This is a genomic window from Alteromonas sp. 38, from assembly GCF_902506055.1.
Lineage (GTDB): Bacteria > Pseudomonadota > Gammaproteobacteria > Enterobacterales > Alteromonadaceae > Alteromonas > Alteromonas lipotrueae.
The window spans coordinates 1,845,485-1,903,155 of record NZ_LR733300.1 but is presented as its reverse complement, the minus strand read 5'-3'; the positions used below and the strand labels follow the sequence as shown (position 1 = coordinate 1,903,155).

The following is a 57,671-nucleotide window of genomic DNA, read 5'->3' as shown; positions in this document are numbered from 1 at the left end:
CCCACACCGAAGGGAGTTTGCCTGTGGCAGCCACTAAAAATATAACAGCAAACACATCCTGCATAACCAAAATACCAATGGCAAGTCGGCCATGACGGGTTTTACTTTCACCGCTTTCTTCTAGCACTTTAATAACACAAACCGTACTGCTGAAGCTTAACGCAAAAGCAATCAGCGTAGCGCTTTGCCACGTTAGCCCTTCTATATACTGGCTGGCTACTGCAGCAATGCCATACACACCACAAGTCACAATGCCCACCCAAATGAGAGTGTGCGAAATACTACCGGCCCACACTTCGCGTTTACTTAGGTCGCGAACGTTTAATTTTAAACCAATAGTGAACAACATAATGGTAATCCCCAAGTTGGCTATCTTGGTAAGATCATCAGTGAGTGTATAACCTGAAAAATTTAGTAGGAAGCCAGCGACTAAGTAACCTACTAACGGGGGGATCCCGATAAGTTTAACCGTTAAGCCGCAAACAAATGCGAACAGAAGAAATGCATACTCCATGAATTACCTTTCACCATTTCGATTGATTAGTACAAATAGGAATGTCTGTCGTCCGTTTAAGCCATAACATCCGTACCTTACATTCTTACATTAGTTAGCGCGGCGATCACTCAAAATACTCAACACGCTGATGTATATAGAGGTGTTTAGATTAGCATGTAATGAAACCGGAGCGAATGGGAAAAGATAGATACCATTATGTTGCGTTTATATCGCTGTAGGTTTTATCAATTAAAGATATAGTAATACGTAAATATACCGCCTAATAAAACCCGAAATTGTGTTGGAGCAGTAACAACTGGTAATCACATGTGGAGTAGCTATGCGAAATCAAATCTTAGGAAGCTTAACGGCATTATTTATTTGTAACCTATTGCTAGGTTTTTATTGGCATCCAGCGTGGTGGTTTCTATTGTTAACCGTGATGTTACTGGTTTTAGCGATAGTCGACACAGTCCAGAACAAACATGCGATTTTGAAAAACTTCCCGCTAATTGGCAGAACTCGCTGGACCATAGAGTCACTGCGCCCCTTTATACAGCAGTATGTTTTAGAATCAGATACTGGCGGCGCGCCTATATCCCGTATGTTTCGCTCTATTGTATACCAACGAGCAAAAAACAGTAGAGAAACCATTCCTTTTGGCACCCAGTTAAATACGTACGACGATGGTTATGAATGGATAGGACATTCATTATCGGCCCGTGATATTGATGAAATGAACCACGACCCAAGGGTAACGATAGGTGGAAAAGACTGCAAGCAACCATACCATGCGAGCATTCTCAATATTAGTGCGATGAGCTTTGGTAGCCTGTCTAAAAATGCCATTCTGGCGCTTAACAAGGGCGCAAAGAAGGGTAACTTTTTCCATAACACTGGCGAAGGCGGCTTAACGCCTTACCACGAAGAAAACGGTGGTGACATTGTTTGGCAAATTGGCACAGGCTATTTTGGGTGCCGGACCAAAGACGGGAAGTTTGATGCCAATTTGTTTAAAGACAAAGCGTGTTTGCCGCAAGTTAAAATGATTGAAATTAAGTTAAGCCAAGGCGCAAAACCCGGCCATGGTGGTATATTACCAGCCTATAAAAATACACCTGAAATAGCGAAAATTAGAGGCGTAGAGCCAGGTACTCAGGTAGATTCACCACCACGTCATAGCGCTTTTTCTACGCCATTAGAGATGATTGATTATATACAAAAGCTTCGCGACCTAAGTGGTGGCAAGCCCATTGGAATTAAACTAGCGTTAGGCAGAAAGAGTGAATTTATTGCCATGTGTAAAGCCATGGTAGAAACTGGTATTACCCCCGACTTTATCACGGTAGATGGAGGTGAGGGTGGTACCGGCGCCGCCCCACTGGAATATACAAACTCAATTGGATTCCCACTTAGAGAAGCACTGGCATTTGTAGATGATTGTTTGATTGGTTTCGACTTAAGAAAACAAATAAAAATTATTGCCTCAGGTAAAATTATCTCAGCATTTCAGTTGGTTAAAAACTTAAGTTTGGGTGCAGATATTTGTAATAGTGCAAGAGGTATGATGCTGGCGCTTGGTTGTGTGCAGTCATTGTCGTGTAACACTAATAAGTGTCCAACTGGCGTTGCTACGCAAGATCCAAAACTGGCTAAAGGGCTAGATGTGACGGATAAATCTGAACGCGTGTATCGCTTTCACAAAAAAACCTTACATGCATTAATGGATATGCTGTCTTCAACCGGCCATGTAAGTACAACAGAATTAAACCGCACGCATATATTTAGACGTGTAGATCAAGCAAGTATCGCGCGATACGACGAAATATTTCCGCTAGTAAAAACCGGTACATTATTAGGTGATGATATTCCCGAGCGATTTAAACTGCACGTCAAAGAAGCTAATTCTGATAGCTTTATGCCATGCAGCCTATTGGCTGAAATCGAAGAAGAAACGAAATCAGTGTCTTAATTGCCATCTTGTACTGGCATGCGTAATTGATACAAACGATACTCGGAAGTTCGATAGGGCACTACTTTATATTTAGGTTGTAAATAAGCAACTAAATCAATGAGTTCCTGAACGGTAAGTACATTGTTCATATTACGCATGCGAGAATCTCCATCTACAGAAGTCATACTAACAGGCTGTCTACGCGTTAGCTTATGAGAGGGATTTATCACACTGGTGACGAGTTCTCCGTATGTAGTGATCCTGCCGCTGCTTCCCCCTAGAGGTATAGGTTTGGGAACTAAATAAGCATGCTCTTCTGGCATTGTTATGCCTTCTATTTGGTGACAGTCTGTACACTGGTACTTTTGAAATGCAACTTTGCCAGCATCGGCATTTCCCTCAGGTAAGCTAAAACCCCGAGGGGAATCTGGACCTAAATCGCATCCCGCCAATAAAAATGCGAAAAATGGTAATGCGGTAGTAAGTTTTGCCATGTTCACGACTCCAACTTTATTATTCTGAAACTTTATTATGGTGAAAATCTAGAACGGCGAATTGATTTCAATCAAAGAAATGTGAAGGGAAGTTAACTATATTGTAATTATCCACTCCCGTTAATGGAATGAACTAATGGAAGATTACAATACTGTTTTAGTACCTGTAGATGTGTTTTCAGACTATTCGCAAATTTTATCGAGAGCGTTGCGGGTTGCGCCAGACCCAAAAAACGTTCATTTACTTTATGTGGCATTTCCACAAACTAACGTTGAGCCATACGGACTGTTTTTGGAGCGTGACTATTCACAAGACGTGCAAGAACAAGCAATGACAAAGTTGAAAGATATCGCGGCAATCAACAATATTCCAGACAGCAATGTGAACGTAGAAATTGGTTCACCTGCGGATGAAATACATCACTTAGCTGAAAAGTTAAACGCCGATCTGATAGTAATAGGGACACATGGACAAAGTGGTCTTCGGCTTCTTCTAGGCTCTACAGCGAATGCTGTGCTGCACGGTGTGAAAAGAGATGTTTTGGCAGTAAAAATCTAAACAATAAAAAAGTCAGTGCGCTTAATGATAGTGCAAAAAAATACGTAACATATCTGTCATTTAAATAAGTTAGTGTTTAAGAATTATGACCTAAAACACTGTAATGTTATGCCACCAAAGCGATCAGGTTTTACTCGTTTGTACTTTGCAACTATCTATTCCGCTAGAGGAATAAAAGCGGCATTTTCCAGCGAAGCTGCAGTGAGACAAGAAGTTGTAGCGATGGCGCTACTCATTCCCATTGTGTCTATATTAGAAGTAACAAACAGCGAAAGAGTATTGTTACTCTTTTCGCTGTTTGTCGTGCTGATCACAGAACTACTTAACACTGCCGTGGAAAAACTATCAGACCACGTAAGTACTGATATGCACGAACTGATAGGGAAGGCCAAAGACATTGGTTCAGCCGCAGTATTTATCAGCTTGATTTTGGCGTTAGTAACGTGGGGAATCATCTTATTGTAATAATGTTAAAAACGTAAATTTGTGAAGATATACGTTTATCTACAAAAAGATGGCTAACCTATTACATAGTTTCAGGGCTTTTCTTTTTGTCGTAACACTGCTCGATTAGCGCTACCACCGAACTGCTTAAGTTCTTAAGGTGTGATGCATCAACGCGACTTTCGCCACCGTGATTCAAATCGGAAATAGTAAACACCACATCTTCACCACTAGAATTAACATGAACCAATACATCATCGTCTTCATCTACAAATGGCACCTTAATATAAAGTGGCTCATTGCTATCAGCAAAGTAATCGATAGCTTCATCAATTGCAGTGAATGCTGGTTTTTTTTCAGGGTGGAGAGACCAGGTCTTAGATGGGATGACGAGTTCAGCGATAGTTTTACCGTGTGACGCATTAATACCGTTAGACATAACATTTCCTTTTTTAATACCTATGCTAGTTGGTACGAACCCATTCGATAAATGGGTTCAAATTTGAAAGTAAACAAAAAAAAAGAGAGAAAAACGGGAGCGATAAAGGGCGTATACAGCCCTGCATAGTTACGCATAACCAAAAGTTAAAAATAAAGCTCTTATATCAACAAGATAAAGATTGGATCAAAAAGGAAAAAATCGTGATAATAGAAAAAATAACGAGGGAAATCCTATTTGAACAATAAGGCTAATACAAAACCCAAATTTAGCGCTTAAATTTTTCTGACAGCTTGGCCATTCCACCGCGTTTAACGTTGGCTTGTTGAGTATAGTGACCAGGCATTTCAGGGGACTGCCAGCCTCCGGCCAATTGGAGTTCAGGCAAGGTAGCACCATTTTCTGCTAGTGAAACTGCGCCACCAACTCTGCCACTATGAGGCGTAATGTTTTCTTTTATTCCTGCACGGGCTGCAACTCGTTTCCATATTCGATAAACACTCGAATAATCGAGAATTGCAGATTCATGTGTTGGTGAATGATGATGTGTATTTGGCTGTTCGTTATAAGGCAGCAACGCATGCCCACGGTTTGACACACGGCGAAAAAGGATACCTTTGTTTATACGGCGAGGATCATCGATAAGTCTTTCGCTCTGTGTCTTAGCATCGAAATTAGCCTCTGATATATATTCATCAACCATGTTGATAGTGCTAGTAGAAATAAAACGATGTGAACCTTTACCGCTTTGATCAGACTTTGATGTTACAACTAAAATTGCATTATTACGTCTACTAATATGCTCAGCACATACACGTACTAACTCATCAGCTCGTAACAGTGCATCGAACATTAAGTTCATAATAGTTAAATCACGCATCTCTAATAATGTGTCTGGAATAATTTTATTGTTTATTACGTCCAATAAGTCGATAGAAAGCGGAACGGCTTGGTTATGACTAAGTTGGAACTTACGATTTTCAATAAGTGACAAACGAACGAAATCCCGCAGATAAACCGATTGGATGATAGGGTTAGGAAGTTTTGCAATGCCTAAAAATTTACTCAGCGCTGACAGACGGCGTTTGATAGTTCTGTAGGCTAGGGGAGACTTACACAGCTCTTCTACATAGCGTTTAATTGCGTATTCATTATGAGAGAAATCATCATTAAAACTGTCGATACGTTCTGACTGGCAGAAAATGGCAAAGTCGTTAAAGTCACTGATATAAGCGCGTTGGGTATTGCGAGGTAGCTTTGTGAATATGTCACGAAAATACGCATCAACATATTCAGCTCGTTCTGTACTAGCAGTGTCACCATCGACAATAGACAGTTGTGTATTTGAACCAGGTTTGAATATAGACGACATCTAACTAACTCATTGCTTTTATTATAATTAACACAGGAATTTCACGCATGATAATTACAGTTATCATGCGTGAAATACGAGAATAGCCTTGTATTAACCCAATTCTACACATGTATACTGTTTTTATATACAGTTGCGTTGGTAATAATCCAATTTTTCCTTACTAATCGGCTATATATTAAACGTGCGCTACGTAAAATTTAACAGCATATACCTCTGTTATGTTCTCAGATTTCACGTAGAAGCACGTTAAAATTACCCAAGTTTCAACTTTACTGGGTCTAAACTTACTCTCCAAACAATTAACATACTCAGCACTAGGTTAAGCGTCTATTCAACTAGCATCACTTAGAAAATTCCTACAACAGACAAAGTATAAAATAAAAATTGTAAAAAAGGTTAGGCGTCTTATCCTCGGCAATAAAAGTAAATAAGAAGTAGTAGATAATCACCGCGTTAAATTAAACGCTGCTCAAACGATGAATATCGTATTGTTAAACAAATCTAATTATTAATAATAAATCCTGACATTATCATTTATGCATAAAAACGATAAGGGCTCGTTGAGACACACAATCACATTTATAAAATAAATAACTAACTAATTTGTTTCCATATAAATACTCAACAAGCTTAATAACGTCTCGTTAGTAATAAACATACGTAACGTATTTTTAAAGCTGCCACTAAATTATTAATAATGATTGCCAAGCTACAAATTTAACAGTGAGTGCATAATCCACAGAAAGCTTCTAATTGTTGTACTTAAGAAATGAGTTTCCATTTCAGCCTAATTAATTTAAATACAGCGGTAAAGCATGGCTAACCCTAGGACAGGGAACAGCCTTAAGACTGGCCACAGCGAGATACAGAGTTAGAAATGCATCGACACATAAATGCGCCTACCTCCATAGCTACATCAATACCTTATTTAACATAATATACATTATGCGCAATTAGGTATATTAGGGTTTAGGGTGGTTGATGCCAGTCTTCTCAGTATCTTTGTCGTGCGTGATGGCTTACACACATTTTCTGTGTTTCGTTATTGCGTGGTTTTGAGATGTGTTTTTATAACGTGCGTGAGATTAAAATCTGAGACGTTTTACGTGGTATCCATAGGCAGTTTTCGCGTACACGCGTATTGTAATCTACTGCTACTCTATGAATATTTTCTTTAGGAGTTTATAGATGGAATGATTAGAATTTCAATTTTAATTGGAAACGAGTTAAGGAAGGATTTTTAAAATTAACGTGTAAGTTATTATTTAAAGCTAACAGCTTTATAGCCTCAGTTTTTCAAAGCCGCATTTTCTATTTCTAATATAATTATGCGTTCTAACATGCTTAACAACTGCTTGCGGTTTTCTTTTTGTATTTTAGTCAGGCTTTTATTTAATAAAATAAGGTCGTCTTCTGATAAAGAGACTTCAACACTCTCGGTAATATTCGCATTGTGTACAAATTGCTTGTAATGATTAACGCTATTTTCTATTGCGGTATCTATCAAAGTTTTCGAGCAGCCAGTTAGCTTATTAGTAATATAGGTTGTAATAACTTTTCTTACTTCCGTTAAGCATGTAGGAAACGCTATAACATTTTCTATATGTTGTTTTTTTTCGCTGTCTATTGTGCTCACTAAACGCTACCTCAATCTTTTTACAGTCCGCGTATTTAAATCCATTACTTGGCGTTAACTAGTCCATTCGTAAATTAGTATTTTTATGGGTTAATTTATCCACTGCTGCACTTAACGTTTCTTTATCGCCCTCGTAAATTAAAGCTTTTAGGCTTCGTTCATAAGCTTTTTTGGCGTGTTTATTTGCAGCTTTAGCAATGTTATCGTCGCTTGTTTTAGCAATGGCATCCAAGGTCTTTTGCATTCTTATGGAAACTTCAATCATGGATGCACCATCTCGCGCTAAACCGGTGAATGCGTCATCAAACATATCAGCCGTACTTATGTTAGGTACGGACACCTTATCGTATTTTATATCATCTGACGTAGTGTTCTTTTCTTTTTGTGCCCATCTAATGAACAGTCGTGTATAACTGCCAAGTATACTAATAGCGGTTCCTGGGTCGTTAACCGAAGGCGAAAGTGCGCGGGATGCTATTTCTGATAATACAACCAACCCATATCTTGGGTCGGCTTCGAAAGAACGTTCGCTGCCAATTTGAAATGCCGAAAGCAGCGCTGATTTATCGCTTTTTTCATCTGCTTTATTATCACTGCTTTTATTTTTGCTGTTATCCTCAGGCTCTTTCGGCTTAATGCTTTCTATATAACACAATGGTTTATCGGGTGTGCAAAATTGCCCAGGTAACATAGCGATGTGTACTTGAGTGTCTCGTTCTTCAGCCCACGCTTGTATTTTTGCCATATCAACCATTTGAACATAGCCAATACTATCGGTTGATAGGGTTTGGTATTTTGAGAGATCACCGCCCTGCTCTTTCACATAGTTCGGCTGCTGCTTACCGCCGAGCCTTGGCGTCGATAGCCGATGATTAATGGCTCGCATTGCGGCAGCTTCAACTTTTTGTACTGTTGAGCCCACACGGCCTAGCCTAGCGACACTGTCTACCCAACGGATAAACGTAAGAATGACGATCGCAAATACTAAACAGGTAAGACAAAAAAGAAGAAATATTCCAGCGTCTTTGAAGAAGTTGTTACTTGATGCCGTAATGGCGACTACGCTAAAGATGAACGCACCGACAAAAGTAGACAGCGCATTTTGTGAGGCATCGTCTGAGATGATTAAACTTACCGAACGTGGCGTCGATGACCTGCTGGCAGATGCATAGGCACTTACCATAGTGCCTGCCGAAAAAGTCGCTATGACCAACATGCTCGATGCCATAATGGATAACAGGGTTTCTACCGACGATTTTTCGACTTTAGGCAGGTGTTCAGCGAGTGCGGTACCGTCTGCCAGTTTCGAGGCGAATACAGCAGCTATTGATAATATGCATAGTGATAGCGGCTTTACCCACAGTTTCTCCTTAAAGCTAAAAAGCAAAAACCGCAATCTATCTACTGTAATAGGCGCATCCATGAACGTGAGTCCTTCGTTTTTATGATTATAGTTAGCAGGTTTTATTTCATACGTTTGTTTCCGGCACATCGTTTAGAACAATACACTACGTTATCCCAATTCTTTTCCCATTTCTTCCGCCAAGTAAAGGGTCTGTTGCACACTGGGCACATTTTGCTTGGTAAATCAGACTTCTTCATTTTCAGATAATTTGGTTAAAAAAATTGTCGCGCTGTCTTTCATTGCATCGATATTTTCATCTTTCATTCGGCCATACGTTTTATACATCATTGCCATTCTGGGATTGCGGCTTAGCTTTTCTTTGTGCTTATCAATAAAATGCCAGTATAAGTAATTGAAAGGGCAAGCTTTAGGACCTGTTTTTTTACTAACTTGATAACCGCAGTTTTTGCAGTAGTTCGACATTTTATTAATATAACTGCCACTTGCGACATAAGGTTTGCTAGCGAGTTGGCCACCATCACTGTATAAAATCATGCCTGCTACATTAGGCAGTTCTACCCACTCGTACGCATCTGCATAAACCAGTAAATACCACTGCTGAACCTCTTCGGGTGACAACCCCGTTAAAAGACAAAAATTCCCCAATACCATTAGTCGCTGAATATGGTGCGCATACGCGTTCGCTTGTGTTTCCTTTATGCATTGGCGCATGCAATTCATATTCGTTTGACCATCCCAAAAGAAATCGGGGAGTGAGCGATTATGGTTGAAATAATTGTCACTCTTAAGACCTGGCATGAAGTGCCAATAGAACCCTCTAACAAATTCTCGCCATCCCAGTATTTGTCGTATAAAACCTTCAACTGAGTTAAGCGGCGCAGTGCCGGCGTAGTATGCTGACTCCGCTGCATCAATAGCTTCTTTTGGGCTTAGCAAACCACAGTTCAAATAAAACGCGATATGGGAATGATATAACCAAGGTTTGCCTTCAACCATGGCATCTTGGTACTGGCCAAAATGGGGTAACCTTTCTTCAATGAAGTCGCTCAGAACCGTTAGCGCATCGTCTCGGGTAACGGCAAAATGAAAGGGGCTAATGTCACCGAAATGATTGCTGAACTCGTTTTCAACTAAATTAATTACACCTTGGGTGATCGCATCTATTTTAAATTGCGTATGCGAAGGCACAGTTGTACCCGCCGGCATGGGCTCTCGGTTTTGAGCGTCGTAATTCCATTTCCCGCCAATAGGGCTTTTATCTTCCATCAAGATGCCATGTTTTCTCCGCATCTCTCGATAGAAAAACTCCATACGTAACTGCTTTCTGTCATGGGCCCAATCACTAAATTCTTGGGGAGTGGCTAGAAAACGAGCGTCATTAATAATACTGACAGGCACACCTAGGGTTTGCTCCCATTGCTGCATGCTTTTTAGCAAACGATATTCACCCGGTGAAGTTACTTTAACATTGTCAAACTCGCCGCTTGCTAGCGCATGCTTTACCTGTGCTAGCAAACTGCCTTGGTTTACCTCATCGTTATACTCAATATAATTGACGTTAAAATTATCTTCCTTTAACGCTTTTGCGAAATGTCGCATGGCGCTAAAAAGAAAAACAATTTTCTTTTTATGATGCTTAACGTAAGTGGCTTCTTCACGCACTTCAGCCATGAGTACAGTATCTTTCGTTTTTGTCGCATTTTCTAAAATAGGCAGATTGTAAGTAAGCTGGTCACCTAAAATAAGTATTAAAGAAGACATGGCTACCCTACTCTTTTAAAGCCTGAAACGCATTTAGAGCACGCTGCCTCGATGCTTTTAAATCTACGATGGGTTTAGGGTAAGTATCTCCTAAATGTACGCCCGCATCTTTAGCGATAACCGGCGGCGCATCCCAGGGTTTATGAATGTATTTATCGGGAAGGTTGGCAAGTTCAGGGCAGTACTTTCTTACATACTTACCTTGTTTATCGAACTTCTCACCTTGTAGTAACGGATTGAAAATTCTGAAATACGGTGCAGCGTCGGCGCCGGTACCGGCTACCCACTGCCAACTTGCAGTATTGCTGGCTAAATCAGCATCTACTAGGCAGTCCCAAAACCAGCGTTCGCCTTCGTGCCAGCTAATAAGAAGGTTTTTAACCAAGAACGACCCTACAATCATACGTACACGGTTGTGCATATACCCGGTTTGCCACATCTCTCGCATACCCGCGTCAACAATAGGGATACCAGTCTGCCCCTTTTGCCAGGCTTTAAGAGATTTTGCATCACTGCGCAAATTGAACTTATCAAATTTATCATTAAAGTTTTTGTTCGGTATGGTTGGAAAGTGGTACAGCAAGTAATAACTGAACTCACGCCAGCCCAACTCACTTAAATATGTGTCTATACTTTTATCTTCACTGGTTTCAAACCTGTCTTTTATGGCATACCACACTTGATTGGGCGAAACCTCGCCAAAGTGCAGATGAGGTGATAGATGAGACGTTCCATTCATTGACGGAATATCACGGGCATCTTTATATTGGCGCGCAGAGTGCTCAATAAAACCCTGTAAATTGTCAGCAGCGCCATCTTCTCCTGGTTTCCAATGGTTTTTAAAATCACTGTCCCAATCAAGTGACGGAAGTAAGTTAAGGGCGTCTATACCGCACGGACTGTTAGCCTTAGCGTTTGTATTATCTTCAACATCGGCGTATGTAATTCGTGCTGGCGGTGCTTGGGGGTAGCGTGGAGGCTCAACGTTCAAGCAGCCTTTTCTATAATAAGGGGTAAATACTCGATATGGCGTACCATCCTTCTTAAGCACTTTCATCGGTTCCCACAGTAAGCTCCCATTAGTACTGTGCGCCTCAAAGTCATTATCTAAGAGCTGCTTTTTAATCGCTTTATCACGATTAATTTGCCAAGGTTCATAACAGCGATTCCAATAAATTCCCTTAGCATCATAGGTTTCCATTAACTCTGGGATCAGGGTTTTAGGGTCGCCTTTGAACACCCTTAAATGGCCATTTAATCTATCGTTCAGTGAATGTAGCGAATGATGTAACCACCAATTGCTAGCACCTCCTAGTACTCTGCCATCGGGTGCATCATCATCGTAGATATAAATCGGGATTATTTTTCCTTCATCACAGGCTGCGTTTAACGCGGGGTTGTCTTTTACTCTAAGGTCCTGTCTGAACCACATTATCGACACTGGCACTGGCACTGTCACTGTTAACCCTTTTTTTGAACAATTTATAAACACTTAAGCATGCACATGATACGATAATCGCTAAAAGCAGGATCCGTCTACCCCTAAAAAAGGTATGAGGGAGGGAACCCTATGATACTGGATAATCATGTGATGCGTGATTCGACAAAACGCACTAGAGGCCTGTTTTGGTTTCGCCACGACTTGCGTTTTCACGACCAAGTGGCGCTATCATCGCTTTGTCAGCAGGTCGACGAATTGACTCTGCTTTACATAATTGATGACAGCTGGTTTGTACCAAACGCTTACGGTATTCAACCTGTTGGTGAACATCGTTTTAATTTTGTTATAGATACAATAGAAGCATTAAACGAAAAAGCGAGCACTTTGGGTCACTCTATTTTGACTTTAAAAGGCCAAACACCTGAACTACTGGTGTCATTACTCTCATCCAATGCCTATACGCACTTTGGGGTGACCGAACACGGCGGCTATAACGAGCGCCGAGAAGTTGAAGCGGTTTCGCGTTTTTTCCCCAATATTGAAATAGTAACAGGCGAAGCTAGCTCGCTGTTTAATCAAGAAGACCTCCCTTTCAATCTTGAAATTATGCCGGATGTCTTTACACCGTTTAAACGCAAAATTGAGTCTGTGATAAAGCCGTGTGAACCTGTGGCGACGTTAACTGCATTACCTAGGTCTTATACGCCAGATATAGACACTAAAAGCCTATATAAGCTCAATAGTTGCCCACACCGTAAACAGACAGAAGGCGCCTTCGTTGGAGGCGAAGACGCGGCGCTCTCTCACTTAAATAGTTATCTATTCGAATGGAAAGTGGCTGCAAGTTATAAAGAAACACGAAACGCGTTAGATAGTTGGCGAGAAAGTACAAAACTATCGCCATGGTTAGCCACAGGTGCCCTCTCGGCGCGGTACGTAATCCAAGAAGTAAAAAAGTACGAGCGAGATGTGGTTAAAAATGATTCAACCTATTGGATTCATTTTGAGTTGCTTTGGCGTGAGTATTTTTACTGGCTTCAACAAAAGTTTGGACCAAAGTGGTTTCAATTCGATGGTATTAAATCAAAAATGCCAAACACTACCCACGACGCTCAAATATTCGGTGGCTGGTGTAACGGGAAAACAGGATACCCAATTGTTGACGCGTGTATGCGTCAACTGGCCGCTACGGGTTATATGTCTAATCGAGGTCGACAATTGGTGGCAAGTTGCTTTGTGAACGAATTAAGGCAAGATTGGCGCTATGGTGCGGCTTGGTTCGAGAGCCAATTATTAGATTATGATGTGGCTAGTAATTGGGGAAATTGGCTGTACCTAGCGGGCGTAGGTACAGACCCAAGAGAGAACCGGCAGTTTAATTTGCAGAAACAAACCGAAATCTATGACCCGAAAGGAGAGTTCTGTGCAAAATGGTTAGACTAACGCCATTACTTTTCCCATAAAAATACGTAATAAGTCTGCCTTTTCTCAGGTTATGCGTAGCCTGCAAGACGTAAATCCAGCTATTTTGGTTACGTGTAACCCTGCTAAGGCTAGGGAAAACGGGTTATCGGTTATTTTTGCGTAACCACTCATTAAGTAATTTAATTTGGCCACATTTATAAGCGGCATACATTAAACGTACTGAGTTAGAAACGGCTTCACTATCGCTCCACCCTGTTTTCTCTCGAATTTCGTCATAGCAGAGCTTAGCTTCAGGGGAAACATAGCCTCTGACCAGCTTTTTTCCTGCATCTCGTTGACGTTCTCGGAAGCGACGCTGCTTATCAGCATTCGCTTTTGCCTTTTCTTTTACTGTACTGTTGTTCGTATTTTCTGTCATAGTAATCACTGGCTCGTTAGTAGTTCGAGTTTAACACGCGTTTTTATTTAGAAAAATGACTGTTCGGAGTTGTTTAGCGTACAAGTGTTCGCTAAATTAGCAGCGCGAATTTAAAAAACAACGAGTTGGGAATGTCAGACAGAAAAAATAGTTTTAACAAAGAAGATTTATTAGCATGCAGCCGCGGTGAAATGTTCGGTCCTGGTAACAGCCAACTCCCCGCCCCTAACATGCTGATGATGGATCGTGTCGTTTCTATTACTGAAGATGGCGGTGAACATGGGAAAGGCGAAATAATTGCAGAGTTAGACATTACGCCAGATCTTTGGTTTTTCGATTGCCACTTCCCAGGTGACCCTGTAATGCCTGGTTGCTTGGGATTAGATGCCATGTGGCAGCTGGTCGGATTTTTCTTAGGTTGGTGTGATGGACCAGGCAAAGGTCGTGCTCTTGGCGTCGGTGAAGTGAAATTCACAGGGCAAATACTGCCTACTGCCAAAAAAGTTACTTACAAAATCACCATGAAGCGTGTTATCAAACGTAAGCTATTCATGGGAATGGCGGATGGTTCTGTTGAAGTAGATGGAAGAGAAATCTACGTCGCGAAAGATCTTAAAGTAGGTTTGTTCCAAGACACATCTAACTTCTAATAAACGTAAAGCGTCAAAACGATAAAAGCCCCATTACTGGGGCTTTTTCATTGCTTAATCACTTTTTAAGAGAGAAGACGTTATTTAACACTAAGACCTACGTGCCTGTCTTCTACCGCCTCGCGCCAGCCTCCTAACCATTCCGACCGAGCGTCATTCTGTTGAAAAGGACAAATATCCTTTGAACGACCGCTAATACCAGCTTGATACCCTTTTGAGTGGGCGCGTGTCAGTTTATCTCTTTTTTGTCTTTTCATTGATTAGCCTCTTTAACTTTGTAGGATGTGCTACAAATTCTCTCTCGGGCCCAATACATCGTTTTTCAATTGATAGTGGCGGAAAAGTCATTGTGCACACTACTGTGATAGTGCAATGTGCAAAATGGTTCAACACAATTATTGTAAAGAGAGCATTGACATTTGGTAATGCAATGAAATATAGATGAATTTTATATTACACTTTTTAGGCATATATATTTCAATTTTTAAATCCTTTAGCAATAAAAAAGGCCGCTAAAAACGAGCGGCCTTTGAAAAATAACTAAAAATAGAGCGAATTGATTATTTCTTCAATTTACGACGGAAAATGGCCAGTAAACTTAGCGCCATTAACCCAAAGAAGCTCGTAGAAGCACCGCTACGCTCAAAGTTGTCATCTACTTCATCACCGTCTTCATCAATACTACAATCGTCGATGGCGCCGCCAGTAGGTGATAGTTTCACCGCGACAATAGCATCAACCTCTATGGTTTCACCTGCTGAGTTAATCACATCAGCACCCGTCACATATTTGCTGGTGGATCGAATACGCGCATTAGCGATAATTTCATCATTATCGTTAATATCGATAGCTTCTAGCAACGTGTATTCACTGTCACACGGCGTTAAGTCGTTTAAATCCAGAAACTCTTCAGTATCAATATTGAACATGAACGCGTGTGTCTCACGAACAGTATCGGATGTCGCATCAAAGTCAGATTTACCTACAATAATATTATTATTATTGATGGCATTCGCTTGAACACCGGCAGTGGCAAAGAAACCGTCGGGGTATAATTGCTCAGTGGTATCTAAGTTGTATGCGAATAAACGAGAACGTGCAATATCACTCGATTCACGCAACACTGCACCTGCTACCCAGTTGTTATCGTTAATCGCCATCGCTTGGCTAAGTAAGTTTTCTTCTCTCGGAAGGAGCTCTTGTGTTTCACCGTCTCTATATACGGTGGCAACACGCTCGCTTTCATTTAAGCCAGAAGAGTTAGGGCGTGTAATAGTAACCGCATCACCCGTTAACGCTTCACCCACCGCAATACCTTGTTCATTAATGTCATAGGCATAAGAAAAGTAATGTGAGGTGTCGTCTTCTTCCGGCGTGAAAAGTAATGGGAATGTGTCAGTGCTTATCACATCGCCGTTGACATCTAATTGCCAAATAGTCGCGTTGACTTCCGATGAAAGAATGAAACCCGATAAAAAGCTAGTGGAGTTTGTTACGAAGTAACTAGATATACGTGGTACGTTAAATTCACCACCGTAAATACTGAAATAACAGCGGCCTTCCGGTAAATCACCACGAGTTTCGTCGTCTTCACAAGTTTCGACTGCTTCATCAACCGTATCTAAAAAACTAACGGTACTGAAACCAGCGACTTGTAGATTTTGATTCACAGCACGTGCTGACGAGAAGCCACCTAAGGTGTCATCAACGGCTGGAATAACTTTTGATGACCCACTGCTAGTTTGAACAAACGCTTGCTGCGGTAATTCTGAGTAGGTGTAATTGATGGTATTACCATCTTCGTTTTCATATTCATCCAAAACAACTACGCCTGGAGAATCACCAACAATAAAATTACCGCTTACGCTATCTCTTCCGCCTGCTTCAACAGATTGGGTGTAATCATCAAATTTGTCGGTTACTTCATCTAAACCAGGCACCAAGTCTATATCAGTGGTATCGGTTAAATAGGTTCTGAAGCTCGCGAGCTTCTGACCTGTTGAACTGTCTTGGTTTGAAAGAAGAAAGTTAACGACTAAGGTATAATCAGCATCAGTAAATACACCTTGTACTGCATCATCTTCGTTTTCAAGAGACCCTGAAAACGTGGTAAAGAAACTGGTATCTTCTTCTAGCTGTTCTACATCAACAGGCGGGTTAAATTCCAATTGCACCATTGATAACATTTTGCCGGTATTATCAATTGAACGAGCGAAGGTATTTTGACCAACATCCTGCAAAGGAAGTGGTGTCACGGTGTAGGTTTCGGCGACTGCCGAAACACTACCTGTTGCCAACAGAACGGCGACGGCAAGCTGAGTTCGTTTCATCTAAAATCCTATTTACTGCTGATTATCTTCCAGCATACTTTCTAATTCATCCCAGCGCGCATATTTATGGGATAAGGCTTGTTCTTTCTCTGCTAACAGAGCTAAGGTTTGTGCAGTTTCGTCGTTCCCTTTTTTAAAGAATTCAGGGTCGTTAACTAACAACTGCATTTCCGCTAATTCATTTTCATACTGCTCAATATCTGCAGGCAGCGATTCAAGTTCGCGTTGATCTTTATATGATAACTTTTTCGTCTTACGGGGAGAAGACTTAGCACTAGGACTATTCGAACTTAAATTAGTTTCATTCTTTACTTTGGCTTTTTCGTCTTTAATAACTTGCTGACGTTTTGCATTTTGATCTTTGTACCAGCTCTCTACGTCAGTGAAGCCTCCAATAAACTCCCGTAAAAAGCCTTCGCCTTCAAATACGACACAACTATTAGCAACATTATCGACGAATTCCCTATCATGGCTTACGAGCAATACCGTGCCCGCATATTCATTTAACAGGGTTTCTAACATCTCTAGTGTTTCAACATCAAGATCGTTTGTTGGTTCATCAAGCACCAATAAGTTACTGGGCTTAAGCATTAGCTTGGCCAGCATTAGCCTGTTTTTCTCTCCACCAGATAATGACTTTACCGGCGCATTAACCCGCTCAGGTGAAAACAAATAATCTTGTAAATAGCTAATGACGTGTCTTGGGTGCCCGTTAACCATAAGGTCACGTTTACCATCACCTACAGCATCAATAACCGTTTGTTCCAAATCTAAGCCATGGCGATGTTGGTCAAAATAAGCCACTTCAAGGTTAGTACCTTGCTTACAGTTACCGTTATCGGGTGTTAGTTCTCCGAGCAACAACTTAATGAGGGTACTTTTACCACTACCGTTCGGCCCAACAAGTGCAAGTTTATCGCCACGTAGTACATTAAGGTTTAATCCCTTCACAATTTGATTACCGCCAATGGCGTAGTCTAAATCGGTTACTTCAAACACCATCTTGCCCGAGCGTGTACCCTGGTGCTGGCTTACTACTGCGTTCCCTTGTACCGCGCGTCTTGCTTTACGCTCATCACGCAGTTTCTTCAATGCCCTTACACGGCCTTCATTACGAGTACGGCGAGCCTTTATGCCTTGACGGATCCACACTTCTTCTTGCGCAAGCTTCTTATCAAACTCGGCATTATGGGCAGCTTCTACTTCAAGGTCTTGCTGCTTTTTCTCTAGGTAGGTTTCGTAGTTACCTGGGTAACTGGTTAATCCACCCCGGTCTAAATCAACAATACGGGTTGCCATATTTCGGATAAAGGCCCTATCGTGACTTACAAATACAATAGCGCCATTGTAATTAGATAAACTGCTTTCCAACCAACGAATCATTTCAATATCTAAATGGTTGGTAGGTTCGTCAAGCAACAGTAAATCGGGAGAACGAACCAAAGCGCGTGCTAATGCCGCTTTACGGCGCCATCCACCTGATAATGTCGATAATGAAATATCAGGCTCTAGTTTAAGCATGGTGAGCGTTTGTTCTATTTGCTGCTCAAATTGCCATGCATCACGGGCTTCCAAGGTTTCCTGCAAAGTTTGCAGACGATTTAAGTTAGCTTCACTAGGATCTTCAGCCACCAATTTGGTTTGGTGATGATAGGCTTTAATGGTGTCGCCTACATCTGCTAAGCCTTCAGCAACGTAATCGAAAAGGGTCACATCTGTGGTTTGCGGCGGATCTTGCTCTAATCGAGCAATTATCGTGTCGCTTTCTATAATGCGCTGGCCATCGTCGGCTATTACATCACCTGATATCACTTTCATTAGTGTGGATTTACCACTGCCATTTCGGCCTACTAAACACACGCGTTCTTTGGGTTGAACAATCAGTTCAACGCCATCTAATAAAGGGGGGGTACCGTAGATAACAGTGATGTTCTTTAACTGCAATATACTCACTGTAAGAATGTCTCCAATGCGTTGGTATCAAATGGCCAGCCGATTTCGGCGCCATTGTCTTCCCGTTTCAATACAGGAATGCGAGCACCGTATAAATGATACAAATCGGTGCTATCACGAATGTTTACTTTTTCCACCGTTAACGAAGAAAACTGCTGTGTATTAGCCAACTCAATGTCGGCCAAATCGCATAAACTACACTGAGGCCCTGTGTAAAACACTATTTTCATAAAGCTTCTCTTGATAACGTTTCTTTTGGTAACGCTTCCTTTGATAACGAAAGGATCCAGCACTTATGAATGTTTCCGCGCCGAGAAAAGTCTTCAGGTATGGTTTCCTGAGTAATATTTTCAATACTGAAACCTAATCCTTCTAACGCCTCTTCATCTAACTTGAAGCCACGTTTATTGTTAGAGAAAATTAACGTACCGCCCTCATTTAGACAGTTTCTCGCATTCGTTAGCATAGTAACGTGATCGCGCTGTACATCCCACGTGCTTTGCATACGCTTAGAATTTGAAAACGAAGGTGGGTCGATAAAAATTAAATCGTATTTACCTTTATGATCGCCTAACCATGACGTGCAATCAGCTTGAACAAAAGCATGTGGCCCATTTAGCTTGTTAAGCGCCACATTCTTTTTCGCCCAGTCTAGATAGGTGTTAGACATATCAACGGTGGTCACTGATTTCGCGCCACCTTTAGCTGCAAACACAGACACACTGCCAGTGTAAGCAAACAGGTTAAGTACATCTTTACCTTTCGCAAGCTGCATAACTTTTTGACGGGTGTTTCTATGATCTAGAAATAAGCCCGTATCTAGATAGTCAGTCAAGTTCACCAATAAGCGCGCACCGTTTTCGTACACTTCCATCATGGTGCCAGACTGGTTAATTTTTTCGTACTGCTTAGTACCCTTTTGCTGGCTGCGTACTTTAAGCACTATTTGCTTAGGCGATATGCCTGTAACAGTAGGCAAATAAAGCAATACTTCTTGCAAGCGTTTACGGGCTTTGTCTTCCGACACAGTTTTAGGCGGTGCGTATTCTTGTACTACTAACCAATCGCCGTACCTATCAATGGCCACGTTGTAATCGGGCAAATCGGCATCGTAGATACGGTAGCAGTTAGTATCAACTTTGTTGATCCAAGCCTTCATTTTCTTAAGGTTTTTCTTTAGGCGATTGGCAAATTCGTGATTCGACGCATCTTCAGTAAATTGAACTGTGTTTTCTTCGCTTAACACATAGTTCACTAAACGGCACTCTAGCTTACCGTTATTCATGCCGTAGTCTTTGGTTGCTCGTAATTTTAATACACGCAATAAATCACGGTTGCTGCTAAGCAATGATACGTGCCAGCCTTTCCATGCTTCTTTAAAACGCTTACCCCATTCGCTGAAAAGCGGGATAAGTGCTGTTAGCTCGCCCAAACGTTCACCATAAGGGGGGTTAGACACCATATATCCTGGAGTCGCAACCGGCGGTGACGACTTAGTGGCGTCTTGGTTGCTGAATTTAATATCGTTAAACACGCCCGCATAGTCGGCATTGTCTTTTGCAATGGCAATCATTCTGCGGTTGTAATCGGCAGCGAAAATTTCACTTTTGCTTTCTGTTTGATTCGAAATAGCATCATTTACCAACGAATCCCAGTATGCGGCATCGTGGCTTAACCACTGACTAAAGCCCCAATACTCACGCTTTATGCCAGGGGCAATATTACGTGCCATGAAGGCCGCTTCTATGGCAATAGTACCCGAGCCACACATCATGTCAGCAAGGGGCTTGTCCATGTTTTCGGTCCAGCCACTGCGCATTAACATGGCGCAGGCAATATGTTCTTTAAGTGGTGCATCACCCGTTTCTTGACGATATGAACGTTGGTGCAAACTTGCGCCGGCCATATCAAGACCAATAATCACATTGTCTCGTTGAAGTCTGGCGTAAACAGGGAAATCAGGCATTTTGCGCTCAACCGATGGGCGAGCTTGTCCCTCTTCTACGAATTGGTCGACAATGGCATCTTTAATTCTTACCGCGCCAAACTGCGTGTTTTTAATTTCGTAGTTAGTACCAATAAATTGCACTGATAACGTATGGCGAGATTCCATATGCATCTGCCAATCAATATCCATGGCTGTCTTATACAACTCTTCAGCATTTCCTGCCTTTCCTGTGCCTAAGATCCAAATAACGCGGTTGGCCAAACGAGACCAAAGACAAAGTTTATAAGCGTCTTCTTTGCTTCCTTCAAACTGCAACATGCCCGGAGACTGTTTAATTTCTGCACCTGGGCACAAATTGAGTATTTCTTGCTTAAGGAGTTCGTCAAGACCGCGGCTGGTTGTTGCCAGAATAGTATTCATTCAATTACCTGATAGAGCGTGTGATTATTGCCACACGCTTGAGTGTATAAAACTGTAATGTGTCGCTTTCGCTAATTATAGCGCTTTTACAATGCGTTTAACGAGGTCGGGCCCCTGATAGATGAATGCAGAGTATACCTGAACTAGTGATGCTCCTGCATCTAAACGTGCTTTTGCGGTTTCAGGAGAATCTATACCGCCCACGCCTATGATAGGAATAGCTCTATCAAGAGCACTAGATAGTTTTTTTGTTACGTTCAAGCTCATGTCGGTAAGGACAGAACCGCTCAGTCCACCCATTTCATCAGCATGCTTTAACCCCTGAACAGCATCACGAGAAAGTGTGGTATTGGTGGCAATAACGCCATCCATTTTGCTGGCGAGCAAAGATTGCGCAATGCTTTGTATTTCGCCATCTGATAAGTCTGGCGCAATTTTGATAAACAAAGGTACGTATTTACCGTGAGTTTGAGTAAGGGTTTCTTGTGCCGCTTTTAGGCCTACCAATAATGCATCAAGGGCTTCACCATACTGGAGGTTTCTCAGCCCAGGAGTATTGGGTGAAGAAATATTGATAGTTACATAACTGGCGTAAGGGTAAACCTTATTCAGACAAATAAGATAATCGTCGAGGGCCTTCGCATCGTCTGTATCTTTATTTTTGCCTATATTGATACCAATCGGGCCTTTAAAGTGCGCTTTTTTCACTTGAGAAACTAAGTGATCAACCCCTTTATTATTAAAGCCCATTCGATTGATAATTGCCTGTTTTTCAGGAATGCGAAATAAGCGAGGCTTAGGGTTACCCATTTGTGGGCGAGGTGTAACCGTACCAATTTCTACAAAACCAAAACCCATTTCAGCAAACGCATCTATACAATCACCATTTTTGTCTAAGCCTGCCGCCAACCCCACAGGATTATCAAAGGTTATACCTGCAATCGTCACTGGCTTTTGGATTGTCGTGGTGCTGTAAGCCCACTTCAACGGCGTGTGTTGCGTTTTATTTAACCAGTTGATTGTAAAGTCATGGCTTTTTTCGGGTTCGCATTGAAGCAACAGTTTTTGCACTAATGATTGCATAGGTGTTTGTTTTCGCTTGTATTTGGTATAAAAAAGCCCTGATTTACAGGGCTTCGTCATTTTTGATAGCGTGTATTCTAATGGCTAGACTTCACGCTTAAAAGCATCAATTCACGTAATGCGACAGAAAATTTCGCAAATTCATGGGTTGAGCTAGTCTTAAACTCTGACATCATATGATACCAGCGTTTCAACAACACTTGGTTGCTCTGCATCCAATCTTCCAAAATTTTGTCTGCATCGCTGGCCTCTGGGTTTATTTGAAGTAGATTAGCGGCAATTGAACGTTGCTGCCAATCCAGTTCTTCACGGTACGATGCGCGTGCTAGTGCTTGCCAATGGTTGCTGACTGCTTGATTGTTAATTTGATCTAAGAACCAATGCAATTCAAGTTTAGAGCCAAGCTGGAAGTACAACCGCGCGACAACATCAACACTATGTTTTTCAGCTGCAACAATGTGTGCTAGGTCGAAACTAGAGAACATATTGGAGAAGCTAGCTACTTGATACGCGATATCCTTCGGAACGTCTTGCGACACATAGGTACTTGTTTTCTCTTCTAGCTGTGAGTATTCAGCTTCTACTAAATAGTTCTGCAGATTCTTAGACAAGTTATTGAAGGTTTCACGATAGCTTGCAATCGACTCTTCAATAGACAGGCCTTTATTGCCGTGTCTAATATACCAGCGTGCAGCGCGGCGCATAATACGGCGAGCTTCATCTAGCATCTTAAGCTGTAGCTTCGCTGAAATAACGTTATCTAAGTCTTCAATACGGTTCCAGAGCGTTTCCATATCAAAAATACCGTGCACAATAGCGTAGGCATTAGCAATATCATCAACGCTGGCACCGGTTTCTTCCTTAATACGAAAGACAAAGTTAAGCCCCATATCGTTAACCATATTATTGGTCAATTTAGTGGCAATAATTTCACTTCTAAGTGGATGCTGCTGCATATGTGTACTGAATTTTTCACGCAACACCTTAGGGAAAGCTTGAAGCAACAATTTACCGTGATAAGGGTTATCAGTGATTTCAGGGATATTTAATGCATCTTTCAATACCATTTTGCCGTAGGCAATCAAAACACTAAGTTCAGGTCGCGTAAGACCACGATCTGACGCCACTCTATCCGAAATTTCGTCATCACTCGGAATGAACTCAAGCTCTCTGTTAAGTTGACCTTCACGCTCTAAACCGTGAATAAAGCGAAGCTGTTCTTTCAATAAGCTTACGCCCGACATCTCAGTAATCGAGATAGATTGAGTTTGGCGATAACAATCTTTAATCACAATACGCGATACGTCATCGGTCATGTCGTGCAGCAAATTGTTACGCTGTTTAACTGTAAGTTCACCGTCGTTAACCACGCTGTTAAGCAAGATTTTGATATTAACTTCGTTATCGGAGCAATCAACTCCCCCTACATTATCGATGAAGTCGGTGTTTACGCGTCCGCCGGAAGCAGCATATTCAATTCGACCTAACTGCGTTAACCCTAGGTTACCGCCCTCACCTACAATTTTGGCTTGCACGTCTTTGCCGTTTAAACGTAAGTCATCATTAGCTCTGTCGCCCACTTCCGCATGCGACTCTTTTGAGCTCTTAACGTAAGTCCCGATACCACCATTCCAAAGCAAGTCCACAGGCATTTTTAAAATGTTATGGATAAGTTCGTTTGGCGTCATCGACATCTGACGGGTGCCTAACCACTTTTTCATTTCTGGGGTAAGTTTAATCGACTTCGCGGAACGACTAAAGATACCGCCACCTTTTGAAATCAATGTTGAATCGTAATCTTCCCAACTTAATCGTGGGTTTTCGAACAATCTAGCGCGCTCTTTGTAACTTGCAGCTGCATCGGGGTCTGGATCGAAGAAAATATGTAAATGGTTAAACGCCGAAATTAATTTGGTGTGCTTAGATAAAAGCATACCATTACCAAAAACATCTCCCGCCATATCCCCCACGCCCACCGCAGTGAATTCTGTGGTTTGGCAATCGATACCGATTTCACGGAAGTGACGTTTAACAGACTCCCATCCGCCACGCGCAGTAATACCCATCTTCTTATGGTCATAACCGACGCTACCACCTGATGCAAAGGCATCCCCTAACCAAAAACCGAATTCATCAGCAATACCGTTGGCAATATCAGAGAAGGTAGCGGTACCTTTATCGGCCGCCACAACCAAATACGGGTCATCTTCGTCTAGTCGCACTACATCTTTTGGTGGTACAACTTCACCGTTTACAATGTTATCGGTGATATCTAGCAAACTGGTAATAAAGGTGCGATAGCACGCTTGACCTTCAGCCTGTATGGCTTCTCTGCCCTCACCAACGGGCAGCTTTTTACAAACAAACCCACCTTTCGCGCCAACAGGTACAATAACCGTATTTTTTACTTGCTGTGCTTTTACTAAGCCTAAAATTTCAGTCCGGAAATCTTCTTGGCGATCAGACCAACGAAGTCCGCCACGGGCAACCTTGCCACCGCGTAAATGCACACCCTCTAAACGTGGGCTATACACAAATATTTCAAATTTAGGCAGTGGCAATGGCATATCAGGGATCATTTCTGGCAGCATCTTAAATGACACATAAGATTTTTCATTGCCTGCTTCATCGGGCTGATAGAAGTTAGTTCGAAGGGTTGCCGACATCATATCTAAATAACGACGAATAATTCTGTCGTCATCTAAGTTACTAACACTGTCTAATTGGGTTTTAATATTCTCAAGTAACGCTTCTTCTTTCTTCGCATTTCGTTTCTTCTTCGGATTAATGCGCTGGTCGAAAAACTCCACTAGCAAGCGGGCAATATCAGGGTAATTCGCCAAGGTGTTCGCAATGTAATCACGACTGAATGAACTACCGGTTTGACGCATGTATTTTGCGTACGCACGTAAAATAGTGACTTTACGGCCCGTTAAATTAGCACCCAAAATTAAGCGGTTGAATGCATCGTCTTCTAAATCGTTATTCCACACTTTCGCAAAAGCTTCTTGGAATAAAGTCTGTGCGCGCTCCATGTCAAAATGTTGGCCACTTTTGTGCAACATAGTGAAATCCATCACCCAGTTTCTAAAACCATCTGGGCAGGTGATTTTATAGGGGCTTTCATCAATGACGCGCAAACCAAAGTTCTCAAGCATAGGCAATACATCAGAAAGATGAATAGGCTCAGCACGATGGAACAACTTGAGCTTCACTATTTGGCTGTCAGACTGCTCTTCTTGAGGACGATAAAACAGCATGTCGAGAGTATGATCATCATCTAACTGTTCAATTTTGCCGATATCAACAAGGGCATCACCCGGTAAGTTCTGTTCCATATAGCTACGTGAAAACGCATTGCCATATTTGCGCTCAAGGGCTTTACCCTGCGCTTCACCGTGTGCTGCTGAAATAGATGAAGCTAATCGATCGCTCCACGTTTTAGTTAGTTCAATAATATTGCGTTCTATTTCCTTCACATCAAATTCCGCGTTGTTGTCGTTGACCCTGGCAATGTAATGCGTGCGTGCATACACAGATTCAGAAAAGAACGTAGTAAATTCAACTTCTTCTTTAGCACCTAACGAGGCTTTTAATAGCGCTTGGGTGTCTACACGTAGTTGCGTGTTGTAACGCTCACGAGGTACAAATACCATACATGAGAAGAAGCGACCAAAGACATCTTTACGAATAAATAAGCGTGAAATACCCCGCTCTTGCATTTGGAATATACCCATCACTATTTGGGCTAATTCTTCTGCGGGTGTTTGCAGTAGCTCATCACGTGGATAAGTTTCAACAATATTCACAAAGGCTTTAAACGCATGGGTGCCTGGCTCATAGCCAGATAAATCACATATACGCTGAATCTTTTCTCTCAGCATAGGAAGTTGCGTCACACTTTGGTTATAGAAAGACGCTGAATAGAGGCCAAGGAAGCGATGCTCACCAATAACTTGCCCATCTTTGTTAAACGCTTTTACACCAACATAATCCATATAAGCAGGACGATGAACACGAGCACGAGAGTTTGTTTTCGTTAAAATTAACGGGCTTTGGCTTAGTGCCTCTGCTCTTGCACTGGAAGGTAATTTCGACAATAGGCGCTCTCTGTCATTAACAGAGTTCTTTAATAAACCTAAACTAGTATCGTTAGACGGTATCCAGCGATGGTCGCCCTCTATGGCCTTCACTTCGTAATAACGATAGCCCATCATGGTAAAGTTATGGTCGCTTAACCATTGCAAATAAGCTTTGGTTTGTTTCTTTTCATCAGTCGATACAGGCCAGTTTAGTTTCGTACTGTCTTTAACCACTGTTTCTAACTTAGTGGTCATTTCTTGCCAATCTTTAACCGCCAACGACACTTCGTCTACCACTGAGTGTAATTCTTTCGTTAATTCATCAATGTCTTTTTTCGCACTTTGATGATCAACCTCGATAAATATCACTGTTTCTTTTCGGGTGTTTTCAACTGTCTTGCCAGGCTCGGCAAACTCGGCCACTTGGTTTTTACTATTTCGTTTTATTCCAATTGGGCTATGCAAAAATAAATGTGCAGTAATGTTTAATCGGTTGAGTGACATACGCACCGAATCGACAAGAAACGGCATGTCCCTAACAATTATTTCAACAATGGTATGGCTTGAGTGCCAGCCATGCTTTTCTATTTCTGGGTTGAAGACACGAATGTAAGGTGCTGAATTATCGAATTTTGCAAGCCCGTTCCATAAGCTTAAAGTGGCACCGTATAAATCGCTGTCGTTACGATCTTCTAAGTCATCACTAGAGATATTTTTATACAACAGGCGTCCGAATTGCTGCACGAGTGACTTCTGCTGGGCATCCACCTTTTTTTCAATGAGTGCAAATACATTATCTAGCAGTACTGAGTGTCGCTGTGAGGTGACTGTCATTAGTTAACCTTATAAATGTCGTAAGTGCTAAGTTGCGCGGCTATTTTCGCTAAAACTGAGAGGTATTAAAAGCCCCTTTTTAACCTTATATTAACAGCATAGATAACTATGCAAAAAACACCTATAAAAAAAGGCCTTACGGCCCTTTTTTATGATTAGCTATGCAAAAATATTATGCACCGGGGTCATTTCTATTCCACCACAAGAATCTTGCCAGTGCTGGAAGTACGATAATTGCTCCTAACATATTAACCACGAACATAAAGGTCAACAAAATACCCATATCCATTTGGAATTTAAGTGAAGAGAATACCCAAGTACTTACCCCTATTGCCAAAGTAATACCGGTGAACAGTACGGCACTACCTCGCTCTTTTAAGGCAGCTAAATAAGCTTCTTGAACCGTAGCACCTTGTTTAAGCATAAGGCTCTTTGTCGATAAGATATAAATACCATAATCAACACCGATACCCACACCTAATGCAATAACTGGTAAGGTTGATACTGTAAGACCAATTTGCAGATACGTCATTAGTGCTTGCGCTAAAACAGACACAACATACAGTGGAATTACCACCACTAAGGTTGCACGTACAGAGCGGAAGCTAATTAAGCATAATGCGATAACGGCGCCAAATACATATACCATCATTGGATCTTGTGCAGCCTCGACCGCTTCGTTCGTTGCCGCCATCACTCCCACTGGGCCTGATGCCAGACTAAACGACATATCGTCGGTCTCATACTCAGTACGGAAATCTTTTACAGCATCTACCACACGAGAAATGGTTTCTGCTTTGTGATCTTCCATAAACAGAATAATCGGCATGACAGAACAATCACCATTTAATAAGCCAGATGAAGTTGGCACCCTTGAAATAGCTTGCACTAAGGTTTGTTGGTTACGAGGTAGAACCTGCCATTTAACATTACCTTCGTTATAACCCGCGTTAACTATCTTAGCCACTGATGCTAATGATACGGCCGACTGCACACCTGGAACGTTCTCCATTTTCCACTGAAAATCATCCATCGCTTTCATTACGCTGTGAGACGTACAAGCTTCAGGGGTGGTTTCTACCAAAATAGAGATGTAATCCACCGTGACTTCATACTTGTCAGTAATCAAGAAGGTATCTTGGTTATAACGTGAAGACTCATGAAGTGCTGGTGCACCCGCGTGCAAATCACCTATCTTCATGTTTTGTGCTTGGTAGTGCCCAAAGCCGAATAATATGGCGGTTACAATTAGAATAAAGGCTGCTGGCTTTTTACGTGAACACGCTGAAACAATAGCCCAAAAACGGGTGTTACTATTTTCTTTGCCAGCAAATTTATCAACGTACTTTTTATCAAGCTTTAAAAAGCTCATCAGTACCGGCAATAGCATAAGGTTGGTTAATATAATAACGGCAACACCCATACTTGCTGTAATGGCCAGTTCACGAATAATACCTATATCGATAACCAGTAAGGTCATGAAACCTACTGTGTCAGAAAGTAAGGCAATCCCCCCCGGCACTAATAAGCTTCTAAACGCTGCCATAGACGCACGTTTTGCACCTATTCCTGTTACCGCACGTTTTTCTACCGCGTTAATCATTTGTACGCCATGACTTACACCAATAGCGAAAACTAAGAACGGCACCAGGATGGACATAGGATCCATACCAAAGCCTAACGAAGTTAGTAGACCAAGCTGCCAGATAACTGCAATCACTGAGCACAGTAGTGGCAATATAGTGAGCATGATACTGCGAGAGAAGAAGTACACCATGATGGCCGTTATCGCGATAGCAATAGCGAAAAACAAGAGTACGTCTTTAGCGCCATCAGCCACATCACCAATCATCTTGGCAAACCCGATAATATGAATAGAAATATCTTCGTTTTCATATTCACCGCGAAGTTGCTCTTCAAGCTCCGCCGCTAAGGCAAGTGTATTTAACGGCTCACCCGTTTGTGGGTCGATATCCAATAGCTGTGCTGTCACCATGGCACAGCTGTAGTCGCTGGCTACTTGACGACCAACAATATTGGCTTTTTCAATATTGGCAGCCACTAGCGCTAAGGCCGCGGGGTTTGCTGAATTGAAGTCGGCTGGAATAACTGGCCCGCCAGCAAAGCCGCCTTCTACAATTTCAGTAAAACGGGTAGAGGGAGAAAACAATGAAATAACGAGAGAACGGTTCACACCATTTATGAAAAATAGCTGGTCGTGCACGTTCTTTAGCGTATCGAAAAAGTTCTGATTGAATATATTGTCGTTCTTATCACAAACAGAAACTAAGATATTGTTCGCACCACCGAAGTCTTGGCGATGTTCAATATAGGTTTTCATGTACTCATGATTGAGCGGAATATTTTTTTCAAAACCAGCGTCAAGTCGCATCTGCGATGCTTGAAAGCCTAAAAAAACCGTCGCGATAGCAAAAAGGGCTACCACCAATTTACGGTTAGAGAAAACAAGATGTTCAATGAAATGGGTCATAAAAGCGAAACCACCCTACTTTGTATTTAGCGTTTTTATACCATTCGCGGTAACAGCTATGGTGTGGCCATTAAAGCTAACGGCATTTAACATGGCAGCTTTATCTTCAACCTGTGTTACTGAAATACCCTTTGCAGGCTCACAGTTTGCAGGGTTAGCGTATGGATCGTGATCGCTGACAGGTAGCGGACGAGTGGCTGACACCATCATACCGTTGTTACCCATTGCAACAACCGTGTCGTTATCGGACAGTAAAATTGAATTTAAGGTACTGGTTGAACAAGAATTTACATATTCCCACTCACCTTGGTTGCGTAAAACAAAAATATTTCCGCGAAGACCTACAGCCAGCAACGTAGAATCGTCAAGGGCTTTAATATCGAAAAATGAGCCTGTGTAATCAACCTCGAAACGTTCCCAATTTTTCCCCATATCATCGCTGCTAGCTAATAAACCCGCTTCTCCAGCAAGGTATAGTTTTTCGGCATCGCGAGTGACTCGATTTAAATGAGGTAGAATAGATTCTAATTCTTGTTGATAGAAGGCTTCGTCTTCTTCTCTAACACTTTCTAAATATTCACGATCGTATGGGTCTAACAAACTTGCATGACGCTCAGTTTCCCAGCTTTTTCCGCCATCTGTAGTCCGGTAAAAAAGACCGTACGCGCCAGCAGCAATACCGTGACTTTCATCGAAAAATAGCACATCTAAAAATGGACGTTGTAGTTCGGGCTGCACATTCTGGATTTCCCAGCTCTGTCCCTTGTCTGAAGAATGAATGATGGTGGCATCATGGCCTACAGCCCAAATATTGTCGCCTACTACGGTAGTTGCAGTGAGTGTAGCTTGGGTGGGTACGGCAACTTGATTAAACGCCGTCCCATCTTCTGAAATAAGAATATGCCCGCGTTCTCCGACAACAACGACAAATTTATCAGCGTCAATATCTAGCAAAACTGACTGTTCAACTAAGGGTGCAATATAGGCATCTTCTGCTGAAGCAGTTACGGAGTAATTTGCTGCGAGTGCTGCAGTTATGCACGCTGCAATGGTTTTTTTCATGATTAACCATTCTCCCTAAAATTTAATTGTCTGAAAACAAAAACGGTTGGCATTGCCAACCGTCTTAACACAAAACGCTTAGCGTTTACCTTCTCGTCGTAGCGCCTGAGGCGTAAACTCAACATCTCTTGGACGTATCGAGAAATCATACATACTTTCTTCGTTATCAAGACCAATGGCCAAATAACGGCGAGAGTTTAAGTCGTAATAGGTATCAAGGGTTGACCACTGTGTAGGTACTTCATAGTAGTTCACTCCATAAGCTACACCAACACGATACAACTCACCACGATTATCATACATATCAGCTACTTGAATTTGCCAGCTATCTTCATCAATGAAGAATACACGTTTTTGATAAATGTGACGGAAACCTTCTTTCAACGTAGCTTCAACCACCCAAACACGGTGCTTTTCCCAGCGCGTCAAATCAGGGTTAACGTGGTTAGCATGAAGAATTTCATCGTAACTTACGTTATCTGAATGCAGTGCATAGTTATTATAGGCTACGAACATCTCTTTCTTGCCAACGAGTTTCCAGTTGTAACGATTAGGAGAACCATTAAACATATCGAAGTCATCAGTGGTACGTAGACCATCTGCTGCAGTTCCTGGCGTGTCATAAGCAATGTTAGGTGCTAAACGTACACGACGCTGGCCAGTATTGTAAGTCCACGCTTTACGAGGCTCTTTAACCTGATCTACTGTTTCATGAACAAGCAGTGCAGTTCCAGCTAAACGAGCTGGTTTAGTCACTTTTTGCTTAAACATGAACAATACGTTTTCATCAGTAAGCTTTTCAGGTGTAGCACCTTCTTCAGCGTACTTAATCATTAACTGTTCATCAAAACCGATAACGTTGTAATCACCTGAAGTAGTTACCGCTGCTTGCCCACCGTTACGTTCTACGGCAGCACCGCGATAACGTAAAATGTGGTTCCAAATTGCTTCCATACCGGTTTTAGGCATTGGGAATGGAACACCCAACACTGCGCCTTTTATGCCGTTTCCGTCATCAAGCAACTCTGCATTAGTGGCGTTAACCTTTGTTGCATCATAAACAGCTTGCGGGTTAGATGCTGAACGACGAGTTTGATATACCGGCATGCGGTAAGTATCAGGATACGCTTCGAACAACTTTTTCTGACCTTCGGACAGGAAATCAGCATATTCTTTATAGTTCGACGCCGTTATCTCAAATAACACCTTATCTTCTGGAAAAGGGTTTGGATGGTGGTCGCCTACCGAATAGCCTTCGGGTGCTGATGTAATACCACCTGTCCATGCTGGAATGCTTCCATCAGCATTCGCAGCTTGTATAGCACCCATAGGCGTTAATTCACCGCCTAACTTTTTGGCATCTTCTTCAGAAACCTTAGCGTGAACACTTGCACCAGTTAGCGCTATTGAAAGCGCTGCTGCAATAATTCCAAATTTTCTAATCATATACATCACTCTTTAAATTGAATACTTGATGTTAAACGAAACAAAATCTCTGTCTGAAAGCGCATTAGTCGTTCCAATGCCGCCCCAGAATGCACTATAAGAAGCTGTTGCTGACCACTTACTTAAGTAATCGAACGTTAACGCCAGTGCCGCAGATTTAACATCTTCGGTGAATACATAGAGAGGGTCTGGTGTAGTACCCTCTACATCGTGAGAGAACGTCGCACGGGCTCGAAGGTTAACGCCCGCCATAATATCGTTCCAATCAGCAACGGCCAGTAGTCGGTAACCCCACGCGTCATCGGTAGCGAACGGGTTAGTTTCTGGACCGTCCGAAAGGCCTATGTGCAGACCTTCACGGTTATTGCCACTTGCAGTAGGTTCTAGCGACGGTGTACGCGATGTACCAGGCGCATTTAAGCGAATAACATTTGGATCTGGCATATCAACAATATTGACATAGCCCAACTCACCTAATAACACGAAGTTATCAGCACCAAACTTAGGACCATAAACGTGTGATGCAGTTAACTGCATTTGCCACGTGTCTGAGAACAAGAATCCTTCAGCTGTTTCACCTGGACCTACCGCTCGGCCGATATTGTTAAGTTGAGAAATACCTTCTAAGTCTGGACGCAGTCCAGCATTAGCTAGCTGCTCTGGCATACCCATATAGAGTAGCTCAACATCGTCAATTTGCAGCGGTTCATCAACACGGTAAGCAAATTCACCGGCTAACGCGGTAGTGCCAATGTTGGTGTTAAAACTCACCCCGTATAACTTAATGTCTTCTGGATAATAAAACTCAGATTGGGTGAATGCACCCAGCTCAGTAATGTTATCGCGCGTCACTTCGTTAGTTGCTATGAAGGCTAAGTCTGACGCAATACCTTCGGCGGTAAAGTCAGACGTTACACCAGAGATAAGTGGACGTTGGCTATGGTAGTTAATGTGGTAGAAACTGATTTCAGATTCGTTCAATGCCTCAGCAAACCAAGTAACACGTAAACCGTATTGACCCTGATCGTCGGCATCTTTATGCGCTTCGTCAGAATAGCCACGAATAGCCACTTTAGTAGGATATGCTAAGTAGGCAGAGGCAATATCAGCAGAATTACCGCCAGCACGTAACAAGTCACCGTAGCCATTAAGTGCAGTTAACAAGTGATCTAAATCAATATCAGGGTTACCACTGAAACCTAATTGGACGTTTTGACGCTGACCGCCCTCACCCGCAAAGTCGTTACCCGCGAAATAACTACCAGATACAGGCAACCAACTGCGTTCCCATTCATATTGATAGTAACCAGATACGCTTAATGTATCGCTTAGCCCTAACGAGGCGTAAACCATACCCACTGGAATAAATACTTCCTTAAGTTCCGCACCTGGTGCACGTGCACGGGTTACGTCAACAGGGTTCGTTGTATTGATACCATGTTGGATAAAGGTACTTTCACCCCAACTGATAACCTGGCGACCTACACGAAGGGTTAGAGGCTTGTCACCAATCCACCAATCACCATAGAAGAAGGCATCATACAGGCGCACATCGGTACACAATAAATCTTCTGCTTCCGGATCTTGACAGTGATCGTATTGAACGCCAGTAATGGCATTTGAATTAGGACGGTCACCATCCATTTGTTCAAAGTCGTAAAACCAAAAACCACGTGCGAAGAAACCGAAATCGCCAAAGTTTATATCTAGCTCATGGTTTCCTGAAATTTGTGTTGCAAATGCATCACCTGGATCATGAGATAAATTTCCTAAGTCGCCATTGGTTGAATAACCGCCGTCAGCTAACGCCCAAACGTCGCTACTAGGATAAAGTGGATTGAATGCTGCGTGGTAACCTGACCAATCAAACTGTGCATGATTACTATTTCCGATAAGACTGTAATCTCTAGACTCAGTACGAATACTGGTAGCCACTGTGAATGTAGAATCAAGAGAAATGCTAACATCACCTACTTGCCAATTAGCGGCGTTAGCAGGAAGTGCGGCAGCACCCAAGAGGGTTAGCACACCTACAGCAACAGGTGACATCTTAAAAGCGCGAGGCCTATTTATCATATTTTTATACTCCCTAGTCGACGCACAAGGCTGCGTGACATCGTGATCAACCATAACGATTAACAAAATGATTACATCATTTTGCCACTTTCGCAAGAAGTAATCGTACCAGTTAACAAAATTTACAACATTAATCGTATCAAATAGTTATTGCTTTGTGGGGACTATAAAAGCAACTTATCCGAAAGGTGTAAGTAATTGGCGTTATCTTAAAATATACGCACAAAAAGCAACCAAAGGTAAAGGTTTTATGCTTTAGCGTAACCGCTCGAAGGCTTTAATTTTGTTGTTGGCATCAACAATCATGCGAAAACGACCGACAACACCTTGGGAGGTGATGAACTGTTTTATTCTAGTAGAGGGGACTTGTACGCTGATGCCATTTTCCGCCATCATAACGACGGTTGGTACAGCACCAGAGTACAGTGCCTCACATTGATTGTAAGGCACATTGACTGAAAAATAATAAACGGTATCAGTGGCTTGAATGGTTGTCATACGCCAAACTTTTGCTCACTTTCTCAAACACATCTTTGCTTAAGCCTTTGTGATTTAACAATCGACCTAGCTGTGCTTTCATCAACACTTGATGGGGTTCTGCAAAACCTTGCCATTGTATCAAGGGGGTTATTATCCGTGCTGCCACTTGCGGGTTAATAGCATCTAGCTTAATAAGATAGTCGGTGACAAACTTATACCCTTCCCCATCTACACTATGGAAACGTTCGCTGTTATAGAATGCGAAACTGCCTATTAGTGAACGTACGCGATTAGGATTACCCATACTAAATTGAGGATGCTCGCTTAACATGGTAATGGTAGCCAGTATGTTTTCACGGGGTTGCGTTGCATGTAAGGCAAACCATTTATCAAGCACTAAGGGGTCATGACGCCATTTTTCTTCAAACTTGGCCATCAAGTTTTCAAATGCTTCAGAGGGTAGTGACTGGGCGGCTTTTAGTGCGCCTAGGGTGTCAGTCATGTTGTCGGTCTTATCGAACTGCGATATCACCAAGTCTTGATGCTGTGGTAAGCGTGCCAAATGAGATAACAGTACATTTTTACAGCGACGAGCATTAACTGCATCTTGTTGGTAACTATAGGTTTCTGTGGCGATACCATTAAACGCATTAAGTAACACTTCTTCTAGCTGGGTAGAAAACTGTCGGCAAAACGCCTTTCGTGCCTGTATGAGTGGGTGCACATTAATATCGCATCGAGACTGACACAAGGTTTCAAATGAAGGTATCACTAAACATTCACTTAAAAGCTCAATATTATCAACTTCGCTGTCTATTGCAGAGCGAATACCCGCCCAAATACCACTGTCTATCGTAGCAGTGGCATCTTCATATAGCTCACTGATACAGCGGTTATACAAAGTCTGCATAGCATCCCAACGATTGAACGCATCTTGCGAATGGGCAAATATAGTGAGTAGTGAAGCGGTGTCGAGTTCATTGTGTACTTTCACTGGGGCGGAAAAGTTACCCAATAACACTGGGGTCAATTTCTTAGCATCACAAGTAATGTTAATCGTGATTTCAGGCGCATCTACTATCAAAAGGTCGTTCTGAATAACGCCACTGTCATCATGATATCGATTACCATCTTCATCGATAACTTCAAAGCCCAGAGGAATATACAAAGGAAGCTTTTCGCTTTGATCTGCTGTGCTGGGGGTATTTTGGGTTACGGTGAAGGTATGTACATACCCCGTATCATTCTTGATAACGTTGTGAGCAAGAGACACTTGCGGTGTACCAGATTGACTGTACCAGCGAGAAAACTGAGTAAGATCTAATTCGGTAGCCGATTGCATGGCTGAAACAAAATCATCGCACGTCACTGCTTGTCCATCATAACGACGGAAGTATTCGTCCATGCCTCTTCTAAAACCTTCCGGCCCTAAAAGGGTATGGAACATGCGAATAACTTCTGCGCCTTTATCGTACACCGTCACCGTATAAAAGTTATTCATCTCAATAACTTCTTCAGGTCGAATAGGATGGCTCATTGCGCTGGCATCTTCTGCAAATTGGTGCTCGCGCATCACACGCACGTGTTTAATGCGGTTGCTTAACGGCGATGTCATGTCAGCACTAAATTGCTGATCGCGAAATACCGTTAGTCCCTCTTTTAAACTAAGCTGAAACCAGTCTCTACACGTTACGCGGTTACCAGTCCAGTTATGGAAGTACTCGTGGGCGATAACAGCTTCTACATTAAAGAAATCATCGTCAGTCGCTGAGTCTTGGTCGGCCAATACAAATTTACTGTTGAATACATTCAGGCCTTTGTTTTCCATCGCGCCCATATTAAAGAAGTCGACGGCCACAATCATGTAGATGTCGAGGTCGTATTCGAGCCCGAACACGTCTTCATCCCATTTCATGGCACGCTTCAATGAATCTAAAGCGAAGGTACCTTGAGATTTCTTACCTTTATCGACATAAAGCTCCAGCGCTACCTCTTTACCACTTGTGGTGGTATAGGTGTCGGTTAATAAATCAAAATCACCTGCCACTAACGCGAATAAATAACAAGGTTTTGGGTGAGGGTCGTGCCACGTAACGAAGTGCGTACCATCAGGGTTTTCACCACGCGCTACAGGGTTGCCGTTTGATAACAACATGGGGAACGATTTATCCCCTATGACTTTCACTGTATAAACTGACAAGACATCAGGTCTGTCTGGAAAATAGGTTATGCGCCTGAAACCTTCTGCTTCACACTGCGTACAGTAAGCGCCGCCTGAAAGGTACAAGCCTTCTAGTGCTTTATTGTTTTCTGGGTCAATGTGATTTTCAATTTCTAACTCAAAATCGTCTGCATCGACATTTAACGAAAGCGTTTCGTCATTCTGTGTGAAGTCAGTGAAAGATTTACCGTTAACTTTTATAGAGACTAACGTTAATTTTTGCCCGTCTAATACAAGTGGCTGCCTTTCGTGGCCGCTATTTTCATCAGCGCTTTTAACGGTGTTTTTAGCCGTGTTGTTGGCAAGCGTACGCTTAACGCTAAGGATACTTTTAACCACGGTTTTTGTGGGGTGTAAAGAAATAGTCAGGTCGACTAACGGGATAGAAAAAGCGGGCGGAAGATAATCCGCCCGACGTTTAGCTGTAACTGACATAGAGTCTCCTAAAACAGAAAGTCTACGCAACTGTTATTGGTTTGCTTCGCCAGGTTGCTTTGCATAATCTGGAGGTGTTAGGCGAAGAATTTTAATTCCTAAGTATGCGTAGATAATAGCAAGAATTGGATTTATTACGTTAAAGAACGCGTAGAAAACATAGTCGAATGGGTTTACCAACAGCACACTGTGCATGTAGGCACCACACGTGTTCCAAGGAATTAGTGGAGACGTTAAGGTTCCGCCATCTTCAAGACTACGAGATAAATTTAACTGATGTAGACCACGCTTTTCGTACTCTTCTTTGTACATGCGGCCTGGCATCACAATAGAGATATACTGATCGGCCGTAACCAAGTTAGTCGCAAAGCATGTAAGAATGGTTCTGCTTACCATATCACCGGCCGACTTAGCCCCTAATAAAATAGCGGAAACTGCACGTTTTAGTAACCCTACTCTTTCAAGCACCGCTCCAAAAGACATGGCACAAATAATCAACCATATCGTATTGAGCATAGACGACATACCGCCTCGTGAAAGCAAGCTATTCAAGTTTTCATCAGGCGTTGAAAAACTCACGCCATCAAACAAGGCCGTCCAAACTACTTTTAAAGCCCCGACACTGGCACTATCATCGCTGCTAGCCATACTGGCCACCACATCACTTTGAAATAATACAGCCCACAATGCTCCTAATAAAGCACCAATAGACACTGCAGGAAACGCTGGCACTTTTTTAACGGCAAGCGTTAACAATACTACGAGAGGGACCAATAAGTACCAGCTTAAATCAAAAGACTCGTCCAACAGCAACTGCATTTGCTCGATGCGATCAGCTTTTGCATCACCGGTTTCACTAAAGCCCAATACCACAAATAGGATAAGCGCTAGAATAAAACTAGGAACAGTAGTCCATAGCATGTAACGAATGTGTTCAAATAAGTCGGTACCAGCCACTGCGGGGGCTAAATTGGTTGTTTCAGAAAGCGGAGAAATTTTATCGCCAAAGTAAGCCCCAGATACAACCGCACCGGCAGTAATGGCCGCAGACATATCCATACCCGCAGCAACGCCCATAAGTGCCACACCTACAGTAGCCGCGGTAGTCCAAGAACTACCAATACTCATCGCAACCACGGCGCAAATTAAGCACGCAGCGGCATAGAAGAATGAAGGGTTTAATAATTCTAAACCGAAATAAATAAGTGTAGGTACGGTACCGGCTAACATCCAAGTACCAATAAGCGAACCTACGGCCAATAGAATTAAGCACGCACCGAGAGACATAGAGATACCATCGACAATGCCTTTTTCGATAGTTTTCCAACTGTAACCGTTTTTCATACCTATAATGGCGGCAAGGCCCATCGCCAGTAATAACGCAATTTGGTTGGGCCCATACGATGAATTATCGGCAAATAAATAAACCGCACTCCCCATCATCAGCACTAGGGCTACAATGGGGATCATCGCGTCAAGTAACGAGGGTTCTTTTAATTCTTTAGTAGTTGTCATTTTTATTATTCTTAAGCCTTAAATCAAAAAACTGAGCGGTAAAACATTAGCGCAATAATAACGGGGCAAACGAAGCGTACATACCAAGGCCAAATTTTCCAAAACAAACCGTGTTCCGCGTTTGCATCGCCTTCTTTAAGTTCATCAAGTATGGCATCTCTACGCCACACCCATCCGGCAAATATACATAACACTAACCCAAGTAGTGGTTGACTGTACTCAGTGGTAAGGGCAATAACGAACCCAAACAGTGCATTAAAATTAAGGATAATAATGCAGCTAAGTACAAAGATAATGGCCGCCATCAACACTACCGCTTTTTTACGCACCAAGCCTCTACTTTCCACCATATAAGCCACGGGTACTTCAAGCATGGATATTGAAGAGGTAACGGCTGCAATCGCCATTAACGCAAAGAAAGTAAATGCAACAAACACACCTACCGCGCCAATCGTATCAAACAAGGCAGGCAATACTTTGAAAATAAGCGAATCACCTTGAATTAATGCCCCCTCTGGCGTAAAGATTTCTACACCATTATGTAGTGCTACATACATGGCAGGAATAATAAGCATACCGGCAATAACGGCTACACCAATGTCTACTAGAGCAACAGAAGCACCAATGGTGGGCAAGTTCTCCTTTTTGCTTAGGTATGAACCGTAAACCAGCATGGTACCCACACCCAATGACATGGAGAAAAAGGCTTGGCCCATGGCATCAATTAATAAGTCGGGGTCAAGAATACGTGTAAAATCTGGCACCAAATAAGCGCTCCAGCCATCGGAGGCACCAGGCTGTAAACTTACATAAACGATAAGGGCTAGGATTAGCAGTACCAGTGTAGGCATCAATCTTACCGACCATTTCTCAATACCTGACTTTACACCACCGACAACGATGAAAGCTGTTAACGCCATGAATATAAAGCAAAAAATAATGTTACGCGTAACCGATGACGTTAAAAGCCAATCACTTGCAGACTGTAATCCCACCATATTGACGGCAGAATCAGCAAAATAAACCAACATCCAACCGCCCACAATGGCGTAAAACGCCAGGATAAGTGAGACGGTTATACAACCCCAAATTCCCGTTGCACGACCGATGAAGTTGCCGGAAATATTACCCAGCGCATCTACCATGTTAGAACGAGAGCTTCGTCCGATGATGAGTTCGGCCATGAGGACGGGGTATGCAAGAACGAACGCGAGAAGTAAATAAACGAGAACAAAAGCAGCACCGCCATTCGTTGCTACTTTGGTGGGGAACCCCCAAATATTACCGAGTCCAACTGCTGAACCCGCTGCTGCGAGCACGAACCCGATTCGAGAAGAAAACTCGCCTCTGATAGCCATGTGATTTCCCTTTATTTATTATTGTTGTATAGGTATATCAGACACAAAAAAAGGGCTGGCCACTGACCAGCCCTCTGTCATCAACCTTTAGTGTGTTATTGCGTATCTGCCTGTTTCAATCATATCAAAAGTAATATTGGCAGCTTCATCTAAGAACGGGTCTAACTCTTCCATATCTTCAGGTAGGTCATCAAGTGTTTTGACTAATTCTTTACCCATACGCTGTAAACGTTCATTGGCTCTTTCAAGCGCTTTTTCTTCAGCTTCTTTTTTATCTGACTCACGTTCAGATTTTACCAATGAAATAAAGTTCTTATCTTTGTTTTCTTTGTACTCAACAATATCGTCGTGAATATAAGAAAACTCAGGGTCTTGCATAATCCGTTTATTATGTTTCGCGGTTAGTACGTCAAGTGCTGCTTGGCCGTCAGCAAACGTTGTGTAGTTCGCGCGGTTAATGCTGTCCCAAGGTAATGCGTTATCCTGCTGGCTCTCGCCCCAATCAGCAGGTTCTATTGCTGAAGGATAAAGAATATCTGGCACTACCCCTTTATGCTGCGTACTTCCACCGTCAATACGATAAAACTTAGCGATGGTGAATTGCACGCTACCCAGTGGGTTGTCGTACAAGTCATAAATTTTACCTAAACCACGGTGTTGTTGAACAGTACCTTTACCGAAGGTTTGTTCACCAATAATTAACGCGCGATTATAATCTTGCATAGCCGCGGCGAAGATCTCTGACGCTGATGCACTGTAGCGGTCTACTAAAACCGTTAATGGGCCATCGTAAGATACTTTTCCATCGGTATCGCGATTAACACTGACTTTAGTTTGACCGTACCGAATTTGTACCACTGGCCCTTTTTCAATGAAAAGACCGGTAAGTAAAGTCGCTTCTGTTAAAGAGCCACCACCATTTCCGCGCAAATCTACAATAATACCTTTAACGTTTTGCGCTTTAAGGCTGTTTAATTCCTTTTCAACGTCCGCATGCAAGTTGTTGTAGAAACTAGGAATGGTAATAACACCCAAAGGCTGATTGGCATGTGGTCCAGTTTCAGGCGTGTAAATCTCAGACTGCGCCGCTCGGTCTTCAAGCTTAATTTTGTCACGAGTAAGACTAACAACAGACATGGTTTTTGCATCTGTTGCGCCTTTTTGAACTTGTAAGCGTACCGCGCTGCCCTTCGGCCCTTTGATTAGCTCGACAACTTCATCTAAACGCCAGCCAACTACATCAACGAACTCTTCATCTTCTTGAGCTACACCAACAATTTTATCTTCCGGCTTTAACGCCCCAGATTCATCGGCAGGGCCACCTGGCACTACGCTTTTGATAACGGTGTAATCTTCTTCGCTTTGAAGTACCGCACCTATACCTTCAAATTCCAAATTCATCTCCATTTGGAATCGGTCAGCATTTCGTGGTGACAAGTAACTAGTATGCGCTTCAATGGTACGCGCAAAGGCATTCATAGCAATTTGAAATACATCTTCGCTTTTAGTCTGTTTGGTTCGCTTGATAGAACGTGAGTAACGCTTTTCTAGAAGCTCTTTCGCTTCTTCCCACGTTTTATCCGCGAGAATAAGATTCAACGCATCATATTTAACACGTTGGCGCCAAATCTCATTTAATTCATCTTCACTGGTAGGCCATTCGGCTTCTTCGCGATCGTAATAAAATTTGTCGTCGGCTTTTTCAAAATCAAAAGGCCCTTTCTCTAATGTTGCTAACGCAAACTCGTAGCGCTCGATACGACGCTGCGCACTTACATTGTACATGTCGTACGCAACAGAAAGGTTGCCCTTGCTCAACGCATCATCGAATGCATTTCGATATTTTTCGAAACCCACCACATCAGACAATAAAAGCACTTGCTTGTTGTGATCTAACGATTCGATGAAACGCTGATAGATACGTGCCGATAACACATCATCCAACGAAATTTCTTTATAGTGAGCGCGGGTAAATAACGCACTAACGCGTTTTGCAGCAACACTATGCTGTGTCTCTTGTTGAAGAACGGGGAGTTCTTCAACATCGGGGGTTGTGGTGACTGCACCAGCGCCTACCCCAACGGTAAGAAATGCACTAGCAATGGAAATTCGAAGGATATCTTTCATATTTACGACCTCTTGGAGCGTGCCAAACGTAAAGCATCTGCATTTACTTTTACCACCATACCTGAGTCTAACTGAACATGAATACCGTCTTTAGCAATTTCGGTAATAACAGCTGGCATAGGGGTTTTACCTAATTTAACCGTTACGTTTGTACCTTGTTGCATATCGGCATCAGTCAATTTTGCCGGTGGTGTCTTAGTTGGTCTCTGAATTTTCGGTTTAGTTCCCTGCTGGCCATCTTTGTTGCTGCCTGCAGGCGTCGAACCGGAAGACTTCGGACGTGCAAATTGACGTTTTTCTTTCTTTTGAGGCTGCTGAGCTTGCTTAGCTTTGCGCTTTTCGGCGGCTTTCGCTTTGCTTTCTTCTAGCTGCTTCTGTGCATGATCGGCATGCTCTTTCTCAATGGTTTCCCCTTCAACACCATCTAAGTCGACACGGTTAGCGCCTTCTTTGATGCTGTAAAGGTAGCGCCAGCTGTTCGTATAATGGCGAAGTGTTGAGCGGAGTAATGTTTTACTCACTCGTTCTTCGCTTTCTAAACGCTGGGCTAAATCTTGAAAGATGCCGATTTTAAGTGGTAGGGCTTCGCCTTCAATACTAAAGCATTTAGGGAAGGTCTCGGAAAGGAAAGCGATAACTTCCTTACTGCTAGTAAACTTTTCTGGTGATTCCATTAAACTTTCTAAATTATTCAAGAGATTTCTTCATTACTCTCATCATCCCAAGTTGCCAGCGCGTGGTCAACCCAATCGAGTAATTCGTCATCATCAATTTCTAATAAATGTTTATCTTGTTGCCAAGACTCCCAACCGTGTTGCAATAATTGTTCAAGTCGATGGGTTTCAATATCTTCATCGGCTCTATCATAAATTGCGTGAAGTATGAAATTCAATCGTTCTGACGCTTCATCAGGGTCATCGTGATTGTCTTCCATATCTTCATAAGTAGATAGTACTACATGGATGTCAACGTTGTATTTCATAACGATTGCTGAGATTCAATAAGTATATCGGCTATTTTACACAACCCAAGCTCATCTTGCTCGTCGAAACGAGAAAATTCTGGGCTATCGATATCTAAAACACCAATTAGTTCACCATTTACCACAAGAGGAATGACGATTTCGGCGTTTGAAGCGGCATCGCAGGCAATGTGGCCAGAAAAGGCGTGAACATCTGCAATACGCTGTACTGTTCGGGTTTCAGCGGCAGTTCCACACACACCTTTCCCCATAGGAATACGAATGCAAGCGGGTTGCCCTTGAAAAGGACCTAACACTAACTGCGCTTCTTTATAAAAATAAAAACCAGCCCAATTTACCTTATCGAGATGGTTAAAAAGTAGTGCACTGATGTTCGCCATGTTGGCAATGACATCGTGCTCACCAGCAACCAGGCTTTTCGCCTGGCTTATTAACTGGGCATATTGTTCTTCTTTCAAACGGTTACCCTGCTATTGAATAATAGTGAAACTAACGTTTATACGCGCTTCTACAGTTTCTTGCCCTGGTAAAGAAACAGACATTTCTTTGGCAAAAGCATCTGCACGCATAACTGGAACGGGCATATTGCCACCAGATTCAGAGATTGCAACTACTTCGCCCACTTCAACGCCTAATTCCTTCGCTAAAAGTGCCGCTCGTGCCTTGGCATCTTTCACCGCTGCGACTAATGCAGTTTGGTATGCGTTGGTTTGCGTTGTGCTTACAAACGAAAATTGTTGAATGCGATCAACACCACGTCCTAGTACGCCATCTAACACTTTATCATAGTTTTCGATATTGGAATCAGTCACTGATATTTCACGACTTAATGTAAATCCTTCCTGCACTCGGCCGTTCGGGCTATTTACATAACGAGGCGTTAAACGAACCTGCATAGATTGAATGTTACTGCGTTCAATGCCCTGCTCTAGCAAAAAGCTCACAACAGCGCGTAAATCGGAAGCAAGTGTAGTGTTAAGCTTACCAACGGTTTCGCCTTGTTCTTCGATAACAAACGTTACTGAGTATGCATTAGGCGTGACTGACATTGCGCCTGTGCCTTGAACGTGAATAAGCTGTTGCTGTTGTTGAGCCATTGTTGATGTACTTAGCATTGCGGCGACAATACCCGTTAATAATACCATCGGTGATAATCGTTTGCGCGCGGTAATACGTTTTAGAGGCGCCGCTAGTTTATTAATTGCACTCATTCAAAACTCCGTGTTTATTAAAATTAAATCAGGTAAATCATAAGTAACGGTAAGTGAACGTATTAAGAACCGCAACTAAATCATTCATAAAACAGGCGAATTAACTAATACGTCAGTTTTGACAAAAGGCGTTAAACTTTTTATTTGTTGGGGTAAATCAGTGGCAGATATAAAAAAGTGGGCTCGCTGGCCCACATTTAATGTTAAGAATACTTAGCTGAAATTTGCATCCTTTTATTTCAGTACTTTTTGTAAGGAAGTGAGGCAGTGATCAATATTGCGAGGTTTACACGCATAGCCCATTAACCCAATGCGCCATACCTTACCCGCAAATTCACCCAAACCAGCACCAATTTCTAAATTGAAATCGTTAAGTAATCTTGAGCGAACTTCAGCGTCATTAACGCCATCTGGAATGTTGACCACATTAAGTTGTGGTAGGCGATATTCGGCATCTACGGCAAGCGAAAGACCTAAGCCCTCTAGTCCAGCTACCAGCTCTTTATGCTCGGTTTGATGACGTTGCCATGCGTTTTCTAAACCTTCTTCTTTCAATATTAATAAGGCTTCGTAAAACGCATACATACTGTTTACAGGCGCGGTATGGTGATAAGCACGCTTAGCCCCTTTCCCCCAATAACCCACAATTAAGTTCATGTCTAAAAACCAGCTCTGTACTTTGGTTTTTCTGTGTTGAATGACATGCACTGCGCGGTCACTGAACGATACTGGTGAAATACCTGGTACGCAGCTTAAGCATTTTTGAGAGCCAGAATAAATGGCATCTATGCCCCACCCATCTACGTCTAGCTCGATACCACCTAAAGAAGTCACCGCATCTACTATGGATAAACAGTCGTATCGCTTAGCAAGTTCACATAAACGTTTTGCATCGTTTCTGACGCCGGTTGAGGTTTCTGCATGTACGAAAGCCAGCACTTTAATATCGGCATCTTTTTTAAGTGCATCTTCTACCGCGTTCAAATCGGTTTGCTTGCCCCAATCGTTTTTGATCACGATGGCCTGACCGCCACATCGCTCAACATTTTCTACCATACGATTGCCGAACACGCCGTTAATACACACCAGTACTTTATCACCGGGCTCAACCAGGTTAACAAAGCAGGCTTCCATTCCGGCGGAACCCGGGGCAGAAATAGGCATTGTTAATGCGTTTTCCGTTTTAAATGCGTATTGAAGCAGCTGTTTGGTGGCATCCATAAGCTCGATAAATAGCGGATCTAGGTGACCAACAGTAGGTCTAGCAATCGCATTAAGAATACGAGGGTTTACATCTGAAGGACCAGGCCCCATTAATGTGCGCTCAGGCGGAAGAAAAGTAGAGTGCGTTTGCATATCAGTCCTTAACAATATTAGTAATAATAGCGTACCTTCATTCTTACAATCTTAGCAGCTAGGTACAACAGCTTGTTGTGAACATAACTGATATGAATGGAAAAACCATGCTTCATAACAAGACAAGCATTGAGCAAGATGTGGATAAGCGGTGTGTATCATGAGGATAAGGGCGTTACAAAAATATCCAAAAACTCCGACCAGTGAGAAACCTATGATTATTCGAAAGTTATTACTGTTTTTATTGGTTCAAAGGTTCTGTAAAATAAATTTCACAATGTTTAGTTTATAAAATGAACAAATATGAACTATAGTTATTGTCCGTTTGAAAGAATTTGCATGTACTTCTCCCTTGCAATAGTTAGCGCACGGCTCAGCAATGAGCCATTCCCCTATGCCCAGAACCTATGTTCTGGGCATTTTTTATGAGAAGCGCTTAACGTCCTATGCTGATGAGTAGAATACTGGTTGACAATCATTGCCATAGAAATCGTGCGAATTAGACTTCACAAAGATGCTTATTGTAATGCTTTGCATTATGCGCATAGTGCGCAGAAGATGCTTGAAGCTTTTCCTCTACGCTGCTATCGAGCTGCTTTACCACTTTTCCTGGTGATCCCACCACTAAGCTGTAGTCTGGAACCTCCATATTTTCGGTAATTAGCGCATTAGCGCCGATAATGCAGTACTTCCCTATTTTCGCACCATTTAATACCACAGCATTAATACCAATTAACGAGTAGTCACCTACGGTACACCCGTGCAACATGACTTTATGGCCCACGGTTACACCTTTACCTAAAGTGAGCGGAATACCGGAATCAGTATGGAGAACACTACCGTCTTGTACATTAGTAAGCTCTCCTACTGTAATTGCATCCATATCTCCGCGAATAACGACATTGAACCAAACACTACTATGTGGTTTTAATATTACGTTACCGATAACATGCGCGCCGGGAGCTATATAACTGGTGCTATCACACTCAGGTGTCAACGTATCAAGGGAATATCGCATAATCGTTCCTTGTTCATGATTTAAAAAAGTGGGCTTAAAACAAAATGGTATTAGTCGACATCTACCTGCCGCATCAAACCTTCTTGGGTTGCCGAGGCCACCAACTCACCTTGTTGAGTGAAAATTTGACCTCTAACCAACCCTCTTGCTCCGCCACTAAACGGACTTTCCATTACATACAGTAACCATTCATTTAAATTGACGGGGCGGTGAAACCACATGGCATGATCGATAGTCGCAATACGTAGCGATTTGTCGGTGACTGAAATACCGTGTGGTTGTAATGATGTGCTTAAAAAGTGGTAATCAGAAGCATACGCTAGCGCCGCTTGTTGCAGTGTAATTTCAGGCGCAAGTTCATCCCTCGCCTTCATCCAAATATAACGTTTTGCTGGGTGGCGGGTTGATTGATAGGAATTCGCCGCGCCAATAGTGCGGATATCTACCGGGCGGTGATAACTTAAAGCTTCTCGCATAGGGCGTGCAATTTTGTCGAAGTTCTTTTCATAAAACTCGATATCAGATTGCACTTCTTCCGGCGGCGGCACATCAGGCATATCAGCTTGTTGGTGATGCATTCCTTTTTCGGGTACTTGAAACGATGCCGTCATGTAAAAGATGTTTCGGCCATCTTGTATTGCTTTTACTCTTCTTGCAGAAAAGCTCCGACCATCTCGAACCACTTCCACATCGTAGACTACCGGTTTTTTTGCATCGCCGGGAAGCAAAAAGTAAGTATGAAACGAATGCGCTACGCGGTCTTTGTCTACCGTTTCATAGGCGGCAGCCAACGCTTGCCCCAGAACTTGCCCGCCAAATAAGGCGCGAAAGCCTAAATCCCAACTTTGTCCGCGATACAAACCCGCTTCAACAGTCTCTAATTCAAATAACGAAGATAATTTAACCTCAGGCATGCTTTTCTTTCTCTTGTTGCTCAGCGTTCGGGTTTCTTGGGTAGTATTTTTCGGGTAAATACGCCCTATGCTCAAAAAATCGCGTGTCTTTATAGGGTAACTTCATAAAGCCTGAAATGCCTAGCCCTTTTATTGACGGCACATGTTCCACTAACTTGGCTAATAATTCCGAAAACCTATCTTGCTCTTGATGATTGAGCAATGTGTAATAGCTGTGAATTTTTAAATGCGTACTTAATGATTCAAATATAATACAGCCAGTGTGATGAATCGTATTAAGCTCTTTGATGATAGTAATGATGGGGTCTGGCAATTTCAAAAGCTCATCTGGGTCGTCACCGTCCTCAAAATAAGAATGGGTTCTAGATTCATCTTGTGCCACCGACGCACGGGAAAGTTCAAACGGTATTACGCATTCAGATGTTGGTACAAACGCGTCGTTTTCACTTTCTCGTTCAATATGCAGCGTATTTTTAGCGTTGAACATGCAGCATTTAAACACCCCTGGCTTATGAATAGCGCGAGCAAGGTTAATCACGTTATTAACCGCCAATTCGAAGGCGGTTTTTAATGCTGCATCGTGCAAATTTAAACTGGAGTCTACATAAACGCCGTTAGGCTCCCAGCGAATCGCCATACCTCCTACAACGGGATATCGGCCAAGGCGACTAATTGCCGAAACAAAGGCTTTTTCGGTATCGCCCATGCCTTGCAAAAAATTTTTGTAATAACGGTCGAACTGGGCATCATCGATATATCGTAGTGAAGCATCATCTAATGCAGATTGCTGACGCAAATAGGATTTCCGAGAGCTGTATACAACGGTTTCAATGTCATCTTTCGAGGGAGTGATCCACGTGGGAATGCTGGGTACATACTCTGGTACTGTGTCTTCAGAAAACACCATATGTTTTAGCACGTGCAAGTTATTGAAGAAGTAATCTCCCCCTTGGTGCCTTTTCTTTGGATCATCACTGAGCATATATTCTAATATGCTCGCTAACATTTTTGGCAGCCCTAACGACGAAGGGCGAATAACCTGATGACCATACCGACAAGATTGACCCGATGCTAAAGCGTACAGCGTGCTCGCCATACCTTGTTCATCAAAACGTGGTGACGATAGCGCCCCGTTTAGTTGGTCTTCTCCAATAAAATAAACATCACCTAGTCGGGAGTTGGTTTGGTGAAGCTCACTAGACATCAAATCCATCACATTATTACTGGTGTACTGACCATTTTCATCCACTTGCGCAAACACAGATGAGCCCCAATCAATAAGCCCAATACACTCTTTAGATTCATTCCATACCAAGTTAGAAGGTTTAATGTCGCCATGCACGATGGGTTTGGCGTTGCCATTTTGTGTATGCTTTCGAAAGTAGCGCAGCAAATCACCCAGTTGTACGGCTATTTTAACTATGATCCTTGGGGGAAGTGGCCCGCGAGCTAAGCTAACTTTTTCAAGATCGTCGCCAGGAGCACGCCCCATCACCAATATAGATTGTTTACCTATTTGTTGATATTCAATCAATGCAGGCACATACGGATGTGAGACTTGAGATAACATGAAGGCTTCTTCTTCAAGCCGTTCTTGTACATGTTGAGGAAGATTTATTCTAGAAAACTTAAAGACATGTTCCTGAGCCTTCGAGTTTTGAGTTGAACCCGAATCAGGATTTGGGTTTTGATTTAGATTAGGCGCGGTACCTGCAAATGCAAACCCAAACGCCCCTTTTCCCAATAGGGAGATATTGCGATAACCTAAACTAGCCAATTGGTCGATGCACAGTGCTACCCAATCCTTGAGTTTTTTTGCATCAGCATGTGAGAGCAGATAAATAGACTGCTCATCGGGTATATAAAAATGCGTTAACCCTTTTACCTGAGACATGCCAATTGCTTACCTCTCTTCTTGTTTACACTTATGTGCTTAGAAACACTTTTTAGCTTTTTGTTTATATCTTCTAGCTAAAGGTATTAATCTTCGGTAGTTAACCATGTCAACGTATAGGCGGCATTGCTTCCTAACAGCGGCGTAATCTCATCAAGGGCTTCACGTATATTGACATCAAGTTGCCAAGGTGGATTGATGACACATAAGCCAGAACCATACATGCCCGCATCGGCGGTATTTTCTTCAACGGTAAGTTCAATAGTGAAACAAGGCTTACCCAGTGCCGATAACGACTGGCACATCTGCTGGCTAGCCCCACTTTTAGCCCCTGCTCGCGCTGATAGTAACGGATACCACACTACCATTTGTGCTTGCTGCCAACGTGCTAATACTTTTTTCACAGCGCTAATGACATCTTGATATTCAGAAACCTTCTCGTAAGGCGGATCGATTAATACCGCGCCACGATTAGGAGATGGTGGCGTGAGTGCAATTAAGCCTTCATACCCATCCCTGTGATGGACATGGCTTTGGCTATCGCCAATTTGCCACATGGCATCATCTAGTTTTTCGTGTTCAGCAGGATGTAACTCCATAAGGTGCAGCACATCGATATCACGTTTAAGTTTGGCGCTAATAGCCGGTGAACCTGGGTAACATCTATCACTTAAAAACGCGTTACATAGCGACAAATAGGATCGCAACAAAGGCGAATTTGCCGATATGTTTGCCAGTTTGTCTACACCAGACTCATACTCTTTATTTTTAGATGCTAAGGCATCATCGAGTTGATAAAGCCCAGCCCCACTATGCGTATCATAAAGGGTGAAAGGCTTATTTTTTTTCTTTAGATGGCTTATTACGCCCATCCAACAAAGGTGTTTAATAACGTCGGCGTGGTTGCCGGCATGAAATGCATGTTGATAGCTAAGCACGATATACCATAAGTTGACGCGCATACTGCGCAGGAAAATGTAGTTTAGTAGCTAATAATAACGCTTGGGTTAACATCCACACAAGCCCGACAGCCCGTTCCCTGTTAAATAAATGCCCTATAAATAAGCTCTCCGTGAATAAGAACTATTAAAAGTGCCCAGTGAATAAAACACGGTAATTAGCAAAATTTCTATTTATGAACATATTTTACCGTACTTATATTTACGTACTGCCTTTCATCAGGCTGTGGGCCTGCGGCCCACATAAAAACCTATCACTATTTCAAATGCATTAGCATGGTTTCTGGCGCTTCAATGAAGCCAGACCACAGATTATTGAAGCGAACCATAGTGGCCCCATCAATAATGCGGTGGTCGCCAGACCAATTCACCATCATAATGTTATGTGCTTCAACACTTCCGTCAGCGGCGAAGCGAGGAAGCTTTTGTGTCTTACCTAGCGCGACAATAGCAGCTTCAGGCTTATTGATAACCGGTGTAGCCGTAATACCACCAATAGCGCCAATATTTGAAATGCTGATAGTGCCACCTTTAAGTGCATCCCCGCTTAATTTACCTTCGCGAGCTTGCTCGATAGTGGTATGCATTTGCTGGGCTATGTCGAACAATGACAGATGTTCTACGCCTTTAATGTTGGGCACCAAAAGGCCAATTTTAGCGTCAACGGCAAAACCGATATTATGATGATTAAAATAAGTAAGCTCAGTGCCGTCTTCGTTTAATTGGCTGTTAATGATTGGAAACTCATTTAACGCCAACGACAATGCTTTTACAAAAAATGGCATAAAGCTGAGCTTCACGCCTTTTGCTTCAAACATGGGCTTCAGAGACTGTCGCAAGGCAATTAGCTTGTCCATTCTAACTTCATCGCTCACCGTAAAATGAGGAATGGTATTTACCGATGCTACCATTTGTTTTGCCATAGCCGCACGAATGCCTCGCACTTTTTCGGTATAGCTTGACTCGCTCGCTGCGTTATTCATTTCAGAGCGCAACACATTATTTGCCTTACCTATGGCATTAGATGTTGTGGAACTTTCAATACTATTTGTGCTTAGGCTGGTCGCGCTAACGTTGCTGACATCATGTTTTAAAATACGTCCTTTTTTACCTGTGCCAGCAACGGCAAGTAAATCAATCTCGTGCTCTCTTGCAATGCGACGTACTGCAGGGCTTGCCAGAACCTTTCCAGGGATAGAAATAGGAGGCTCAAAATCCCCATCTTGCCATTTTTCATTAATGGCTGCGTTCGGTTGCCCATTTGCACTACTTTTTAAAGGCGTTGCGGTATGGTGTGAATTATCGTTTACTTTTTCTGCATTTCCTTCTTGTTCATCTGTAGCATCATCTGTAGCATCATCCGTTGCGTCATCGGCGCTGTTTTGATGGCCTTCACTAGCGTTTTCATCAGTATCAAGTGCAAATAGTGGGCTATGCACTTCTGCAATATCACCTTGTTTATAATAAAGCTTATGTACCGTGCCTGAATGCTTAGCAGGAATTTCAACCACAGCCTTATCTGTCATCACTTCAACCACACTTTGGTCTTCAGCAATAACATCCCCTTCTTTAACGTTCCACTTGACGATTTCACACTCAACAATACCTTCGCCAATATCAGGTAAAATAAAATCTATATTCATATTATTGGCTCCCTTTTAATAATGTAACGAGCGCTTGATCGCTTCGTAGGTTTTAGTTTCATCAGGCATATATTCAGTTTCATGGGCAAGTGGATAAGGTGTATCTAAACCACAAACACGAGTAATAGGCGCTTCTAGATACAAAAAGCATTTTTCTTGGATAGTGGCGGCAATTTCGCTCGCGAAGCCGCCAGTGAGCGGCGCTTCATGATTTATAAGAAGTCGACCGGTTTTCATCACAGAATTGATTACCGCTTCGGCATCCCACGGTAAGATTGAGCGCAAATCGATAATTTCACACGACACGCCATCATCTAGCGCCATTTCAGCTGCTTTCTGCAAAATCTCAATTTGTGCCCCCCACCCTAATAGGGTGATATCTGTGCCCTCTTGTACTAAATCGGCTTTACCGAGAGGCAGTTCATAATCTTCTTCAGGTACATCGGCAATAGACGCGCGATATAAACGTTTTGGCTCAAGAAACAGCACCGGGTTTTTATCACGAATAGACGCTAGAAGCAGACCTTTAGCCTGATATGGATCTCGTGGAATAACCACTTTTAAACCTGCGCAGTGGGCGAAAAATGCCTCTGGCGATTGGCTGTGATAATGACCACCCGATATTCCACCACCATAAGGCGTGCGAATGGTAAGTCCACCCACATCAAATTGCCCGCCTGAACGGTAACGCCACTTAGCTGTTTCGTTTACAATTTGATCAAAGGCCGGAAAGATGTAATCTCCGAACTGAATTTCAGCAACTGGGTAAGCGCCTTGTGATGCAAGGCCGTTTGCGAATCCAATAATGCCCTGTTCGGTAAGCGGCGTATTAAAACACCTGCCTTTGCCAAATTTCTCTTGCAGATGACTGGTAGCTCTAAAGACACCACCAAAATGGCCCACGTCTTCACCAAACACCATTACTTTTTCTTCGGCTGTCATGGCAGTAATCAGCGCGTTATTAATTGCCTGTAGTAAGTTCATTTTAGCCATTAGCGAACACTCCCAGACGTTTTAGGATATTTTTTAGGGTACTGTTTAATATGAGCTTTTAGCGAAGTAAGCTGATCTTGTAAATGCCAAGGCACACTGTCATAAACATCTTCAACTATTTCCTCTATGCCGCAAATAGGTATGGTCTCACTGACTTTCAATGCCGCAAGTACGTCTTGACGCGCTTGATCTACCTTGGCTTTGTTTTGCTTTTCATCAAACCAACCTTTATGAGTAAGCCAATTTGCCATTCGGGCGATTGGATCTTTTGCACGCCATTTATCTTCTTCATCTCTAGAACGATAGCCCGTAGGATCATCAGACGTGGAGTGAGCGGCAAGTCGGTAGGTCATGGCTTCAATTAATACTGGGCACATTTCAGCTAACGCTATACGGCGTGCTTCCTGCGTCGCAGCGAATACCGCTAAGGGGTCATTACCATCTACACGAATCGTTTTTACCCCATAGCCAATTCCTCGTGATGCAATGCCATCACCAGCAAACTGTTCCTCTGAAGGCGTTGAAATGGCATACCCATTGTTACGACAGAAAAAGATAACCGGGCAATTGAGTACTGCGGCCATATTTACGCCCGCATGGAAATCCCCTTCCGAGGCTGCGCCTTCGCCAAAGTAACAAATAGTGATGGCTTCGTTGCCTGCCATTTTCTGCCCATAGGCATAACCTGATGCTTGTGGTATTTGGGTACCTAAGGGAGAAGATATGGTCATAAAATTAAGCGCTTTATCCCCATAATGGATAGGCATCTGCCTACCTTTATTAGGGTCGGCTTTGTTGCTGAACATTTGATTCATGAATTGATCAGTTGTATAGCCTCTAAAGGCAAGCGCCCCCTGTTCACGGTATTGACTCATGATCATGTCGTTGGGTGATAATGCTGCAGCGCTAGCAACGGCTGCGGCTTCTTCCCCAGTACTTGCTAAATAAAAACTAATTCTACCTTGGCGCTGCGCCGCCACCATTCTCTCATCAAGTATTCTGATGTATTCCATGGTGTCGTGAATTTTTAACGCCAGTGTTTTATCAAGCTCTGGAAGTTGTGCACTTTCATGCTCACTTCCATCTGGTTTTAGCAATTGCAGCATGGGAATATCAATTAACCCATTACCGATAACTTCAACCCTGTTTGTTGTTTTAATTTTTCCGAGATGATTTCTATCTTCCACAATAATCTCCCTGCAATTTGAAGGATTCGAAAGCGAGATTGCTATGTTCACTATGCTAGTAGAAGAATGTTGGTGGCGTTGTGCTATTTCAGTAGCGCTTTATCGACTAAATATGATGAAAATTCTCAATATCTAATTTTACTAGTACTAATATCCTAATAATCGCCATGCATGTTAAATCAATGCTAATAAAAGGATAAAAAGAAGGTATTTGTTTGTAAATTATGGTGTAAAGGTCTTAGATAGAAGACAGGGTTTTATTACTGAATTGGCTGCTGTATAGCCGATTTCCTCCCCTTTTTTTTAACTAATATCAAATTAAAAAGTATGACCAAATGTAACAACATGTGTAATTCACATTAATGTTTAATATTCATTACAAAGTGAAAAAAATTGTGCTAGAAATATTATTGTCATTGCTATGACAAAGAAAATTGGATCAACAAAGCCAATAAAAATAAAAAATTTCATCCATCCAGGGAAAATCCCAAAAACAGGCCGACGGAGGTTACCTGTGAATAATAAAGTGACGTTAGCTGTATCTGCTGCACTAATGTCGATGTCAATGCATTCAGCTGCAGAGCTATCATCTGCAAACGAATCGTTTTCTGTAACTGCTGATCAACTCAAAGCAGTTAAAGCGACATCGATAAATAAGTACAAGAACACTAAATCAGTTTCCACACCAAAAACACTCTACACCGCTGAGAAAGGACTCGAAAATAAAGATTACATTTACTTTGTACATCTTTCTGACGATGCAGTTGCGAGCTACGATGGTGGTGTTGAAGGTTTAGAAGCTACTAACCCCCAACTTAAGAAACAAGTTTCTGTAACACGATCTAAATCGTCTGCTAGCAAACGCTTAGACGCCTCGCTTCCAGAAGTAAAGGCATATGCTTCTTACCTAGAGAAGAAACAAGCAGAAGTTATTGCTAAAGCTGAGTCTACTGTAGGTTCTTTAGAGACAATAGCAGAATATAAATATGCACTGAATGCAATTGCGATAAAAGTATCACCCGCTGAGGCAGAAGCCATCGCTCGTTTGCCTGGCGTTAAGAATGTTGAACGTGATGAAGTGTATCAACTTGATACTGACACGGGCCCTATCTTAATTGGCGCACCTGCAGTATGGGACGGCACGGCTAACGAAAGTGGTGTAGGTCGACAGGGTGAAGGCGTTGTTGTTGCGGTACTTGATACAGGTATCAACAGTGACCACCCTTCTTTCGCTGACGTAGGTGGTGATGGTTACGATCACACAAACCCCCTTGGCGCCGATGTTTACTTAGGTGAATGTGCAGTTGAAGCTGAAGTTCGTTGTAACGATAAGCTAATTGGTATTTATAGCTACCCGTCTATCTCTGACGTATACGCAGATGACACTATCTTCCCTCAAGACGGCACTATGCGTTTTGGTGAAGATTACAACGGTCACGGTTCACATACTGCGAGTACTGCCGCCGGTAACGTTCTTGTGGATGTCGGTGAAGTTACCGCTGAATTTGATGTGAATGCCAGTGATGGTATTGCGACTGGTTTCACCTTTGGTCAAATTTCAGGTGTAGCCCCTCACTCAAACATTATTTCTTATCAAGTATGTCAACCTGGTAACACTGGTGATACCTATGCAGGTTGTACTGGTGCGGCTATGGCTGCAGCGGTAGACGATGCGGTTGAATCAGGTATTGTTGATGTAATCAACTTCTCAATTTCAGGTGGTGGCTACCCTTGGAGTGGTTCGCTTAACGCAGCATGGTTGAATGCACGCAACGCGGGCATTTTTATTGCTCAATCTGCGGGCAATAGCGGCCCTGATCCAGAAACAACTGAGAAACACGCTCCGTGGATTACCGTTGTTGGTGCTTCTACGCACGGTCGAAGTGTAGAGTATGATAAAGAAATCTCTTTCACTGGTGGTGCAACTGAGTTAGGTGCTATCGCTGGTAAGAGTAACTCTGGCGCGATATCGGGTACAATTGTTTATGCAGGTGATTACACCAATGCAAACGATCCTGATGGCGATCCAGCTCAGTGTTTAGAGCCTTTCCCTGAAGATACGTTCGCGGGTGAAATTGTTGTTTGTGACCGTGGTGCTATTGCTCGTGTAGCTAAAGCATCTAACGTTGCAAGTGGTGGCGCTGCGGGTTTTGTTCTAGCAAACCTTGCAGATGGCGCAACATCAGTTAATAACGATGCGTATGTTATCCCGGGTATCCATGTTGATGCCTCGAACGGTGATATGCTGCGTTCATGGTTGGCAGAAGGTGAAGGCCATACTGCGTCAATCACTGCATCTGAAGGCATATTAACAGTGGACGACGACGCGGCTGATGTTATGGCTGACTTCTCTTCACGTGGTCCTAATACATCAATCAGCACACTAACACCGTCGGTAACTGCGCCGGGCGTTAGCATTTACGCTGCTTATTCTGATGAACAATACGGTCAGGATTCTACAGGTTCTGCACCAGCTGATTATGCCTACCTTCAAGGTACTTCTATGTCAGGCCCTCATGTTGCTGGCGCTGCTGCACTAGTACGTCATGAGAAACCATCGTGGACACCAGATCAAGTACGTTCTGCTCTTATGATGACGGCTACCACCGATGTTCTTAAAGAAGACGGCGAAACCGCAGCAGATTGGTTTGATATGGGTGCAGGTCGTATTGAAGTAGACCTAGCGGTTCAATCTGGCTTAGTTATGGATGAAACAGACGCAAATTACGCTTCTGCTGACCCTGCACTAGGTGGTGAGCCTCGTACACTTAACTTACCTTCTGTTACCGACGACAACTGTGTAGGTTCTTGCACATGGACTCGTACCGTAACGGCAACTAAAGACGGCTCTTGGTCTGTAGACGGTGTCGGAATTTCTGATGGTATAGAAATTACTGTTACACCTGCTACCTTTGACTTAACTGCTGGACAATCTCAAGAGTTAACGATTGAGATTGACGCATTCCGCGCAGAAAGTGATGTTTGGTCATTTGGTCAAATCAACTTAGTTTCTGGCTCGTCGCCAGATTTACACCTTCCTGTTTCAATTGTTGCATCTAACGGTAACTTACCTGATGAAATCGACTTTGAAGCACATCGTAATCAAGACTCGTACTTGCTTGAAGATGTAATGGCAGTTGAGATTACTGACCTTCAAGTGACGTCTTACGGCCTAACCAAAGCAACGAAAGTTGA

At 42.7% G+C, this 57,671-nt stretch carries 44 protein-coding genes (2 of these 44 running past the window's edge); 6 read left to right on the top strand and 38 right to left on the bottom strand.

Going from position 1 to position 57,671, the window contains the following annotated elements:
- On the bottom strand, positions 1–514 hold the beginning of the coding sequence (locus tag FLAVO9R_RS08105; RefSeq protein WP_062086274.1) for a cation:proton antiporter family protein. The gene continues 1,061 nt to the left of window position 1, outside the view; the window shows 514 of its 1,575 coding nt (coding positions 1–514); the start codon lies at positions 512–514; the stop codon falls past the left edge of the window.
- A 322-nt stretch (positions 515–836) separates the two neighbouring features.
- On the opposite strand from FLAVO9R_RS08105, the gene FLAVO9R_RS08100 reads away from it, so the two are divergent.
- On the top strand, positions 837–2,468 hold the full coding sequence (locus FLAVO9R_RS08100; protein ID WP_159530336.1) for an FMN-binding glutamate synthase family protein: 1,632 nt from the start codon (positions 837–839) through the stop codon (positions 2,466–2,468).
- On the opposite strand, the gene FLAVO9R_RS08095 is transcribed toward FLAVO9R_RS08100, so the two are convergent.
- Complete coding sequence (locus tag FLAVO9R_RS08095; protein ID WP_159530334.1) at positions 2,465–2,944, bottom strand: c-type cytochrome; 480 nt, start codon at positions 2,942–2,944, stop codon at positions 2,465–2,467. The two genes, FLAVO9R_RS08100 and FLAVO9R_RS08095, sit on opposite strands and share 4 nt — an antisense overlap.
- Before the next feature lie 136 nt (positions 2,945–3,080).
- Between FLAVO9R_RS08095 and FLAVO9R_RS08090 the strand changes: the two genes are divergently transcribed.
- Both FLAVO9R_RS08090 and FLAVO9R_RS08085 read left to right on the top strand, forming a co-directional pair.
- On the top strand, positions 3,081–3,503 hold the full coding sequence (locus FLAVO9R_RS08090; RefSeq protein ID WP_159530332.1) for a universal stress protein: 423 nt from the start codon (positions 3,081–3,083) through the stop codon (positions 3,501–3,503).
- Between the two features lie 108 nt (positions 3,504–3,611).
- Positions 3,612–3,968 carry a diacylglycerol kinase gene (locus FLAVO9R_RS08085; RefSeq protein ID WP_159530330.1) on the top strand — a complete coding sequence of 119 codons (357 nt, stop codon included), beginning with the start codon at positions 3,612–3,614 and terminating at the stop codon, positions 3,966–3,968.
- Between the two features lie 61 nt (positions 3,969–4,029).
- Here the strand turns inward: FLAVO9R_RS08085 and FLAVO9R_RS08080 are convergent, their stop codons facing one another.
- The 7 genes from FLAVO9R_RS08080 to FLAVO9R_RS08050 form a co-directional block, all read right to left on the bottom strand.
- Positions 4,030–4,386 (bottom strand): hypothetical protein, encoded by a 357-nt coding sequence (locus tag FLAVO9R_RS08080; RefSeq protein WP_159530328.1) that lies wholly within the window; start codon positions 4,384–4,386, stop codon positions 4,030–4,032.
- Between the two features lie 268 nt (positions 4,387–4,654).
- On the bottom strand, positions 4,655–5,758 hold the full coding sequence (locus tag FLAVO9R_RS08075) for a tyrosine-type recombinase/integrase (RefSeq protein ID WP_159530326.1): 1,104 nt from the start codon (positions 5,756–5,758) through the stop codon (positions 4,655–4,657).
- 1,291 nt (positions 5,759–7,049) lie between these two features.
- On the bottom strand, positions 7,050–7,397 hold the full coding sequence (locus FLAVO9R_RS08070; RefSeq protein WP_159530324.1) for a hypothetical protein: 348 nt from the start codon (positions 7,395–7,397) through the stop codon (positions 7,050–7,052).
- A gap of 58 nt (positions 7,398–7,455) precedes the next feature.
- Entirely contained in the window at positions 7,456–8,820 is a 1,365-nt protein-coding gene (locus tag FLAVO9R_RS08065) for a DUF2254 domain-containing protein (RefSeq protein ID WP_159530322.1), read from the bottom strand.
- A gap of 41 nt (positions 8,821–8,861) precedes the next feature.
- Positions 8,862–8,999, bottom strand: a complete 138-nt coding sequence (locus FLAVO9R_RS08060) for a DUF2256 domain-containing protein (RefSeq protein ID WP_082604920.1) — start codon at positions 8,997–8,999, stop codon at positions 8,862–8,864.
- The gene (locus FLAVO9R_RS08055) at positions 8,986–10,524 is read right to left on the bottom strand and encodes a cryptochrome/photolyase family protein (protein ID WP_159530320.1); all 1,539 of its coding nucleotides are present in this window, start codon (positions 10,522–10,524) and stop codon (positions 8,986–8,988) included. Before FLAVO9R_RS08055 ends, FLAVO9R_RS08060 begins: the two co-directional genes overlap by 14 nt.
- A gap of 7 nt (positions 10,525–10,531) precedes the next feature.
- Positions 10,532–11,977 carry a cryptochrome/photolyase family protein gene (locus tag FLAVO9R_RS08050; protein WP_159534492.1) on the bottom strand — a complete coding sequence of 482 codons (1,446 nt, stop codon included), beginning with the start codon at positions 11,975–11,977 and terminating at the stop codon, positions 10,532–10,534.
- Between the two features lie 117 nt (positions 11,978–12,094).
- Here FLAVO9R_RS08050 and FLAVO9R_RS08045 point away from each other — a divergent pair, with 117 nt between their 5' ends.
- On the top strand, positions 12,095–13,408 hold the full coding sequence (locus tag FLAVO9R_RS08045) for a DASH family cryptochrome (RefSeq protein WP_159530318.1): 1,314 nt from the start codon (positions 12,095–12,097) through the stop codon (positions 13,406–13,408).
- A 124-nt stretch (positions 13,409–13,532) separates the two neighbouring features.
- Here the strand turns inward: FLAVO9R_RS08045 and FLAVO9R_RS08040 are convergent, their stop codons facing one another.
- Entirely contained in the window at positions 13,533–13,808 is a 276-nt protein-coding gene (locus tag FLAVO9R_RS08040; RefSeq protein ID WP_159530316.1) for a hypothetical protein, read from the bottom strand.
- Positions 13,809–13,939: 131 nt separating this feature from the next.
- Between FLAVO9R_RS08040 and fabA the strand changes: the two genes are divergently transcribed.
- Positions 13,940–14,458 carry a bifunctional 3-hydroxydecanoyl-ACP dehydratase/trans-2-decenoyl-ACP isomerase gene (gene fabA, locus FLAVO9R_RS08035; RefSeq protein WP_057791803.1) on the top strand — a complete coding sequence of 173 codons (519 nt, stop codon included), beginning with the start codon at positions 13,940–13,942 and terminating at the stop codon, positions 14,456–14,458.
- An 80-nt stretch (positions 14,459–14,538) separates the two neighbouring features.
- Here the strand turns inward: fabA and rmf are convergent, their stop codons facing one another.
- The 28 genes from rmf to FLAVO9R_RS07895 all read right to left on the bottom strand — a co-directional run bounded on the left by rmf (position 14,539) and on the right by FLAVO9R_RS07895 (position 54,476).
- Positions 14,539–14,715, bottom strand: coding sequence for a ribosome modulation factor (rmf, locus tag FLAVO9R_RS08030; RefSeq protein ID WP_013784086.1), 177 nt, complete (start codon positions 14,713–14,715; stop codon positions 14,539–14,541).
- A gap of 303 nt (positions 14,716–15,018) precedes the next feature.
- The gene (locus FLAVO9R_RS08025; protein ID WP_159530314.1) at positions 15,019–16,788 is read right to left on the bottom strand and encodes a DUF3466 family protein; all 1,770 of its coding nucleotides are present in this window, start codon (positions 16,786–16,788) and stop codon (positions 15,019–15,021) included.
- A 12-nt stretch (positions 16,789–16,800) separates the two neighbouring features.
- A complete protein-coding gene (gene uup / locus FLAVO9R_RS08020; RefSeq protein WP_159530311.1) occupies positions 16,801–18,741 on the bottom strand; it encodes an ATP-binding cassette ATPase Uup in 1,941 nt (646 codons plus the stop codon).
- Entirely contained in the window at positions 18,738–18,971 is a 234-nt protein-coding gene (locus tag FLAVO9R_RS08015; RefSeq protein ID WP_159530309.1) for a glutaredoxin family protein, read from the bottom strand. Before FLAVO9R_RS08015 ends, uup begins: the two co-directional genes overlap by 4 nt.
- Positions 18,968–21,109, bottom strand: a complete 2,142-nt coding sequence (gene rlmKL / locus FLAVO9R_RS08010; protein ID WP_159530307.1) for a bifunctional 23S rRNA (guanine(2069)-N(7))-methyltransferase RlmK/23S rRNA (guanine(2445)-N(2))-methyltransferase RlmL — start codon at positions 21,107–21,109, stop codon at positions 18,968–18,970. Before rlmKL ends, FLAVO9R_RS08015 begins: the two co-directional genes overlap by 4 nt.
- 75 nt (positions 21,110–21,184) lie before the next feature.
- A complete protein-coding gene (pyrD, locus tag FLAVO9R_RS08005) occupies positions 21,185–22,192 on the bottom strand; it encodes a quinone-dependent dihydroorotate dehydrogenase (protein WP_159530305.1) in 1,008 nt (335 codons plus the stop codon).
- A 77-nt stretch (positions 22,193–22,269) separates the two neighbouring features.
- The gene (locus FLAVO9R_RS08000; RefSeq protein ID WP_159530303.1) at positions 22,270–27,108 is read right to left on the bottom strand and encodes an NAD-glutamate dehydrogenase; all 4,839 of its coding nucleotides are present in this window, start codon (positions 27,106–27,108) and stop codon (positions 22,270–22,272) included.
- 172 nt (positions 27,109–27,280) lie between these two features.
- Positions 27,281–29,599: an efflux RND transporter permease subunit gene (locus tag FLAVO9R_RS07995; RefSeq protein WP_159530301.1), complete on the bottom strand. Its 2,319-nt coding sequence runs from the start codon at positions 29,597–29,599 to the stop codon at positions 27,281–27,283.
- Positions 29,600–29,614: 15 nt separating this feature from the next.
- Positions 29,615–30,661 carry a WD40/YVTN/BNR-like repeat-containing protein gene (locus tag FLAVO9R_RS07990; RefSeq protein ID WP_159530299.1) on the bottom strand — a complete coding sequence of 349 codons (1,047 nt, stop codon included), beginning with the start codon at positions 30,659–30,661 and terminating at the stop codon, positions 29,615–29,617.
- A gap of 78 nt (positions 30,662–30,739) precedes the next feature.
- On the bottom strand, positions 30,740–32,107 hold the full coding sequence (locus FLAVO9R_RS07985) for a DUF1329 domain-containing protein (protein ID WP_159530297.1): 1,368 nt from the start codon (positions 32,105–32,107) through the stop codon (positions 30,740–30,742).
- A gap of 12 nt (positions 32,108–32,119) precedes the next feature.
- Entirely contained in the window at positions 32,120–34,183 is a 2,064-nt protein-coding gene (locus FLAVO9R_RS07980; protein WP_159530280.1) for a DUF1302 domain-containing protein, read from the bottom strand.
- Between the two features lie 255 nt (positions 34,184–34,438).
- Positions 34,439–34,681, bottom strand: a complete 243-nt coding sequence (locus FLAVO9R_RS07975; protein WP_159530278.1) for a DUF2835 family protein — start codon at positions 34,679–34,681, stop codon at positions 34,439–34,441.
- A complete protein-coding gene (pepN, locus tag FLAVO9R_RS07970; protein WP_159530276.1) occupies positions 34,659–37,319 on the bottom strand; it encodes an aminopeptidase N in 2,661 nt (886 codons plus the stop codon). The genes FLAVO9R_RS07975 and pepN overlap by 23 nt, the downstream gene beginning before the upstream one ends.
- Before the next feature lie 33 nt (positions 37,320–37,352).
- Positions 37,353–38,834, bottom strand: coding sequence for a Na+/H+ antiporter NhaC (gene nhaC, locus FLAVO9R_RS07965; protein ID WP_159530274.1), 1,482 nt, complete (start codon positions 38,832–38,834; stop codon positions 37,353–37,355).
- 23 nt (positions 38,835–38,857) lie between these two features.
- Complete coding sequence (locus tag FLAVO9R_RS07960) at positions 38,858–40,192, bottom strand: sodium-dependent transporter (RefSeq protein ID WP_159530272.1); 1,335 nt, start codon at positions 40,190–40,192, stop codon at positions 38,858–38,860.
- An 87-nt stretch (positions 40,193–40,279) separates the two neighbouring features.
- Complete coding sequence (gene prc, locus FLAVO9R_RS07955) at positions 40,280–42,319, bottom strand: carboxy terminal-processing peptidase (RefSeq protein ID WP_159530270.1); 2,040 nt, start codon at positions 42,317–42,319, stop codon at positions 40,280–40,282.
- A gap of 2 nt (positions 42,320–42,321) precedes the next feature.
- Positions 42,322–42,993, bottom strand: coding sequence for an RNA chaperone ProQ (proQ, locus tag FLAVO9R_RS07950; protein WP_159530268.1), 672 nt, complete (start codon positions 42,991–42,993; stop codon positions 42,322–42,324).
- Positions 42,994–43,010: 17 nt separating this feature from the next.
- The gene (locus tag FLAVO9R_RS07945) at positions 43,011–43,301 is read right to left on the bottom strand and encodes a hypothetical protein (RefSeq protein ID WP_159530267.1); all 291 of its coding nucleotides are present in this window, start codon (positions 43,299–43,301) and stop codon (positions 43,011–43,013) included.
- Positions 43,298–43,759, bottom strand: coding sequence for a GAF domain-containing protein (locus FLAVO9R_RS07940; RefSeq protein WP_159530265.1), 462 nt, complete (start codon positions 43,757–43,759; stop codon positions 43,298–43,300). Before FLAVO9R_RS07940 ends, FLAVO9R_RS07945 begins: the two co-directional genes overlap by 4 nt.
- A gap of 12 nt (positions 43,760–43,771) precedes the next feature.
- Positions 43,772–44,512, bottom strand: a complete 741-nt coding sequence (locus tag FLAVO9R_RS07935; RefSeq protein WP_159530263.1) for an SIMPL domain-containing protein — start codon at positions 44,510–44,512, stop codon at positions 43,772–43,774.
- A 234-nt stretch (positions 44,513–44,746) separates the two neighbouring features.
- Positions 44,747–45,868 (bottom strand): pyridoxal-phosphate-dependent aminotransferase family protein, encoded by a 1,122-nt coding sequence (locus tag FLAVO9R_RS07930; RefSeq protein ID WP_201299249.1) that lies wholly within the window; start codon positions 45,866–45,868, stop codon positions 44,747–44,749.
- A 499-nt stretch (positions 45,869–46,367) separates the two neighbouring features.
- Positions 46,368–46,886: a gamma carbonic anhydrase family protein gene (locus tag FLAVO9R_RS07925; protein WP_159530261.1), complete on the bottom strand. Its 519-nt coding sequence runs from the start codon at positions 46,884–46,886 to the stop codon at positions 46,368–46,370.
- A 50-nt stretch (positions 46,887–46,936) separates the two neighbouring features.
- Positions 46,937–47,800 (bottom strand): acyl-CoA thioesterase II, encoded by an 864-nt coding sequence (gene tesB, locus FLAVO9R_RS07920; RefSeq protein ID WP_159530259.1) that lies wholly within the window; start codon positions 47,798–47,800, stop codon positions 46,937–46,939.
- Entirely contained in the window at positions 47,793–49,694 is a 1,902-nt protein-coding gene (locus FLAVO9R_RS07915) for a protein kinase domain-containing protein (protein ID WP_159530257.1), read from the bottom strand. The genes tesB and FLAVO9R_RS07915 overlap by 8 nt, the downstream gene beginning before the upstream one ends.
- A gap of 86 nt (positions 49,695–49,780) precedes the next feature.
- Positions 49,781–50,632: a 23S rRNA (adenine(2030)-N(6))-methyltransferase RlmJ gene (locus FLAVO9R_RS07910; protein WP_159534489.1), complete on the bottom strand. Its 852-nt coding sequence runs from the start codon at positions 50,630–50,632 to the stop codon at positions 49,781–49,783.
- 278 nt (positions 50,633–50,910) lie between these two features.
- Complete coding sequence (locus FLAVO9R_RS07905) at positions 50,911–52,296, bottom strand: 2-oxo acid dehydrogenase subunit E2 (protein WP_159530255.1); 1,386 nt, start codon at positions 52,294–52,296, stop codon at positions 50,911–50,913.
- A gap of 15 nt (positions 52,297–52,311) precedes the next feature.
- Positions 52,312–53,289 carry an alpha-ketoacid dehydrogenase subunit beta gene (locus tag FLAVO9R_RS07900; protein ID WP_159530253.1) on the bottom strand — a complete coding sequence of 326 codons (978 nt, stop codon included), beginning with the start codon at positions 53,287–53,289 and terminating at the stop codon, positions 52,312–52,314.
- The gene (locus FLAVO9R_RS07895; protein WP_159530251.1) at positions 53,289–54,476 is read right to left on the bottom strand and encodes a thiamine pyrophosphate-dependent dehydrogenase E1 component subunit alpha; all 1,188 of its coding nucleotides are present in this window, start codon (positions 54,474–54,476) and stop codon (positions 53,289–53,291) included. The genes FLAVO9R_RS07900 and FLAVO9R_RS07895 overlap by 1 nt, the downstream gene beginning before the upstream one ends.
- 514 nt (positions 54,477–54,990) lie before the next feature.
- Between FLAVO9R_RS07895 and FLAVO9R_RS20520 the strand changes: the two genes are divergently transcribed.
- On the top strand, positions 54,991–57,671 hold the 5' portion of the coding sequence (locus tag FLAVO9R_RS20520; RefSeq protein WP_159530249.1) for a S8 family serine peptidase. Its footprint extends 2,203 nt past the window's final position; the window shows 2,681 of its 4,884 coding nt (coding positions 1–2,681); it begins with the start codon at positions 54,991–54,993; its stop codon lies beyond the right edge, outside the window.

Excerpts from the sequence above, each read along its gene's own strand:
- FLAVO9R_RS08060 (WP_082604920.1), bottom strand. The coding sequence starts at position 8,999 with ATGAAGAAGTCTGATTTACCAAGCAAAATGTGCCCAGTGTGCAACAGA.
- fabA (WP_057791803.1), top strand. The coding sequence starts at position 13,940 with ATGTCAGACAGAAAAAATAGTTTTAACAAAGAAGATTTATTAGCATGC.
- FLAVO9R_RS08085 (WP_159530330.1), top strand. The coding sequence starts at position 3,612 with ATGCCACCAAAGCGATCAGGTTTTACTCGTTTGTACTTTGCAACTATC.
- FLAVO9R_RS07935 (WP_159530263.1), bottom strand. The coding sequence starts at position 44,512 with ATGAGTGCAATTAATAAACTAGCGGCGCCTCTAAAACGTATTACCGCG.
- rmf (WP_013784086.1), bottom strand. The coding sequence starts at position 14,715 with ATGAAAAGACAAAAAAGAGATAAACTGACACGCGCCCACTCAAAAGGG.
- FLAVO9R_RS08045 (WP_159530318.1), top strand. The coding sequence starts at position 12,095 with ATGATACTGGATAATCATGTGATGCGTGATTCGACAAAACGCACTAGA.
- FLAVO9R_RS07990 (WP_159530299.1), bottom strand. The coding sequence starts at position 30,661 with ATGAAAAAAACCATTGCAGCGTGCATAACTGCAGCACTCGCAGCAAAT.
- FLAVO9R_RS07915 (WP_159530257.1), bottom strand. The coding sequence starts at position 49,694 with ATGTCTCAGGTAAAAGGGTTAACGCATTTTTATATACCCGATGAGCAG.
- FLAVO9R_RS08055 (WP_159530320.1), bottom strand. The coding sequence starts at position 10,524 with ATGTCTTCTTTAATACTTATTTTAGGTGACCAGCTTACTTACAATCTG.
- FLAVO9R_RS07995 (WP_159530301.1), bottom strand. The coding sequence starts at position 29,599 with ATGACCCATTTCATTGAACATCTTGTTTTCTCTAACCGTAAATTGGTG.
- prc (WP_159530270.1), bottom strand. The coding sequence starts at position 42,319 with ATGAAAGATATCCTTCGAATTTCCATTGCTAGTGCATTTCTTACCGTT.
- FLAVO9R_RS08015 (WP_159530309.1), bottom strand. The coding sequence starts at position 18,971 with ATGAAAATAGTGTTTTACACAGGGCCTCAGTGTAGTTTATGCGATTTG.
- FLAVO9R_RS07905 (WP_159530255.1), bottom strand. The coding sequence starts at position 52,296 with ATGAATATAGATTTTATTTTACCTGATATTGGCGAAGGTATTGTTGAG.
- FLAVO9R_RS07900 (WP_159530253.1), bottom strand. The coding sequence starts at position 53,289 with ATGGCTAAAATGAACTTACTACAGGCAATTAATAACGCGCTGATTACT.
- FLAVO9R_RS07975 (WP_159530278.1), bottom strand. The coding sequence starts at position 34,681 with ATGACAACCATTCAAGCCACTGATACCGTTTATTATTTTTCAGTCAAT.
- proQ (WP_159530268.1), bottom strand. The coding sequence starts at position 42,993 with ATGGAATCACCAGAAAAGTTTACTAGCAGTAAGGAAGTTATCGCTTTC.
- FLAVO9R_RS08080 (WP_159530328.1), bottom strand. The coding sequence starts at position 4,386 with ATGTCTAACGGTATTAATGCGTCACACGGTAAAACTATCGCTGAACTC.
- FLAVO9R_RS07985 (WP_159530297.1), bottom strand. The coding sequence starts at position 32,107 with ATGATTAGAAAATTTGGAATTATTGCAGCAGCGCTTTCAATAGCGCTA.
- FLAVO9R_RS08000 (WP_159530303.1), bottom strand. The coding sequence starts at position 27,108 with ATGACAGTCACCTCACAGCGACACTCAGTACTGCTAGATAATGTATTT.
- pyrD (WP_159530305.1), bottom strand. The coding sequence starts at position 22,192 with ATGCAATCATTAGTGCAAAAACTGTTGCTTCAATGCGAACCCGAAAAA.
- FLAVO9R_RS08075 (WP_159530326.1), bottom strand. The coding sequence starts at position 5,758 with ATGTCGTCTATATTCAAACCTGGTTCAAATACACAACTGTCTATTGTC.
- FLAVO9R_RS08100 (WP_159530336.1), top strand. The coding sequence starts at position 837 with ATGCGAAATCAAATCTTAGGAAGCTTAACGGCATTATTTATTTGTAAC.
- tesB (WP_159530259.1), bottom strand. The coding sequence starts at position 47,800 with ATGCCTGAGGTTAAATTATCTTCGTTATTTGAATTAGAGACTGTTGAA.
- FLAVO9R_RS08065 (WP_159530322.1), bottom strand. The coding sequence starts at position 8,820 with ATGGATGCGCCTATTACAGTAGATAGATTGCGGTTTTTGCTTTTTAGC.
- FLAVO9R_RS07960 (WP_159530272.1), bottom strand. The coding sequence starts at position 40,192 with ATGGCTATCAGAGGCGAGTTTTCTTCTCGAATCGGGTTCGTGCTCGCA.
- FLAVO9R_RS08090 (WP_159530332.1), top strand. The coding sequence starts at position 3,081 with ATGGAAGATTACAATACTGTTTTAGTACCTGTAGATGTGTTTTCAGAC.
- FLAVO9R_RS07930 (WP_201299249.1), bottom strand. The coding sequence starts at position 45,868 with ATGCAAACGCACTCTACTTTTCTTCCGCCTGAGCGCACATTAATGGGG.
- FLAVO9R_RS07980 (WP_159530280.1), bottom strand. The coding sequence starts at position 34,183 with ATGATAAATAGGCCTCGCGCTTTTAAGATGTCACCTGTTGCTGTAGGT.
- nhaC (WP_159530274.1), bottom strand. The coding sequence starts at position 38,834 with ATGACAACTACTAAAGAATTAAAAGAACCCTCGTTACTTGACGCGATG.
- FLAVO9R_RS08025 (WP_159530314.1), bottom strand. The coding sequence starts at position 16,788 with ATGAAACGAACTCAGCTTGCCGTCGCCGTTCTGTTGGCAACAGGTAGT.
- FLAVO9R_RS08095 (WP_159530334.1), bottom strand. The coding sequence starts at position 2,944 with ATGGCAAAACTTACTACCGCATTACCATTTTTCGCATTTTTATTGGCG.
- FLAVO9R_RS08040 (WP_159530316.1), bottom strand. The coding sequence starts at position 13,808 with ATGACAGAAAATACGAACAACAGTACAGTAAAAGAAAAGGCAAAAGCG.
- pepN (WP_159530276.1), bottom strand. The coding sequence starts at position 37,319 with ATGTCAGTTACAGCTAAACGTCGGGCGGATTATCTTCCGCCCGCTTTT.
- FLAVO9R_RS07925 (WP_159530261.1), bottom strand. The coding sequence starts at position 46,886 with ATGCGATATTCCCTTGATACGTTGACACCTGAGTGTGATAGCACCAGT.
- rlmKL (WP_159530307.1), bottom strand. The coding sequence starts at position 21,109 with ATGAATACTATTCTGGCAACAACCAGCCGCGGTCTTGACGAACTCCTT.
- FLAVO9R_RS07945 (WP_159530267.1), bottom strand. The coding sequence starts at position 43,301 with ATGAAATACAACGTTGACATCCATGTAGTACTATCTACTTATGAAGAT.